Here is a 45631-nt window from a genome sequence, read left to right as displayed (position 1 = left end):
GGGGAGCGCTGAACCGGCGGATCACGGCCCGGTTCGGCCCGCTGCGGACCGTGCTGCTCGCCGGCACCGTGCAGACCGGCGCCCTCCTCGTCATGGGGTCCGTGCGCAGCCTGGCCGCCCTGGTGGCCGCCCTCGCCGTCTTCGGCTGCATGGGCATGCTGTGGAACGTCAACACGACGACCCTGATGCAGCAGCGCGGCCCCGCCGCCATGCTCGGCCGGGTGAGCTCCGCCTTCCGCACCCTGGCCGTCGCCGGAGCCCCGCTGGGCGCCCTGCTCGGCGGCGCCGTGGCCACCGCCTGGGGCCCGGGCACACCGGCCCTGCTCACGGCCGCCTTCTTCGTGCTGTCCGTCACCGCCCTGATACCGGCGCGCAAGCCGGACGTACCTGAAGTTGCGCCGGACGACGATGTCACGACGGCTCGCGCCCCAGGGTGATCAATTAGGTTGGAACAGCTGGGACAGGCACGAAAGAAGGCTGAAGTCGGATATGAACGCAGACGGCCGTACCAGGCTCAACCAGACACCCGAGTGGACCGCTCTGGCCAAGCACCGGGAGGAACTGGCCGACACCCATTTGAGGGACCTGTTCGCCGCCGATCCGCAGCGCGGCGCCGGGTACACCCTCCAGGTCGGTGACCTCCACATCGACTATTCGAAGCACCTGGTCACCGACGAGACGCTGCGGCTGCTGCGCGAGCTGGCCGCGGCGACGGACGTGTTCGGGCTGCGGGACGCCATGTTCCGCGGCGAGAAGATCAACGTCACGGAGGACCGGGCGGTTCTGCACACCGCGCTGCGCGCCCCGCGCGACGCGGTGATCGAGGTGGACGGCGAGAACGTGGTGCCGAAGGTGCACGCGGTCCTCGACAAGATGGCCGGCTTCGCCGACCGGGTGCGCTCCGGCGAGTGGACCGGTCACACCGGCAGGCGGATCAGGAACGTCGTCAACATCGGCATCGGCGGCTCCGACCTCGGCCCCGCGATGGCCTACGAGGTGCTGCGCAGCTTCACGGACCGCGACCTGACCGTCCGCTTCGTCTCCAACGTGGACGGCGCCGACCTGCACGAGGCCACCCGCGACCTGGACCCGGCGGAGACCCTGTTCATCGTCGCGTCCAAGACGTTCACCACGATCGAGACGATCACCAACGCCACCTCGGCGCGCAAGTGGCTGGTGGACGCGCTCGGGGCCGAGGACGCGGTGGCCAAGCACTTCGTGGCGCTGTCGACGAACGCCGGGAAGGTCACCGAGTTCGGCATCGACCCGGACAACATGTTCGAGTTCTGGGACTGGGTCGGCGGCCGGTACTCGTACGACTCCGCGATCGGCCTGTCGCTGATGATCGCGATCGGACCCGACCGCTTCCGGGAGATGCTGGACGGCTTCCGGCTGGTCGACGACCACTTCCGCACCGCGCCCGCCGAGGCGAACGTCCCGCTGCTGATGGGCCTGCTGGGCATCTGGTACGGCGACTTCCATGACGCGCAGTCGCACGCCGTGCTGCCGTACAGCCACTACCTGTCCAGGTTCACCGCGTACCTCCAGCAGCTGGACATGGAGTCCAACGGCAAGTACGTGGCGCGCGACGGCAAGCAGGTCGACTGGCAGACCGGCCCGGTCGTCTGGGGCACGCCCGGCACCAACGGGCAGCACGCCTACTACCAGTTGATCCACCAGGGCACCAAGCTCATCCCGGCGGACTTCATCGGCTTCGCCGAGCCGGTCGCCGAGCTGAGCGCGGAACTCAAAGCACAGCACGACCTGTTGATGGCCAACTTCTTCGCGCAGACCCAGGCGCTCGCCTTCGGCAAGACCGCCGAGGAGGTCCGCGCCGAGGGGGTGGCCGAGGAACTGGTCCCGCACAAGACCTTCCAGGGCAACCGGCCGACCACGACGATCCTCGCCGCCGAGCTGACCCCGTCGGTGCTGGGACAGCTCGTCGCGCTGTACGAGCACAAGGTGTTCGTACAGGGCGCCGTGTGGAACATCGACTCCTTCGACCAGTGGGGCGTCGAGCTCGGCAAGGTGTTGGCGAAGCGGGTCGAGCCGGCGCTCACGGAAGGGGCGGAGGTGCCGGGTCTCGACGCGTCCACCCGGGCGCTGGTGGCCAAGTACCGGTCGCTGCGCGGACGCTGACCCTCACACCACCGCGTTCACGCCGTCCGTCGGCCTGCGTCTCGCCGCCCGGGACGCAGGCACCGCGGACAGCAGGGCCGCACCGAGGACCGCGGCCAGGCCGAGCGACAGGAGCAGCACCGGTGACGGGGACCGGGCGATGCCGGAGCCGATGCCGCTGGAGCTGCCCTGGGCGTCGATCAGCCGGTGGGCCAGCGGCAGCCCCAGGGCCGTACCGGCGACCGCCGCCGCCAGGGCCGTACAGCTCGTCGCCGTGACGGTGATCGCGGTGATCTGCCGCGGGGACATGCCGATCGCCTTCAGCGCCAGCACGTCCCGCTCGCCCTCGCGGACGCTGCCGCCGATCGCGGTGAGCAGTTCGACGAGCCCGATGAGGCCGAGAACGGCGACCAGCCCGGCGACGACCGCGCGCAGCGGGGACAGCCCGTCGGCGGGGTTGGTCACGGCGTTCACGTCCAGGTGGCCCCGGCCGGCCGCGGTGAGCGCGGCCGCCACCAGGTGCGGGTCGGCGCCGGGGCGCAGCCGCAGTTCGTAGAAGGCCGCGGCGAGCCCGGGGTCGTCGTCGCGCAGGGTGTCCAGCGAGGTGGTCACCACCCGGCCGGCGTTCTGCGGCTCGATGCTGCGGCCCACGATGTGCAGGATCTGCGGCCGGTCGCCCACCGTCATCCGCACCCAGTCGCCGACCCGCGCGTGCAGCAGGTCCAGCAGGCCCTGGCCGGCCACCGCCTCCTCCGGCCCGCGTGCGGCCCGGCCCTCGGCGAGGGTGCAGGGGTAGGGCTCTGCGCGGGTGCCGACACCGCGCAGGGCGATGGTGCCGGTCTGCCCGGGGACCAGCGCGGCCACCTCGACGCCGGGATAGGCGGCGGCGACCCTGGGGTCCCCGGTCAGCAGGGACCGTACGCCGGAGGGGGCCAGTGAGCCGTCCGAGCGGACCGTGAGCGCGGTGGGCAGCCCCACGCGTTCCGGACTGCTGTGGAAGCGGCCGATGGTGGTCCAGGCGCTGAGCGCCACCACGATCAGCAGCAGCGGCAGGGTCAGCCGGGCCACGGTGGCCAGCGAGCGGCCGCGGCCTGCGAACGCCTTGTGGCAGCCGAGGACCAGCGCGGCCGGCAGCCGCAGCCCGAGCGCCTGCCGGGCGAGACCGGTCAGCCGGCCGCCGGCCGGCCCGGAGGGGCGCGGCACCGGCACCGGAGGCACCCGCCCGGCCCGCCAGGCCGCCAGGCCCGTGGTCAGCGCGATGAACAGCACCGCGCCCACGGGCACCACGAACAGCGCCACGGTGTGCCCGGGCAGGCCCTGCCACACGCGCACGGCGTCGCCGAGCCGGCCGGGATCCGGCTGCCCAGCGCCTCGGTGAGCGCCGCGGCGGCCACGGCGCCGAGCACGGCGTACGCGAGGTGCTGGAGCAGGAAGATCCGCACCACCTGACCGGGCGTGAAGCCGATCGCCTTCAGCACCGACAGATCGCGCAGATGGCCGCGGATGCGGGTGGCGATCGCCCCGTGCACCGCGAACCCGGCGGCGATCAGGGCGCCCAGACCGAACAGTCCGAGCACCTGTCCCAGCAGCCGGTTGTCCCCCTGCGCCTCGGCACGGGCCTGCTGCCAGGTGGAGACCTCGCCGACCGCGCCCGCGCCCAGCACGGTGACGGCGCGCTGCACCGCGTAGTCGGTGTCGGCCGGGTCGCCGAGCCGCAGCCCGATCACCTGGCCGCCGGGCGCCCGGACCGCGGCCGGCAGGGCCCAGACCAGGCCCGGCTGTTCACCCGGGCTGTAGTGGGGCTCGGCGCTGTCCGCGATGCCCTCGACGGTCAGGGCGCGGGCCGTGCCGGGCAGCGTGAGGGTGTCCCCGGGCTCGGCCAGCAGGGCCCGGGCGAGGCTGCTCTCCAGCACCACACCGTTCGGCTCGGCCGGGTCCAGCCAGTGCCCGGCGGTGAGCAGCGGGCGGCCGACGGAGGGCAGCCGCGGGGTGCCGCGCAGCTCAGCGGAGGCTCGGGTGCCGCGCACGGCGACGGTGGCGGACTCGGTGGGGTAGGGGCCGGCGACGGACTCCACCCCGTCCAGGCGGGCGAGCTTGCGGGCGTCGGCGGAGGGGACGGTGTGGATCCACACGTGTGCCCCGCGCACCTCGGCGAAGGTCCGCTGCCAGGGGTTGGTGGCATAGCCGAACAGGGCGGTGGCCAGCAGCAGCGAGGCCACGATCCCGGCCGTGGCCAGCACCAGGAACAGCGCCTCGCCACGGTGCGTGCGCAGATCGGAGTGCGCCCAGCGCAGGGTGGCCCGCACGTCCCTCAGGTCCAGCACGATGGCTCCCGCACGGTCAGTCCCTGAGTTCGAGCACACCGGAGATGCCGGCACGGCGGGACGGCACGCCGTCCAGGGCGGCGTCGTCGGCGATCCGGCCGTCGAAGAAGCTGATCACCCGGTCCGCGGCGCTCGCGAGCCGGGCGTCGTGGGTGACGAGGACGATGCTCTGCCCGCGTCCGTGGAACCGGGACAGCAGCCGCATGACCTCGCGGGTGCCCTTGCTGTCCAGGCTGCCGGCGGGCTCGTCGGCCAGCAGCAGCGGCGGATGGTTGACCAGGGCCCGGGCGAGGGCGACCCGCTGCTGTTCGCCGCCGGACAGCTCGCCCGGCATGCTGCGCTCCTTGCCGTCGAGGCCCAGCTCGGCGAGGAGGGCCTCGCGTTCGGCGCGGGCCTTCTTCGGCGGGACGCCGGCCAGCAGGGCGGGCAGCTCCACGTTGTCGGCGACGGACAGGTTGGACACCAGGTTGAAGAACTGGAAGACGATCCCGATGGCCTTGCGGCGCTCCACCGCCCAGCGCGCCTCGCTGAAGGAGTCGGTGCACCGGCCGTCGAGCCAGATGCTGCCGCTGTCCGGCCGCTGGAGCCCGCCGAGCAGGTGCAGCAGCGTCGACTTCCCGGCCCCGGACGGCCCGGTGACCGCCACGAACTCGCCGGGCGCCACGCTCAGGTCGACCCCGCGCACGGCGTGCGCCGGAGCGCCCTCGCCGTGGTGGGTCTTCACCAGGCCCTCGGCGCGCAGCACCGGAGGACGGCCGTCGCTCACTCCAGTTCCTCCAGTTCCTCCTGGCAGCGCTCCAGCCAGTCGAGGTCGGCCTGGAGGTGCAGCATCGCGCCCTCGATCAGCAGTTGGGCGATTCGGTTGTCCCGGTTCTCGGCCGCGGCCAGTTTCGACAGGTTGCGCATGGTGTTGAGGTACTGGCGCCGCTGCTTGTTGATGAGGGCGATCTGCTCGGCGAGACCGGTCTGCGGGGCGAGGGCGAGCTTCATGAAGAACTCGTCCCGGACCCGCGGCTCGTCCTCGGTCTCCTCGAACCAGGCGCGCAGCGCCTCACGCCCGGCGTCGGTGAGGTGGTAGACCTTCTTGTTGGGTCGGCTGGACTGCTCGACGTCCTCGCCCTCGATCAGTCCCGACTTCTCGAGGCGGCCGAGGGTGACGTATATCTGGCCGACGTTCGGCTGAGGGTACGCGGAGCCCAGCAGTTGCTCAAGGTCCTGTTTCAGCTCGTAGCCGTGGGCCGGGCCGCGTGCCAGGAGTGCCAGGAGGGGCAGGCGCACTCGTGCTGTCCTCCTGTCTGGTCAATGTGCTCCAGGCCCTAGTATCGCCCATACCTAACAGGTATACATGGCCTCTGACCCGGGGCGAGGGTGCCCGCGGTGCCGGTGTACAGGGAGGAACCTATGCGGTGGATACGCGCCGCCGGTAGGGGCCTCCTCGTTCTCGTTGTGATCATGACCGGCTACGTGGCCTCCGGCGCCCACGCCGACGAGGGCGCCCGCGACGGCCGCGGCCCGCTCACCCTGGCCACGGCGGGCGATCTCACCGGCTATCTGGGCCCGCTGCTGCAGGGCTGGAACCGTACCCACCCCGGCGAGAAGGTCACCCTGGTCGAGCTGCCGGACTCCGCCGACGAGACCCATGCGCAGATGACCACGGACCTGCGCGGCGGGGACCGGGGTCGCTTCGACGTGCTGAACATCGACGTCAACTGGACCTCGGAGTTCGCGGCGGCCGGCTGGATCCGCCCGCTGCCCCGGGACCGATTCCCGCTGAAGAGCTTCCTGCCGCCGGTCGTGGACACGGCGACGTACGACGGACGGCTCTACGCGGTCCCGTATGTCACCAATGCCGGGCTTCTCCTGTACCGCAAGGACCTCCTCGCCAAGGAGGGCGTGCCTCCGCCGCGTACCTGGGCCGAGCTGGAGCACGACGCGAAGACCATCGCGCCCAAGTACGGGATCGGCGGCTACGCGGGCCAGTTCCTCCCCTACGAGGGCCTCACCGTGAACGCGGCCGAGGCGGTGTACTCGGCGGGCGGCACCATCCTCGGCGGCGAGGGAAAGCGGGTCACCGTCGACTCGGCGGCCGCCCGCGAGGGCATCGGGTTCCTCGCTCGCGGCATCCGCGAGGGCTGGATCCCGAAGCAGGCGCTGACGTACAAGGAGGAGGAGTCCAAACAGGCGTTCCAGGACGGCGGGCTGCTCTTCCTGCGCAACTGGCCCTACGCCTACGCCGTCGCCTCCGCCAGGGGCTCAAAGGTCGCCGGGAGGATCGGCGCCGTGCCGATACCCGGGCCCGACGGTCCGGGGACGAGCGTCCTCGGCGGCTCCAACCTCGCCGTCAACACGCATGCGCGGCACCCCGACTCCGCCGCACGTCTGATCGCCTACCTCACCAGCGCGCGCGTCCAGCGCCAGGTGCTCGTGCGGGGCTCGCTGCCTCCCGTGCGCGCCGCGCTGTACGAGGACCCCGCGCTCGTACGGCAGTTCCCCTATCTGCCGACCCTGCGCACCGCCGTGCTCACCGCCAGGCCGCGCCCCAAGAGCGCGCACTACGACCAGGTCAGCCTGGCGGTGCAGGCCATCGTGCACGACGCGCTGACCGGGCGGGAGACGCCGGGGCAGGCCGTGCGCCGGCTGGCGCGAGAGCTCGACGCCATCGCCCGTCGATAGTTACCTGTTAAGTAACGCCGTCATCACGACTGTGCTCGCCTTGCGGTGAGATGCCCCGATTTCAGCGGTCAACTGCTCGGTAGCTTCCGTTCATTTCATTGACACCCTCCTGCGACGCCTACCTAACATGCATGCATAACGGCCCCCCTCTTCAGAGACAGGTCCACAGGGTTGAACAGGCATCATTGGTGGCGCGACGCGGTGATCTACCAGGTGTACGTCCGCAGCTTCCTGGACAGCACCGGCGACGGCATCGGCGATCTCGCCGGGGTCCGCGCCGGACTGCCGTACCTGAAGAAGCTCGGCGTCGACGGCATCTGGCTGAGCCCGTTCTACCCCTCGCCGCAGCACGACCACGGCTACGACGTGGCCGACTACCGCGGCGTCGACCCGCTCTTCGGCGACCTCGACGAGTTCGACCTGCTGATGGCGGCCGCCCGCCGGCTCGGCATCCGGGTGCTCCTCGACATCGTCCCCAACCACTGCTCCAGCGAGCACCCGTGGTTCCGGGAGGCCCTGCGCAGCGCACCCGGCAGCCCGGCCCGCGCCCGCTTCCACTTCGCCGACGGCCGCGGCCCGGACGGCGCCGAACCGCCCAACAACTGGCACGCCATGTTCGGCGGCCCGGCCTGGACCCGCGTCACCGAGCCCGACGGCCGCCCCGGCCAGTGGTACCTGCACATGTTCACGCCCGAACAGCCCGACTGGAACTGGCGCGACCCCGAGATACCCGCCGAGTTCGACCGCGTCCTGCGCTTCTGGCTGGACCGGGGCGTGGACGGCTTCCGCATCGACGTCGCCGCCGGGCTGTTCAAGCACCCGGACCTGCCCGACTCCGACGACCCCGAGGCCGACGCCCGCACCCGCGACTCGGTCAACCCGCTCGCCTGGAACCAGCCCGAGGTGCACGAGGTGTGGCGCCGCTGGCGCTCGACCTGCGAGGAGTACCGCGCACGCGACGGCCGCGAACGCCTCCTGGTCGGCGAGGTCTCCGTCCCCACCGCCCGCGAACACGCCCTCTACGTCCGCCCCGACGAACTCCACCAGGCCTTCTTCTTCGACCTGCTCGGCGCCTCCTGGGACGCCGACGCCTTCCGCAAGGTCATCTCCGAGGCCATGCAGGACATCGCCGGCACCGGCTCCACGGTCACCTGGGTCCTCAACAACCACGACCAGGTCCGCACCGTCACCCGCTACGGCGAACCCGCCACCGGGGGCAGCGGCCTCGGCGCCGCCCGCGCCCGCGCCGCAGCCCTGCTGATGCTGGCGCTGCCCGGCGCCGCGTACATCTACCAGGGCGAGGAACTGGGCCTGCCCGAGGTCGTCGACCTGCCCGACGACGTCCTCACCGACCCGATCTTCCGGCGCACCGGGAGCCGCGCCCGTATCCGCGACGGCTGCCGGGTGCCGCTGCCCTGGTCCGGGCAGGCCTCCCCGTTCGGCTTCACCTCCGGCGCCGAGGGCGCCAAGCCCTGGCTGCCGCAGCCGGAGTACTTCGCCGAGTACGCCACCGACCGCGCCCTCGCCGACACCCGCTCCTTCTGGCACCTGTACCGCGACGGCCTCCAACTGCGTTCGTCCCTGCCCCAGTTGGGCGAGGGGACGCTGCGCTGGCTGGACACCCCGCCGGGCGTCCTCGCCTTCGCCCGCGGCGACGGCCTGGTCTGCGCCGTCAACTTCACCACGTCCCCCACGCCCGCGCCGGTCTCCGGCACACCCCTGCTGTCCAGCGGCCCCGTCCCGCCCGGAGTCCTCCCCGGCTCCACGGCGGCCTGGTGGCTCGACCTCTGATCCCCGCCAACCCACCTTCCCGAAAGGTCCGTCAACGATGATGCGACGACGCACCACCCTGCTCACCGGCTGCACCGCCCTCACCCTCGCCCTCGGCGCCACCGCCTGCGGCGGCGGGTCCGTCTCGGCCGGCGGCGGTGACAAGGCGCTCAGCGGCCAGACCGTCACCGTGGCCGGCGTCTGGTCCGGCAGCGAGCAGAAGAACTTCCAGAAGGTGCTGGACGCGTTCACCGCGAAGACCGGCGCCAAGACCCAGTTCGTCTCCACCGGCGACAACGTCTCCACCGTCGTCGGCAGCAAGATCGAGGGCGGCAACGCGCCCGACGTCGTCATGGTCCCGCAGGTCGGCGTGCTCCAGCAGTTCGCCAAGAAGGGCTGGCTCAAGCCGCTGTCCGCCACCGCCCAGCAGACCGTCGGCGCCGACTACGCACCCGTGTGGCGCAAGTACGGCAGCGTCGACGGCACCCTCTACGGCCTCTACTTCAAGGCCGCCCACAAGTCGACGGTCTGGTACAGCCCGAACGCCCTCGCCCAGGCCGGGGTCAAGCCGCCCAAGACGTACGACGAGATGCTGAAGGCCGGCCACACCGTCTCCGACTCCGGGCTCGCCGCCTTCGCCATCGGCGGTGAGGACGGCTGGACCCTCACCGACTGGTTCGAGAACATCTACCTCTCCCAGGCCGGACCCGAGAAGTACGACGCCCTCGCCGCCCACAAGCTCAAGTGGACCGACCCCTCGGTCGTCCGGGCGCTCACCACGCTCGGCAAGCTGTTCAAGGACAAGCAGCTCATCGCGGGCGGCCAGAAGGAGGCCCTGAACACCGACTTCCCCGGCTCCGTGGAGAAGGTGTTCGGGCCCAAGCCGCAGGCCGGCATGGTCTACGAGGGCGACTTCGTGGCCGGCGTCGCCCACGACCAGTTCGGGAAGACCATCGGCAAGGACGCGAACTTCTACCCGTTCCCCGCGGTCGACGGCGGCACCGCACCGGTCGTCAGCGGCGGTGACGCGGCGGTCGTCCTCAAGGACGCCAAGAACGCCAAGGCGGGCATGAAGCTCCTGGAGTACCTGGCCACCCCCGAGGCCGCGGCCGTGTGGGCGAAGGCGGGCGGCTTCCTGTCCCCGAACAAGAAGCTCGACCTCGCCTCCTACGGCGACGACGTCACCCGCGCCACCGCCAGGTCCCTGGTCGGCGCCGGCGACTCGGTCCGCTTCGACATGTCCGACCAGGCGCCGGCGGCCTTCGGCGGCACCAAGGGCGCGGGCGAGTGGAAGCTGCTCCAGGACTTCCTGCGCGACCCCTCCGACCCGAAGGGCACCGCGGCCGAGCTGGAGTCCGCGGCCGCCAAGGCCTACCAGAACTGAGCGGAGCGATGACCGCCACCACACTCGTGAAGGGGCAGGCGGGCCCGCGGGCCGCCGGCGTGGCGCGCGGGCGCCGCAGCCGGCGGCGCGCCCGGCTGATCGCCCTGCTCTTCGTCTTCCCCGCCCTGCTCCTGCTCGGCGCGCTCGTCGTCTACCCGGTGCTGTTCTCCGTCGGCCGCAGCTTCTTCGACGCCTCCGGCACCCGGTTCGTCGGCGGCGGCAACTACGCCCAGATGTTCCGCGACCCGGCCACCCTGAAGGCCATCCGCAACACCACCATCTGGGTGGTCGTGGCCCCCGCCCTGCTGACCGGCCTCGGCCTGATCCTGGCCGTGCTGGTGGAGAAGGTCCGCTGGGCCACCGCCTTCAAGTTGCTGCTGTTCATGCCGATGGCGGTGTCCTTCCTGGCCGCCGGCATCATCTTCCGGCTCGCCTACGACGAGGACCCGAACAAGGGCGTCCTGAACGCCGCCGTGGTCTCCGTCCACGACGCCTTCGAGGGCTCGTCGGCGTATCCGACGGCACGCGGCCGCCAAGGACTGCTGACCCAGGACCCTGACGGCTCCTACGGTACGACCGCCTCGTCGGGCGGCTCGGTGACGCTCCCCATGGTCGGCGTACTGCCCAAGGACCTGCCCAAGGGCGCCTCGCCCGCCTACCCGGCGGCCGCGAGGAAGGCCGCGCCCGGCGAGCTGCGCGGGGTCGTCTACCTGGACTTCACCCCCGGTGGGGGCGGCAGGCAGGGCAAGGTGGACCCGCAGGAGAGCGGGCTGCCCGGCATGACGGTCCAGGCGGTGCGCGACGGACGGACGGTCGCGAGCGCGACGAGCGCGGCCGACGGGTCCTTCCGCTTCTCCGGGCTGCGCGCCGGCTCGTACACCGTGCGGCTGCCGGCGTCCAACTTCGCCCAGCCCTACCAGGGCGTCTCCTGGCTCGGCCCGACCCTGGTCACCCCGGCGATCATCGGCGCGTACCTGTGGATCTGGACGGGCTTCGCGATGGTGCTGATCGGCGCGGGCCTGTCCACGCTGCCCCGGGACGCGCTGGAGGCGGCCCGGATGGACGGGGCGAACGAGTGGCAGATCTTCCGCCGGATCACCGTCCCGCTGCTGGCACCCGTCCTGACGGTCGTGTTCGTGACCCTCGTGATCAATGTGATGAAGGTCTTCGACCTCGTCTACATCATCGCGCCCGGGCCGGTGCAGGAGGACGCCACCGTCCTCGCGACCCAGATGTGGCTCGTGTCCTTCGGCGGCGGCAACAACCAGGGCCTCGGCAGCGCGCTGGGCGTGCTGCTCCTGCTCCTGGTGATCCCGGCGATGGTCTTCAACGTCCGCCGTTTCCGCAAGAGCCAACGATGAGGAGTCAGCGATGAACGCGATCAGGCGCGGCCTGGGCAACGGCCTGGTGCAGGCCTTCCTGGTGGTGATCGGCCTGGTCTGGCTGACCCCGCTCGCGGGCCTCTTCGTCTCCTCCCTGCGCTCGGCGCAGGACACGGCGAAGGGCGGCTGGTGGACGGCGCTGGCCAGTCCCGGCCAGCTGTCCTTCGGCAACTACTCGGCGCTGCTGAAGAACTCCGGGATGACCCAGGCGTTCTGGAACACGGTGCTGATCTCGGTGCCGGCGACCACCCTCGTCGTCGTCCTCGCCGCGCTCGCCGGATATGCCTTCGCCTGGCTGGACTTCCCGCTCCGGGAGCCGCTGTTCCTGCTGGTGGTGGCCCTGTTGGTGGTGCCGGTGCAGATCGGTCTGCTGCCGGTGGCCAAACTGTTCGGCGCGCTGGGCCTGTTCGGCACGATCCCCGGCGTCGTCCTCTTCCACGTCGCCTACGGACTGCCGTTCGCGGTGTTCCTGCTCCGCAACTACTTCGCGGAGATGCCGAAGGAGATGCTGGAGGCGGCCCGCATGGACGGCGGCAGCGAGTGGCGCATCTTCACCCGGCTCGTCCTGCCGGTGGGGCGTCCCGCCCTCGCCTCACTCGCCATCTTCCAGTTCCTTTGGGTCTGGAACGACATGCTGGTCGCCCTGCTGTTCGCCGACAGCTCCTCCCAGCCGCTGACCGTGGAACTCCAGTCCCAGATCCGCCAGTTCGGCAGCAACATCGACGTCCTGGCGCCGGGTGCGTTCCTGTCCCTGATCGTGCCGGTGGTGGTGTTCTTCGCCTTCCAGCGGCACTTCGTGCAGGGCGTGATGGCGGGTTCGGTCAAGTGACCGAGCCCGCCGGGCTCACGGGTGACCGCCGGACGCCGACACCGGCGGGGCGGCGGGAGAGGGGCGGCAGCGGGAATCCGCCGCCGCCCCCTTCCTCACGGTGACGCCGGCGGATACAGCGAACGCGGCAGCTGCGATGCCGCCGCCGCGTCCAGCAGCCACAGGGTGCGGGAGCGGCCGACCGCACCCGCCGCCGGGGCCTGGATCTCGCCCGCGCCCGACAGGGCGATGGCCGCCGCCTCGGCCTTGTCCTCACCGGCCGCGAGGAGCCAGACCTCGCGGGCCGAGCGGATCGCCGGAAGGGTCAGGCTGATCCGGGTCGGCGGGGGCTTGGGGGCGCCGTGGACGCCCACCACCGTGCGCTCGGTCTCCCGCACGGCCGGCAGCTCCGGGAAGAGCGAGGCCACGTGGGTGTCCGGGCCGACGCCCAGCATCAGGACGTCGAAGGTGGGCACCGAGCCGTGGTTCTCCGGCCCGGCCGCCTTCGCCAGTTCCGCCGCGTACGCCTCGGCCGCCGCCTCGACGTCCGCACCGTACGGCCCGTCGGAGGCGGGCATGGCGTGCACGCGCTCCGGGTCCAGCGGGACGGAGTCCAGCAGGGCCTCGCGGGCCTGGGTGACATTGCGCTCGGGGTCGCCCTCGGGGAGATACCGCTCGTCGCCCCACCACAGGTCGAGGCGGCCCCAGTCGACGGCGTCCCGGGCCGGCGCCGCCGCCAGCGCGGCGAGCAGGCCGTTGCCGTTGCGGCCGCCCGTGAGGACCACGGACGCGGTGCCCCGGGAGGCCTGCGCGTCCACGATCTTCGTGATGAGACGGGCCGCGGCGGCCCGCGCCATCAGCTCCTTGTCACGGTGGACGACCAGCTGCGGAGTGTTCACTTCGCCGCCGCCTTCCTCGCCGGTGCCTTCTTCGCGGTCTTGGCCGCCGCCTTCTTCGCGGGAGCCTTGGCCGCGTCCTCCTCGGCCTCCGGCTCGGCGACCGCCTCGTCGGCGGACGGCTGCTGCTCCGGAACCGTGCTCAGCCGCTCCACGCCGTAGCGCAGGGCCGACGCGTAGGTGTCGTCCGGGTCGAGCCGGCGCAGTTCCTCCGCGATCAGCTCGGCGGTCTCCCGCCGCTTGAGCGCCACCGCGCGGGCCGGCTGGCCCTCGATGGTCAGCGTGGCCAGGGAGCCGTCCGCGCGGTCCAGGACGATCGGGCCGCAACTGGTGTCCATCCGGACCGCCGTCAGACCCGGGCCCGAGGACAGGGAGCGCTTCACCGGGACGTCCAGCCGGTCCGCGAGCCACATCGCCAGCAGCTCACAGCTCGGGTTGAACTCCTCGCCCTCCACCTCGACGGCCCGCACCTCGCAGATGACCTGGTCCAGGGCCGCCGCCAGCATCGAGCGCCACGGCGTGATCCGGGTCCAGGACAGGTCCGTGTCCCCGGGCGTGTAGCTCGCGGCGCGGGCCGACAGCTCCCGCACCGGCTGCTCGGCGGCGTAGGTGTCGGTGACCCGGCGCTGCGCCAGGGCGCCCAGCGGGTCCTTCGCCGGGTCCAGCGGGGCGTTCACCGGCCACCACACGACCACCGGCGCGTCCGGCAGCAGCAGCGGCAGCACGACCGAGTCGGCGTGGTCGACGACCTCGCCGTGCAGCCGGAGCACGACCGTCTCACCGGTGCCCGCGTCCGCGCCCACCCGCACCTCGGCGTCCAGCCGCGAGGACGTGCGGTCGCGCGGGGTGCGGGAGACCCGCCTGATGACCACCAGCGTGCGCGAGGGGTGTTCGCGCGATGCGTCGTTGGCGGCCTTCAGGGAGTCGTAGGCGTTCTCCTCGTCGGTGACGATGACGAGGGTGAGGACCATGCCGACGGCGGGTGTTCCGATGGCGCGGCGGCCCTGTACGAGCGCCTTGTTGATCTCTCCGGCGGTGGAGTCGGTCAGGTCTATCTTCATGGCCGGCGCCAGCTCCGTCCGTCTCGTGCGAGCATCTCGTCCGCCTCGGCGGGGCCCCAGGTGCCCGACTTGTACTGTGCGGGCTTGCCGTGCCTGTCCCAGTACTCCTCGATCGGGTCGAGGATCTTCCAGGACAGCTCGACCTCCTCCGTGCGCGGGAAGAGGTTGGCGTCGCCGAGCAGCACGTCCAGGATGAGCCGCTCGTAGGCCTCCGGGCTGGACTCGGTGAACGACTCGCCGTAGGCGAAGTCCATCGAGACGTCCCGGATCTCCATCGAGGTGCCCGGCACCTTGGAGCCGAAGCGGACCGTGATGCCCTCGTCCGGCTGGACGCGGATGACGATCGCGTTCTGGCCCAGCTCCTCCGTCGCCGTGTGGTCGAAGGGGGAGTGGGGCGCGCGCTGGAAGACGACGGCGATCTCGGTGACCCGGCGGCCGAGGCGCTTGCCGGTGCGCAGGTAGAAGGGGACACCCGCCCAGCGGCGGTTGTCGATCTCCAGCTTGATCGCGGCGTAGGTGTCGGTCTTCGACTTCTGGTCGATGCCGTCCTCTTCGAGGTAGCCGATGACCTTCTCGCCGCCCTGCCAGCCGCCCGCGTACTGCCCGCGCACGGTGCTGCGGCCGAGGTCCTTCGGCAGCCGTACCGCGCCGAGCACCTTCTCCTTCTCCGCGGCCAGCGCGTCCGCGCCGAAGGAGGCGGGCTCCTCCATGGCGGTGAGCGCCATGAGCTGGAGCAGGTGGTTCTGGATGACGTCACGGGCGGCGCCGATGCCGTCGTAGTAGCCGGCCCGGCCGCCGATGCCGATGTCCTCGGCCATGGTGATCTGCACGTGGTCCACGAAGGACCGGTTCCAGATCGGCTCGAACATCGTGTTGGCGAAGCGCAGCGCCAGGATGTTCTGGACGGTCTCCTTGCCGAGGTAGTGGTCGATCCGGAACACCTGCTCCGGTTCGAACACCTCGTGCACGATCGAGTTCAGTTCCTCGGCCGACCTCAGGTCGTGGCCGAACGGCTTCTCGATGACCGCGCGCCGCCAGGAACCGCCGGACTGGTCGGCGAGACCGTGCTTCTTCAGCTGCTGGATGACGACGGGGAAGGAGCGCGGCGGCACCGACAGGTAGAAGGCGAAGTTGCCGCCCGTGCCCTGGGCCTTGTCCAGCTCCTCGATGGTGGAGCGCAGCCGCTCGAACGCGTCGTCGTCGTCGAAGGTGCCCTGGACGAAGCGCATCCCCTGGATGAGCTGCTGCCAGACCTCCTCGCGGAAGGGGGTACGGGCGTGCGCCTTGACGGCGTCGTGGACCTCCTGCGCGAAGTCCTCGTTGGCCCACTCGCGGCGGGCGAAGCCCACCAGCGAGAAGCCCGGCGGCAGCAGACCCCGGTTGGCGAGGTCGTACACGGCGGGCATCAGCTTCTTGCGGGACAGGTCGCCCGTGACACCGAAGATGACCAGACCCGACGGCCCCGCGATACGCGGGAGCCGTCGGTCGGCCGGGTCACGAAGCGGGTTCGCTCCGGAACCGGAAACGGGTGACAAGTCAGCCCTCCGAGGGGGCGAGGCGCTCGAGCTCCGCCTGGGTGGACTTCAGCAGGTCGTTCCAGGACGCCTCGAACTTGTCGACGCCCTCGTCCTCCAGCACCTGCACAACGTCGTCGTACGCGATGCCGAGCTTCTCCAGCGCGTCGAGCTCGGCGCGGGCCTGCTCGTAGGTGCCGGTGACCGCGTCGCCACGGATCTCGCCGTGGTCGTCGGTGGCCTCCAGCGTGGCCTCCGGCATGGTGTTGACCGTGTTCGGCGCCGCCAGCTCCTCGACGTACATGGTGTCCTTGTACGCCGGGTCCTTCACACCGGTGGAGGCCCACAGCGGACGCTGCTTGTTGGCGCCCGCGTTCTCCAGCGCGCTCCAGCGGTCGGAGGAGAAGACCTCCTCGTACGCCTGGTAGGCGAGGCGCGCGTTGGCGACGCCGGCCTTGCCGCGCAGCGCCTTGGCCTCGTCGGTGCCCAGCTCGTCGATCCGGCGGTCGATCTCGGTGTCCACGCGGGACACGAAGAAGGACGCCACCGAGCGGATCTTCGACAGGTCGAGGCCGCGCTCCTTCGCCTTCTCCAGACCGGAGAGGTAGGCGTCCATGACCGCGCGGTAGCGCTCCAGGGAGAAGATCAGCGTGACGTTGACGCTGATGCCGAGGCCGATGACCTCGGTGATCGCCGGGAGGCCCGCCTTGGTGGCCGGGATCTTGATGAGGGTGTTGGGGCGGTCCACCAGCCAGGCCAGCTGCTTGGCCTCGGCGACGGTCGCCTTGGTGTTGTGCGCGAGGCGGGGGTCGACCTCGATGGAGACCCGGCCGTCCTGGCCGTCCGTCGCGTCGAAGACCGGGCGCAGGATGTCGGCGGCGTCGCGGACGTCCGCCGTGGTGATCATGCGGATGGCCTCTTCGACCGTGACCTTGCGGGCGGCGAGGTCCGAGACCTGCCGGTCGTAGCCGTCGCCCTGCGAGATCGCCTTCTGGAAGATCGTCGGGTTGGTGGTGACGCCCACGACGTGCTGCTGGTCGATCAGCTCGGCGAGGTTGCCGGACGTGATCCGCTTGCGCGACAGGTCGTCCAGCCAGATCGCGACGCCTTCGTCGGAGAGGCGCTTGAGTGCGTCTGTCATGGAATTACATCTCCTACGTGTCGTATGTGAGCGTCAGCGCTGGGCGGCGGCGATGGATTCCCGGGCCTTGGCGGCCACGTTCTCGGCAGTGAAGCCGAACTCGCGGAAGAGCACCTTGCCGTCCGCGGAAGCACCGAAGTGCTCCAGGGAAACGATGCGGCCGGCGTCCCCGACGTACTTGTGCCAGGTCAGCCCGATGCCCGCCTCCACGGCGACCCTTGCCTTGACGGTCGGCGGCAGCACGGAGTCCCGGTACCCCGGGTCCTGCTGCTCGAACCACTCCACGCACGGCATGGACACGACGCGGGTCGCGATCCCGTCGGCCTGGAGCTGCTCACGCGCCTCGACGGCCACGTGCACCTCGGAACCGGTGGCGATCAGGACGACCTGCGGGTCGCCGCCCTCGGCCTCGAAGAGGACGTAACCACCGCGCGCGGCGTCCTCGTTGGGCTCGTACGCCGGCACGCCCTGGCGGGTGAGCGCGAGGCCGTGCGGCTGGCCCTTGCCGTACTCCTTGGTGTAGCGCGACAGGATCTCGCGCCAGGCGACCGCGGTCTCGTTGGCGTCCGCCGGGCGGACGACGTTCAGGCCCGGGATCGCGCGCAGCGACGCCAGGTGCTCGACCGGCTGGTGGGTGGGGCCGTCCTCGCCGAGACCGATGGAGTCGTGCGTCCACACGAACGTCACCGGCAGGTGCATGAGGGCCGACAGGCGCACGGCGTTGCGCATGTAGTCAGAGAAGACGAGGAAGGTGCCGCCGTACACACGGGTGTTGCCGTGCAGCGTGATGCCGTTCAGCTCCGCGCCCATGGAGTGCTCGCGGATGCCGAAGTGGATCGTGCGCCCGTACGGGTTGGCCTCCGGCAGGGGGTTGCCCTCGGGCAGGAAGGAGCTGTCCTTGTCGATGGTCGTGTTGTTGGAGCCGGCGAGGTCGGCGGAGCCGCCCCACAGTTCCGGGACGACCGGGCCGAGCGCCTGCAGCACCTTGCCGGAGGCGGCACGCGTGGCGACCGACTTGCCGGGCTCGAAGACCGGGATCTTCTCCTCCCAGCCGGTGGGCAGCTCGCCCTTGGCGATGCGGTCGAACTCGGCGGCGCGCTCGGGGTTGTCGTCCCGCCACAGCTGGAGGGACTTCTCCCACTCGGCCTTCGCCTGGGCGCCGCGGTCCAGGGCCTTGCGGGTGTGGGTGATCACCTCGTCCTCGACCTGGAAGCTCTGCTCGGGGTCGAAGCCGAGCACGCGCTTGGTGGCCGCGACCTCGTCCTCGCCGAGCGCCGAGCCGTGCGCGGCCTCGGTGTTCTGCGCGTTCGGGGCCGGCCAGGCGATGATCGAGCGCATCGCGATGAACGAGGGCCGGTCGGTGACCTGCTTGGCCTCCTGGATCGCGGCGAAGATCGCCTGCGGGTCCAGGTCGCCGTTCTCCTTGGCCTCCACCCGCTGCACGTGCCAGCCGTAGGCCTCGTAGCGCTTGGCGGTGTCCTCGGAGACGGCCGTCTCGGTGTCGCCCTCGATCGAGATGTGGTTGTCGTCCCACAGCAGGACCAGGTTGCCGAGCTTCTGGTGGCCGGCCAGCGAGGACGCCTCGGCGGAGATGCCCTCCTGGAGGCAGCCGTCACCGGCGATGCAGAAGATGAAGTGGTCGAAGGGCGACTCGCCCTGCGGGGCCGCCGGGTCGAACAGACCGCGCTCGTAGCGGGCGGCCATCGCCATGCCCACCGCGTTGGCCACACCCTGGCCCAGCGGGCCGGTCGTGGTCTCCACACCCTTGGTGTGCCCGTACTCCGGGTGGCCGGGGGTCTTCGAACCCCAGGTGCGGAAGGCCTCCAGGTCCGCCAGCTCCAGGCCGAAGCCGGCCAGGTAGAGCTGCGTGTAGAGGGTCAGGGAGGAGTGGCCGGCGGACAGCACGAAGCGGTCGCGGCCGACCCACTCCGGGTCGGCCGGGTCGTGCCGCATCACCTTCTGGAAGAGGGTGTAGGCGGCGGGGGCCAGGCTCATCGCCGTACCGGGATGGCCGTTGCCGACCTTCTGTACGGCGTCGGCGGCCAGGACGCGAGCGGTGTCCACGGCCCGCTGGTCCAGCTCGGTCCACTCAAGGTCTGTGGTGGTCGGCTTGGTGCTCACCCTGGGTCAGGGCTCCTCTCCACATGTCGGTCGCCGGTCTTCGGGGCATACGCCCACCCGGCCGCCGGCGTGCTTCTGCTCACCGGCCGTTGTCGAGCCTACCCCCGTAAGGACGTGCGTTTTTTCGAGTGTTTCCAGACTGCCGGGACTCCGTGCGATCCGCCTCCCGACTGGCCGGACAAGGCATTTGGCACATGAATACGGAGCCGGTCATCTGAGCGCTCAATCGAGAGGTGGGACCCCTCTTATGGGCCGTCCGCCGACACGACTTATGGGGTGTCCGCCGACACGACCGCGGGCCGTGCGCCAACACGACCCCACCCCCGCGAAGGCCGGGGTATGGGCAACGTCTAAAGTGGCGTGGTACGCGCGAGCCTTTACCGGGACTTCACAGGGGGAGGCTTGCTGGGATGTCTCTGTCAGGGGTGTGCGTGACGGCCGTCGAATCCCGTCCAGCGGGTGTGCTCGGTGGTGCGAGCCAGGGCCCGGTTCATCGGCCGTTCGGGGCCCGTGTCAAGGCGTTCGTGGCTCTGACCAAGCCGCGGATCATCGAGCTTCTGCTCATCACCACCGTTCCGGTGATGTTCCTGGCGCAGCAGGGCGTGCCCGATCTGCAGCTGGTGCTGCTGACCTGCGTCGGCGGCTACCTCTCCGCGGGCGGCGCCAACGCGCTGAACATGTACATCGACCGCGACATCGACGCCCTGATGGACCGCACCTCGCAGCGGCCGCTGGTGACCGGCATGGTCAGCCCGCGCGAGTGCCTGGCCTTCGGCATCACCCTGGCCGTCGTCTCGACGCTGCTGTTCGGGCTCACCGTCAACTGGCTGAGCGCGTGGCTGTCGCTCGGAGCGCTCCTCTTCTACGTCGTCGTCTACACGATGATCCTCAAGCGGCGTACGTCGCAGAACATCGTGTGGGGCGGCATCGCCGGCTGTCTGCCGGTGCTGATCGGCTGGTCCGCCGTCAAGGACTCGATGTCCTGGGCGCCGGTCATCCTCTTCCTCGTCATGTTCTTCTGGACCCCGCCGCACTACTGGCCGCTGTCCATGAAGGTCAAGGACGACTACGCGCGCGTGGGCGTGCCGATGCTCCCGGTGGTCGCCTCCAACAAGGTCGTCGCCCGGCAGATCGTCATCTACAGCTGGGTGATGGTCGCCGTCTCGCTGCTGCTCACCCCTCTGGGTTACACCGGCTGGTTCTACACCGTGGTGGCGCTCGCCGCCGGCGGCTTCTGGCTGTGGGAGGCGCACGGGCTCCAGAACCGCGCGAAGGCCGAGGTGACGGGCGTGAAGCTGAAGGAGATGCGGCTGTTCCACTGGTCCATCACCTACGTCTCCATCCTCTTCGTCGCCGTCGCGGTGGACCCCTTCCTCCGCTGAGCCCCCTCTTCTCCTCCGATTTCTCCTCCGACGGGAGGGGTGCGTGGTCAAGGCCACGCCCCCCTCCCGTCGCCGTTCGATCTACCCGTCGGTAGCATCCTGGCCATGGCAGACACGCAGCAGGTTGACGCGCGGGCCGAGCGCAAGGTGTCCCGGCTCGCCCACCAGATCAGCGCCGTCGCGATTGCGCACGGCGGTGCGGAGGGCCAGGTCGCCTACATCGGCGAGCGCGGCGCCCGGATCGTCCTCGTCGGCGAGGACGGCGGCTGGGGCGACCTGGTGGCCCCCAGCTACGCCATCGCCGAGCAGGCGGTCGAGAAGTCCGGCATCACCGTCCACGAGTCCTTCGACGGCGAGTTCGCGGCGAAGGTGAAGACGGGACGCTACGAGTGGACCCGGATGGCCGGACTCCAGCTCGGCGGCCCGACCAACGACTGAGCACGGGGCCGCCGGCGCCGCCGAACAGGCCCGGACGGTGCCGAGCCGCGACTCCGCCGCCTGATGGAGTTTTGCGGGTGTGAGGGGGGCGCGTCCTGGGGGCGGGCCTCTTGTGGCCGCGGGCGGTGTTGGGGGCTTGGGCGGGTTCGCGTGCTGGGGGGCGGGTCTCTCGTGGTCGTCGACGGAGTTGCGGCCTTGAGGGGGTTCGCGTGCTGGGTGGCGGGTGTCTTGTGGTCGTGGGCGGTGTTGCGGCCTTGAGGGGGTTCGCGTCCTGGTCGACGGGCCTCCCGTGGTCGCCGGGAGAGCGGCGGTCCCGTACTGCACCCACGGCCTGGATGACGGAGGGCCTGCGGTCGCCGGGGAGCTGCGGTCCCGCACTGCGCTCGCGTCCTTGACGACAGAGGGCCTGTGGCTGCGACGAAGGCTGCGGGTCCTCGGTCGGATTCGCGTTCTGGATGACCGACGGCCTGCGGCCGCGGGGGAGCTGCGGTCCCGTACTGCACCCGCGTCCCGGGTAACAGGCGGCCTGCGGTCGCCGGCGAAGGCCGCGGGTCTCGGGTCGGATTCGCGTCCTGGACGAGAGCGGGCCTACGGCCGCCGGGGAGTTGCGGTCCCGTACTGCAACCGCGGCCTGGATGAGGAGGGCCTGCGGTCGCCGGCGAAGGCTGCGGGCCTGGGTCGGATTCGCGTTCTGGATGACAGATGGCCTGCGGCCGCCGGGGGAGCTGAGGTCCCGTACTGCACTCGCGACCTGGACGGCAGATGGCCCGCGGCCGCAGGGGGAGCTGTGGTCCCGTACGCACCCGCGTCCCGGGTGACAGGCGGCCCGCGGCCGACGACGAAGGGTCACGAGCCCCGGTCGGATCCGCGACGCGGACGGCCCGCGGCTCCGGCGAGTCCGTGGTTGTGGGCCGGCCGCGACCTCGTGCCCGGTTCACCCGTTAGGACGGGTAAGGCAGACGCGTCCCACGGGGAGTCCCGGATGATCGAAACGCCGTCCCTCGTGGACCAGTACTGCCATGGCGTACTGCGGACGGAACTGGGCCTCGGCACCTTCGAGGCCCAGCTGGCCCGCACCGAGGGCCCGCCGGCGGCGGGCACCACCCTCTTCGACACCCAGACCGGCTTCGCCGTGCGGCGCTGGTGCCCGCCCCTGCTAGGCCTCCAGCCGCACTGCCCGCCCGCCCTCTATCTGGCCCGGCGCCGGGAACTGGGCGCCCCGGAAGCGGCCCGCAGGCTGCTGCGCGGCAGCGGCATCACCACCTACCTCGTCGACACGGGCCTGCCCGGCGACCTCACCGGCCCCCCGGAGATGGCCTGCGCGGGCGACGCCGAGGCCCGTGAGATCGTCCGTCTGGAACTGCTCGCGGAGCAGGTCGCCGACACCTCCGGCACGGTCGAGTCCTTCCTCGCCAACCTCGCCGAATCGGTGCACGGCGCTGCCGCGCACGCGGTCGCCTTCACCTCCGTCGCGGGCCTCAGACACGGCCTGGCACTCGCGCCCGAGCCGCCCGGCGCCGGCGAGGTACGGGGCGCCGCCAGCCCCTGGCTGGCGGCGAGGAGGGTCGGCGGCGCCCTGTCCGATCCCGTGCTGCTGCGGCACCTGCTGTGGATCGCCGTCGCCTCCGGCCTGCCGCTGCAGCTGCACGCCGGGCTCGGCGAGCCGGGCTCCCGCATCGATCGCACGGACCCGGTGCTGCTCACCGACTTCGTGCGGGCCACCTCCGGCCTCGGCACCGACCTGATCCTGCTGCACGGCTACCCGTACCACCGGCACGCCGCCCACCTGGCCGGGGTCTTCCCGCACGTCTATGCCGACTCGGGTGCCGCGCTCGTGCGCACCGGTGCCCGCGCGGCCACCGTCCTCGCCGAGATCCTGGAGCTGTCCCCCTTCGGCAAGATCCTCTTCTCCAGCGGCGCCCACGGCCTGCCCGAGCTGCACGTGGTCGCCGCCGGCCTCTTCCGCGAGGCCCTGAGCCGTGTGCTCGGCACCTGGGTCGCCGAGGGCGCCTGGTCCCTTGAGGACGCCCAGCGGGTGGCCCGGCTGATCGCGGCGGACAACGCGCGCCGGGTTTACGGCCTCGGATGACCCGCCCAGACTGAGCGGATGCCGACCGAATTACTGCTCGAACGCTTCCTGGACGCACTCGGGCCACTGCGGCCCCGCGCGGTGTGGGCGCACGGCTCGCTGGCCGGCGGCGACTACCGGGAGGGCGTGAGCGATCTGGACCTCATCGCGGTCCTGCCGGGCCCGGTGGACCTGCGGACCGTACGGCGCACGGTGACGCTGCACCGGCGGCTGCGCACCGCGCCGCTCGCCGCGAAACTCCACTGCAGCTACCTCGGCCCGGGCGCCCTGGACGACCCGGAGCGCTCCCACCTCACGTGGGCGCACGGACATGTGATGCGCCGTCCGGTCACCCCCGTCACCCGGCGCGAGCTGCACGACTTCGGCCGGGTGCTGCACGGCGCACCCCCGGGCGCACTGCTCCCGCCGGTGCCGGACGGGCAGCTCCACGGCTTCGTCGTACGGGATCAGCGGGACTTCTGGCGGCCGGCCGTCGGCAAGGCCCGGCTGTGGCGCCAGGACGTCTGGGTCGACCTCGGTCTGCTGACCTTCGCCCGCGCCACCGTCACCCTGCGCGAGGGCCGGCTGATCTCCAAGCGGGACGCGCTGGCGCGGCTGCCGGGGCTCGGCGCGCCCGCCGAGGTCGTCGAGGACATCGCCCGGCGGCGCTACGCGGACCCCGCCCCGCCGGACCCCGCCTGGCCCGCCCGGCGCGCCGAGCTGACCCGGGCCTACCTCGGGCCGGCGATCGACGCACTGGTCACCACGTACGGGTGACTCACGTACGGGTGCCGACCGCCACCTCGGCCGAGGGACCCGGCAGGTCCAGGGCCGCATCCGGGCGCTCCCGCAGGGCCAGCAGGACCCGCATGACGCCGATCCACACCAGGCAGGAGCCGAGCATGTGCAGGCCGACCAGGACCTCGGGCAGGTGCGTGAAGTACTGCACGTAACCGATGACACCCTGCGCGAGCAGGATCAGGAACAGCTCGCGGGTGCGGACCAGGGGGCCCTTGGGGGCGTCGACGGCCTTGAGGACGAACCACAGCGCGAAGGTCAGCGTCACCACGATCCAGGCCAGCACCGCGTGCAGCTTGGCCACGGTCTCCCAGTCGATGGGGATCCGCTTGACGTCGCTGGAGTCACCCGCGTGCGGTCCGGCCCCCGTCACCACCGTGCCGACGGCGATGAGCAGCAGGGACGCGGCCACGAGGAACCACACCAGCTGCTGCACGGCCTTGCCGACCAGTTCCCGGGGCGCGCCGTCGCCCTCGCGGGTGCGCTGCCACATCACCGCGGCGACCGTGACGAGAGCCGTCGCCAGCAGGAAGTGGGCCGCGACGGTGTACGGGTTGAGGCCGACCAGCACGACGATGCCGCCGAGGACGGCGTTGCCCATCACCAGCCAGAACTGGGCCCAGCCGAGCCGGGTCAGGCTGCGCCGGTACGGCTTCTCGGCGCGGGCGGCGATGATCGCCCAGCCGACCGCGGCGCACAGCACGTACGTCAGCATGCGATTGCTGAACTCGATGGCGCTGTGATAGCTCAGCGCCTGCGTCGGCGTCAGTGAGCCGTCGGTGCACTCGGGCCAGGTCGGGCAGCCGAGGCCCGAGCCGGTGAGGCGTACGGCGCCGCCGGTGACGACGATGACCACCGACATCACGAGCGCGGAGAGGGCCGCCCGCTGCACGGTCCGGGGATCCGGCGTCCAGCGGTCGGCGATGAAGGCGAGCGGGTTGCGCAGGGCCGCTACGGCATCGGCGCGGTTCAGCTTTGGCACGCCCACCATCGTAGGCCGCCGCTTGTGCACGCTTTCACGAGGGTCCGTGTGACGCCTCACTCCCAGCGGAAGAACTTCCCCGCCGCGGCGAGCCCCACGACCGCCCACACCGCGAGGATGCCCAGGTCGGCCCAGGGCGTCCCGGCGCCGTGCTGGAGCACGTCCCGCAGGCCGCCGGAGAGCGCGGAGATGGGCAGCAGGCCGAGGACGTGCTGCCCCGCCGAGCCGAACTTCGCCAGCGGGACGACGACCCCGCCGCCGACGAGCAGCAGCAGGAACACCAGGTTCGCGCCGGCCAGCGTGGCCTCCGCCTTCAGGGTGCCCGCCATCAGGAGGCCGAGGCCGGAGAAGGCGGCCGTGCCGAGGACCAGCAGAAGCAGTACGGCGGCCGGGTTGCCGTGCGGCGACCAGCCCAGCGCGAAGGCGATCACCGCCAGCAGGACGATCTGCAGGACCTCCGTGACCAGGACCGACGCCGTCTTCGCGGTCATCAGGCCCCAGCGGGGCAGTGGCGAGGAGGCGAGCCGCTTCAGGACGCCGTAGCGCCGCTCGAAGCCGGTCCCGATGGCCTGCCCGGTGAACGCCGTCGACATCACGGCGAGGGCCAGGATGCCCGGCGCGAGGAAGTCGACCGCCTTGCCGGCGCCGGTGTCGACGATGTCCACGGAGCTGAAGAGCACCAGCAGCAGGGTCGGGATGACGACCGTCAGCAGCAGCTGCTCGCCGTTGCGCAGCAGCATCTTGGTCTCCAGGACCGCCTGCGCCGCGATCATGCGGGGCAGGGGCGCCGCACCCGGCTTGGGGGCGTAGGTACCCGACGCGGTGGTCATGAGCGCAGCTCCTTGCCGGTCAGCTCCAGAAAAACGTCCTCCAGCGTGTGCCGCTCCACCGAGATCCGGTCCGGCATCACGCCGTGCTGGGCGCACCAGGAGGTCACCGTCGCCAGCAGCTGGGGGTCGACCTTGCCGGCGACCCGGTAGGCGCCCGGGGTCAGCTCGGCCACAGTGCAGTCGGCCGGGAGCGCCTTGAGCAGGGAGCCCACGTCGAGGCCGGGACGGCCGGTGAAGCGCAGGGTGTTCTCGGCGCCGCCCTTGCACAGCTCCTCCGGGGAGCCCTGGGCGATGACCCGGCCGCCGTCGATGATCGCCACGTCGTCGGCGAGCTGCTCGGCCTCTTCCATGTGGTGCGTGGTGAGGATCACCGACACGCCGTCGGCGCGCAGGTCCTTCACCAGGTCCCAGGTGGCCCGGCGGGCCTGCGGGTCGAGACCGGCGGTCGGCTCGTCCAGGAACACCAGTTCCGGGCGGCCCACCACGGCCATGGCGAGCGCCAGCCGCTGCTGCTGGCCGCCGGACAGGCGGCGGTAGGAGGTGCGGCCGCAGCTGTCCAGTCCGAGGCGCTCGATCAGGGCGTCCACGTCCAGCGGGTGTGCGTGCAGCTTGGCGACGTGCCGCAGCATCTCGTCCGCCCGGGCGCCGGAGTACACACCGCCGGACTGGAGCATCACGCCTATGCGCGGCCTCAGCTCGGCCGACTGCCGCACCGGGTCGAGGCCCAGGACGCGCACCGCGCCGGAATCCGGCTTGCGGTACCCCTCGCAGGTCTCGACCGTCGTCGTCTTGCCGGCGCCGTTGGGGCCGAGGACGGCCGTCACTCCCGCCTGGGCCGCCAGGTCGAGGCCGTTCACCGCGGTCTTCGTGCCGTACCGCTTCACCAGGGCCTGGACCTGGACCACGGGCTCACTTCGCATGGAACCAGAGTCTAGGGAGACCGCTTGCCGTTCAGGCGCGGGGGTCGGAGAACTCCTCCCGGGGGCGGTGCAGCGGCAGCCAGCGCTCGGCGTAGGCCACCGCGTCGGCCAGCGCGAACAGCCGTACGTCCGCCGCGCCCACCGTGCCGCGCACCACGGGCCGGTCCCGCTCGAAGTCGTGCCCCAGCTCGTCGAACCGGTCGGAGGTGATCGAGACCTCGACGACCTTCTCCCAGCCGCCGCCCGGAGCGGGCCGCCCGACCTGGACGCGGGGCGCCGGGATCCGGTACTCGGCCAGGTGGAAGCAGGTGCAGGAGTGGTAGCCCGCGCCGAGCAGCAGCACCCGGGCGCCCAGCTCCTCCAGCCGGGCCAGGGGGCTGGACTCGCCGAGCCGGCAGTCGGTGGCGTGGCCGTCGGTGATCTCCCCGGCGCGCGGGCCGAGGGCGGCGAAGGAGGTCTGCGGATGCGCGCTGCGCAGGGCGCCGGGCCAGGTCCGCACCGCTTCGGGGATCACGCCGACCCCGCGTGCGGGGGTGACCAGGGGGTCGTAGGCGGGCATGGTGGCGCGGATCCGGTCCCACCACTCCTCGGGCACCGGCGGCCTGGCCCACAGCGCGGGATCGGACAGGTGGCCCGTCTGCGCCGGCACGACGAGCGTGCCGTGGGGGCCGAGGGCGTCGAGAAGTCCCTGGACGACCGCGACGGCCCCTCCGTTCACCCAGCCGAGGGAACTCAGCGAGGAGTGCACGAGGAGAGTCTCGCCGGCCCCGACACCGGCCGTGCGCAGCTCTGCCGCGAGGGTGTCCCGGGTGACAAGTGGGCCGGTCGGAGGGGGTGTGGCCATGCTCCGGGAGTCTTCCGCACCGAGCTCGGGGACGCCAGCGATTTGCTTGGGGGGTGATCGATCAAAGATCGTTTTCCCAGGTCGCATTAGGTATGCCTAAGTGACGCAGGGCACCGCGCAGTGATCCGGACGGCGCTTGTCAGTCTCCGAGGAATTACGCAACAATGGCGTTGTGAAAAACGTCGGCGAGGCTCGGGAGACCCCCACGGGGACCCCGCAGGAGGAGCTCGCGACCGGAGAGCGCTCGACGCGCAACCGGGTCGCGCGGTCCATCCTGGACCACGGGCCGTCGACCGTCGCCGAACTCGCCGGCCGGCTGGGACTCACCCAGGCGGCCGTCAGGCGTCACCTGGACGCGCTGGTCGCGGACGACGTCGTGGAGGCACGCGAGCAGCGGGTGTACGGCACGCGCACGCGCGGCCGCCCCGCCAAGGTCTTCGCGCTCACGGACTGCGGCCGGGACGCCTTCGACCAGTCGTACGACAAGCTGGCCGCGGACGCGATGCGCTGGATCGCCGAGCGTGAGGGCGGCCCCGAGGCGATCGCCGCCTTCGCCCGCGCGCGGATCGCCGCCCAGGCGGGCGCGTACCGCGAGGCGATCGAGGCCGTGACCCCCGACAAGCGCGCCGAAGCGCTGGCCAAGGCGCTGAGCGCGGACGGGTACGCTGCTACGGCGCGCAGCGCACCGGTCGGCGAGCAGCTCTGCCAGCACCACTGCCCGGTGGCCCACGTCGCGGAGCAGTTCCCGCAACTGTGCGAGGCGGAGACGGAGATCTTCGCCGAGCTGCTGGGTACTCACGTACAGCGACTGGCGACCATCGCGCACGGCGACGGCGTCTGCACGACGTTCATTCCCAAGATTTCCACTGACGCACCTGCAAGCACGGCCGGGAGGAACCCCGCATGACTCTCCCCACGGAGACTGCCCACCCTGAGCTCGAGGGCCTGGGCAAGTACGAATACGGCTGGGCCGACTCCGACGTCGCCGGTGCCTCCGCGAGGCGCGGTCTGAACGAGGACGTGGTCCGGGACATCTCGGCGAAGAAGAACGAGCCGGAGTGGATGACCAAGCTCCGCCTCAAGGGCCTGCGCCTGTTCGAGAAGAAGCCCATGCCGAACTGGGGCTCCGACCTCTCGGGCATCGACTTCGACAACATCAAGTACTTCGTGCGCTCCACGGAGAAGCAGGCGGAGTCCTGGGAGGACCTGCCCGAGGACATCAAGAACACCTACGACAAGCTGGGCATCCCGGAGGCCGAGAAGCAGCGCCTGGTCGCCGGTGTCGCCGCCCAGTACGAGTCGGAGGTCGTCTACCACCAGATCCGCGAGGACCTGGAGGAGCAGGGCGTCATCTTCCTCGACACCGACACGGCCCTGAAGGAGCACCCCGAGCTCTTCAAGGAGTACTTCGGCACGGTCATCCCGGTCGGTGACAACAAGTTCGCCTCCCTGAACAGCGCCGTGTGGTCGGGCGGCTCCTTCATCTACGTGCCGAAGGGCGTGCACGTCGAGATCCCGCTCCAGGCATACTTCCGTATCAACACGGAGAACATGGGCCAGTTCGAGCGGACCCTGATCATCGTCGACGAGGGCGCCTACGTGCACTACGTCGAGGGCTGCACCGCCCCGATCTACAAGTCGGACTCGCTGCACAGCGCCGTGGTCGAGATCATCGTCAAGAAGAACGCCCGCTGCCGCTACACGACCATCCAGAACTGGTCGAACAACGTCTACAACCTGGTCACCAAGCGCGCCGTGGCCTACGAGGGCGCGACCATGGAGTGGATCGACGGCAACATCGGCTCCAAGGTGACGATGAAGTACCCGGCCGTCTACCTGATGGGCGAGCACGCCAAGGGCGAGACCCTCTCCATCGCCTTCGCGGGCGAGGGGCAGCACCAGGACGCCGGCTCCAAGATGGTCCACATGGCGCCGAACACGTCCTCCAACATCGTCTCCAAGTCGGTGGCGCGCGGCGGCGGCCGTACCTCGTACCGCGGTCTGGTCGAGATCGGCGAGGGCGCCGCCGGATCGAAGTCCAACGTGCTGTGCGACGCGCTGCTCGTGGACACCATCTCCCGCTCCGACACGTACCCCTACGTGGACGTCCGCGAGGACGACGTGTCCATGGGCCACGAGGCGACCGTCTCCAAGGTCTCCGAGGACCAGCTCTTCTACCTGATGAGCCGCGGCCTCAGCGAGTTCGAGGCGATGGCGATGATCGTGCGCGGCTTCGTCGAGCCCATCGCCAAGGAGCTGCCCATGGAGTACGCCCTCGAGCTCAACCGGCTGATCGAGCTGCAGATGGAAGGCGCGGTCGGCTGAGACCCGCCCCCCGGACAGCAGCCAGCAATTTCTGACGTAGGAAGAGAGCAGACCGACAGCCATGGCTGAGGCTCAGAACATCCCCGTGGGCTCCACCACCGCGGGCCAGATCGCGGTGGCCGCAGAGTCGACCGTCGCCACCCGCATGAGCGCGCCCCCGTCCTTCGACGTGGCGGACTTCCCGGTCCCCCACGGCCGTGAGGAGGAGTGGCGGTTCACGCCGCTGGAGCGGCTGCGCGGGCTGCACGACGGCACCGCGGTGGCCACCGGTGACGGCGTGAAGGTGGACGTCCAGGCCCCCGAGGGCGTGACCGTCGAGACCGTCGGCCGCGACGACGCCCGGATCGGCAGGGCCGGCACTCCCGTGGACCGTGTCGCCGCGCAGGCGCACTCGGCGTTCGAGAAGGCCGGCGTGGTCACCGTCCCCAAGGAGATGGTCCTCACCGAGCCGATCCGCATCGCCGTGCACGGCGAGGGCGGGGTCGCCTACGGCCACCAGGTCGTCGAGCTGGGAGCCTTCGCCGAGGCCGTCGTCGTCATCGACCACACCGGTGACGCCGTGCTCGCCGCCAACGTCGACTACGTCCTGGGCGACGGCGCCAAGCTGACCGTCGTGTCCGTCCAGGACTGGGACGACAAGGCCGTCCACGTCGGCCAGCACAACGCTCTGATCGGCCGGGACGCCACCTTCAAGTCCTTCGTGGTCACCTTCGGTGGCGACCTCGTGCGCCTGCACCCCCGCGTCGCCTACGCCGGCACCGGCGGCGAGGCCGAGCTGTTCGGCCTGTACTTCACCGACTCCGGCCAGCACCAGGAGCACCGCCTCTTCGTCGACCACAACACCCCGCACTGCAAGTCCAACGTCGCCTACAAGGGCGCGCTCCAGGGCGAGGAGGCGCACGCGGTGTGGATCGGTGACGTGCTCATCGAGGCCAAGGCCGAGGGCACGGACACCTACGAGATGAACCGCAACCTGGTCCTCACGGACGGCGCGCGCGTCGACTCGGTGCCGAACCTGGAGATCGAGACCGGCGAGATCGTCGGCGCCGGCCACGCCTCCGCCACCGGCCGCTTCGACGACGAGCAGCTCTTCTACCTGATGGCCCGCGGCATCCCGGAGTACGAGGCCCGCCGCCTGGTGGTCCGCGGCTTCTTCGCCGGGCTGGTGCAGCAGATCGGTGTCGCCGACATCGAGGAGCGCCTGCTCACCAAGATCGAGGAGGAGCTGGAGGCTTCGGTCGCATGACCTTCGTACGCGCCTGCGGGCTGAGCGAGCTGGAGGACGACACCCCCAAGCGGGTGGAACTCGACGGCACGCCGGTCTCGGTCGTGAGGACCGAGGGCGAGGTGTTCGCCATCTACGACATCTGCTCCCACGCGAACGTCTCGCTCTCCGAGGGCGAGGTGGAGGACTGCCAGATCGAGTGCTGGCTGCACGGCTCCTCCTTCGACCTCCGCACCGGCAAGCCGTCCGGCCTCCCGGCCACGCGCCCCGTCCCCGTATACCCCGTAAAGATCGAAGGGGACGACGTTCTCGTCTCCCTCACCCAGGAGTCCTGAGGCACCCATGGCAACGCTTGAAATCCGAGACCTGCACGTCACCGTCGAGGCCGACAACGCCACGAAGGAGATCCTCAAGGGCGTCGACCTCACCGTGAAGCAGGGCGAGACGCACGCCATCATGGGCCCCAACGGCTCGGGCAAGTCGACCCTCGCCTACTCCCTCGCGGGTCACCCGAAGTACACGATCACCAGCGGCACCGTCACCCTCGACGGCGAGGACGTCCTGGAGATGTCCGTCGACGAGCGCGCCCGCGCCGGCCTGTTCCTGGCGATGCAGTACCCGGTCGAGGTGCCCGGCGTCTCGGTCTCCAACTTCCTGCGCACCTCCGCCACCGCGATCCGCGGCGAGGCCCCCAAGCTGCGCACCTGGGTGAAGGAGGTCAAGGAGACCATGGAGCGCCTCAACATGGACCCGTCCTTCGCCGAGCGCAACGTCAACGAGGGCTTCTCCGGCGGTGAGAAGAAGCGCCACGAGATCCTCCAGCTCGAGCTGCTCAAGCCGAAGGTCGCCATCCTCGACGAGACCGACTCGGGTCTCGACGTCGACGCGCTCCGCATCGTCTCCGAGGGCGTCAACCGCGTCCGCGAGTCCGGCGAGGTCGGCACCCTGCTGATCACGCACTACACGCGCATCCTGCGCTACATCAAGCCCGACCACGTCCACGTGTTCGCCGGCGGCCGCATCGTCGAGTCCGGCGGCCCCGAGCTCGCGGACAAGCTGGAGAACGAGGGCTACGAGGCTTACGTGAAGGGTGGCGCATCCGCGTGACATTGCTGCCGGGCCTCCTCGACACCGAGGCGATCCGCAAGGACTTCCCCGTACTGGACCGCCAGGTCCACGACGGCAGGAAGCTCGTGTACCTGGACAACGCCGCGACCTCGCAGAAGCCGCGCCAGGTGCTGGACGCCCTGAGCGAGTACTACGAGCGCTACAACGCCAACGTCCACCGCGGTGTGCATGTGCTCGCCGAGGAGGCCACGGCGCTGTACGAGGGCGCGCGCGACAAGGTCGCCTCGTTCATCAACGCGCCGAGCCGCGACGAGGTGATCTTCACCAAGAACGCCTCCGAGTCGCTCAACCTCGTGGCGAACATGCTGGGCTGGGCCGAAGAGCCCTACCGGGTGGACCACGAGACCGAGATCGTCATCACGGAGATGGAGCACCACTCCAACATCGTGCCGTGGCAGCTGCTCGCGCAGCGCACGGGCGCGAAGCTGAAGTGGTTCGGCCTCACCGACGACGGCCGGCTCGACCTGTCCAACATCGACGAGGTCATCACCGAGAAGACGAAGATCGTCTCCTTCGTGCTGGTGTCGAACATCCTGGGCACGGTCAACCCGGTCGAGGCGATAGTGCGCCGCGCGCAGGAGGTCGGTGCGCTGGTGTGCATCGACGCCTCCCAGGCCGCCCCGCACATGCCGCTGGACGTACAGGCCCTCCAGGCCGACTTCGTGGCCTTCACCGGCCACAAGATGTGCGGCCCGACCGGCATCGGCGTCCTGTGGGGCCGCCAGGAGCTGCTGGAGGACCTGCCCCCGTTCCTGGGCGGCGGCGAGATGATCGAGACCGTCTCGATGCACTCCTCCACCTACGCCCCGGCGCCGCACAAGTTCGAGGCGGGCACCCCGCCGATCGCGCAGGCGGTCGGTCTGGGCGCGGCGATCGACTACCTCCAGGCGATCGGCATGGAGAAGATCCTCGCCCACGAGCACGCGCTCACCGAGTACGCGGTGCGGCAGCTGGGCAACGTCCCGGACCTGCGGATCATCGGCCCCACCACGGCCGAGGACCGCGGCGCGGCGATCTCCTTCACCCTCGGCGACATCCACCCGCACGACGTGGGCCAGGTCCTCGACGAGCAGGGCATCGCGGTCCGTGTCGGTCACCACTGCGCCCGTCCGGTCTGCCTCCGGTACGGAATTCCTGCGACCACGCGAGCGTCGTTCTATCTGTACTCCACGCCGGCCGAGATCGACGCTCTGGTCGACGGACTGGAGCACGTACGGAACTTCTTCGGCTGAGAGGCGTGAGCTGAGACCGTGAAGCTGGACTCCATGTACCAGGAAGTCATCCTGGACCACTACAAGCACCCGCACGGGCGTGGTCTGAGGGATGGCGACGCCGAGGTGCACCACGTGAACCCGACGTGCGGCGACGAGATCACCCTCCGCGTGAAGTACGACGGCACGACGATCGAGGACGTCTCGTACGAGGGCCAGGGCTGCTCCATCAGCCAGGCCTCCGCGTCCGTCCTCAACGAGCTCCTCGTCGGCAAGGACCTCGCCGAGGCGCAGCGGATCCAGGAGACCTTCCTGGAGCTGATGCAGTCCAAGGGCAGGATCGAGCCGGACGACGCCATGGAGGAGGTCCTGGAGGACGCGGTCGCGTTCGCCGGTGTCTCCAAGTACCCCGCGCGGGTCAAGTGCGCCCTCCTGAGCTGGATGGCGTGGAAGGACGCGACGGCCCAGGCGCTGGATGGCGCCGCCGCCGAAAGGAAGACCGCATGACCGACACCGTCGAGATGAAGCCGGCCTCCGAGGAGGAACTCCGCGAGGCCCTGATGGACGTGGTCGACCCCGAGCTGGGCATCGACGTCGTCAACCTCGGCCTGATCTACGGCATCCACGTCGACGACGCCAACATCGCGACCGTCGACATGACCCTGACCTCCGCGGCGTGCCCGCTGACGGACGTCATCGAGGACCAGGCCAAGTCCGCCACGGACGGCCTCGTCAGCGAACTGCGCATCAACTGGGTCTGGATGCCGCCGTGGGGCCCGGACAAGATCACCGACGACGGCCGCGAGCAGCTTCGGGCGCTCGGGTTCAACGTCTGACACAGAGCCTGTGAAGGGGGCCGTGGCCATGTGCCATGGCCCCCTTCGGCGTGTTCAGGCGAGCCCGTCCACCAGCAGGAACGCCGAGTCCGCCCGGTACTGGTCGGTGTTCTGGTACGGGGCCAGTCTCAGCCGGAAGTTCTGGTGGCGCAGAAAGCGGCCCGGGTAGTTGACCGACTCGAGCTCGGTCGCGCCGCTGTAGGGGGACGGCCGCGGGCAGAAGGTGGCGTCCTGCTCGAAGAGGCGGGAGCCGTCGTCGCGTTCGGCGCGCAGGGCGAAGTCCCGGTGGCGCAGATAGGCGCCGTCGGCCGTGGCGAACGAGTAACAGCCGGGCTTGGCAAGGCCCTTGACCCGCCGGAAGGTGGCGGCCGCGCGGGCGGAGGGCGAGGCGACCGGGTCGAGCCCCACGTCGTCGCCGCTGATGTGCCAGTAGCGGTCGGGGTAGTTGAGGGAGCGCACGGAGGTTCTCGCCGTGGCCGGCTCGGCCGGACTACCCGGACGGAAGGGCGGCTTGGACTTCGGCTCGGGGGAGGGGGAGGAGATCCCCGGGGGCGCGACCGGGGGCGCGCCGCCGCCGTGCTTCGGACCGGCCGTCGTACTGAGCGGCTTCGGACCGGCCGTCGTACTCGGCGACGGGGAGGCGAAGGAGAGCAGGCCGGGGCCGCGGTCCGCCGGTGTGAGGTGAGTGATTCGTGTGGCAGATGTGATGCCGAGAGCCGCACATTAGCGGAGCCGGAGTCGGCCCGAGGGCGTTTCGACGAGCGGTTCCCACGACCGTGGGACCCCTCGTTGTGTACGCTCGTACATATGGTGTGTACGCTTGTACGCATGGGTTATCTGTCGCTCGCCGGCGCCATAGCCGCCGAGGTCGCCGCGACGACGGCGATGAAGTACACCGAGGGGTTCAGCAGGTTCTGGCCCTCGGTCGTCACGACTCTCGGCTATCTGGTCTCCTTCGCCCTGCTCGCCCAGACGCTGAAGACCGTGCAGATCGGCACCGCCTACGCGATCTGGTCCGGGGTGGGCACCGCGGCCATCGCCGTCCTCGGCCTGGTGCTCTTCGGGGAGGGCCTGAGCGCGACCAAGGTCGCCGGGATCGTGCTGATCATCGGGGGAGTGGTGGTCCTCAACCTCGGCGGGGCGACGCACTGATGCCGCGCCGCTACGACCCCGAGCGCCGCCAGCGGATCATCGACGCGGCGATCCGCGTGGCCGGCCGGGACGGCATCGCCGGCCTGAGCCACCGCACGGTCGCCGCCGAGGCGGACGTCCCGCTCGGCTCCACGACGTACCACTTCGCCACCCTGGACGACCTGCTGGTGGCCGCCCTGTGCCAGGCCAACGAGGGATTCGCCGTCGTGCTCGACGACAGCGGCGTGCTGGACGGCCCCGAGGGCGACCTCGCGGCCGGGCTCGCCCGCGTCCTCGGCCAGTGGCTGGGCGGCGGCGACCGGACGGGCGTGGAACTGGAGTACGAGCTGTATCTCGCGGCCCTCCGGCGCCCCGCCCTGCGCCCGGTCGCGGCCCGCTGGATCGAGGAGACGGCCGAGCGGCTGACCGCGCGCGTCGACGCCGGAACGGCACGCGCGCTGGTCGCGCTGATGGACGGGATCTGCCTCCAGGTGCTGCTGACGGGCGGTTCCTACGACGAGGAGTACGCGCGGGAGGCGCTGGCTCGGGTGATCCCCTGAGCCCGCCCGGCACGTGAGACACGGTTCGCACCGGCACCCCGCCCCACGTTAGGTTTTCCCCATGACCGACACTGCTTCCCGTACCACCGGCGCCGTCGCCGCCGGCCTCGCCACGATCGCCTCCGACGGCACCGTTCTCGACACCTGGTTCCCCGCTCCCGAACTGGTCGAGGAGCCGGGCCCCGCCGGCACCGAACGGCTGTCCGCCGAGCAGGCGGCCGAGCTCCTGGGCGGCGGCGCGACCGCGGCGACCGGCCCGGACGCCCGCCGGGGCGTCGAGGTGGTCGCGGTCCGCACGGTCATCGCCTCCCTGGACGAGAAGCCGATCGACACGCACGACGCCTACCTGCGTCTGCACCTGCTCTCGCACCGCCTGGTCAAGCCGCACGGCCAGAGCCTGGACGGCATCTTCGGCGTCCTCGCCAACGTCGCCTGGACCTCGCTCGGCCCGGTCGCCGTGAACGACATCGAGAAGGTGCGCCTGAACGCCCGCGCCGAGGGCCTGCACCTCCAGGTCACCTCGATCGACAAGTTCCCGCGCATGACGGACTACGTCGCTCCCAAGGGCGTCCGCATCGCCGACGCCGACCGGGTCCGCCTGGGCGCGCACCTCGCCGAGGGCACCACGGTCATGCACGAGGGCTTCGTCAACTTCAACGCCGGCACGCTCGGCACGTCGATGGTCGAGGGCCGGATCTCCGCGGGCGTCGTGATCGGCGACGGCTCGGACATCGGCGGCGGCGCCTCCACCATGGGCACCCTCTCCGGCGGCGGCAACGTGATCATCTCCATCGGCGAGCGCTGCCTGATCGGCGCCGAGGCGGGCGTCGGCATCGCCCTCGGCGACGAGTGCGTGGTCGAGGCCGGCCTGTACGTCACCGCGGGCACCCGGGTCACCATGCCCGACGGCCAGATCGTCAAGGCCCGCGAACTCAACGGCGCCTCCAACATCCTCTTCCGCCGCAACTCGGTCACCGGCAAGGTCGAGGCCCGCCCGAACAACGCGGTGTGGGGCGGCCTGAACGACATCCTCCACAGCCACAACTGACGGTCGGCGGCCGTGACTTGCGGCCGCCGGCGTTCTGACCTGTCGGCGTCTGTCGACGTCGGTCACCATCGAGCGCCCTTCCACGGCCCGAGGACGGCCCGGGAGGGCGCGGACGGGCGGCGGCTCGGAGGCGGTTGTTCCCTGCCTGATCCGGTGTGACTGTGGTGCGCGCATTCGTCATCCACGCTCCGGGCCACCTACCGCTTCTGCGCCCTGTAGCGCTTCATCAGCGCGGTTGTCCGCGCTTGGTCCGCCTGGCCGTTGAGCCCGGCCACGAGATCGTCAGGACACAACTCGTAGAGATCGCCCCACCATCGACGTCCTCGGTTGTCCCGGACCCGGTATCCACCGGGCACGCCTCGGGCGACGTAGCGTCTCCTGCTCACGGTCCCCCTGTTCCGGGCACGGTTCGTGCTGTCTCCGTCAGCGAGTCGCCCCCTGCACGACCGAGCGGCCGTCTGGTACGGCCTCCGTCCCGGACTCCGGTGCGCACCCTCACGGTGCTGGGTTGTCCCAGGGGTCGTAGCGCTTCAGCGCCGTCTGTTCCGGTAGCCCGAGCCGCTTGGCCGCCCGGCGTCGCTCCCGGACTTCTGCAGTCGACCGCGGCCGCTAGCCGGGACCGCCGCAACCGCACGAGTGGAAGGTGAGGCCGGCACGCGGGGTGGCCCCAAGTGCTCCCCAAGCGTTCTTGTCTCTACGGCGAGGGATGGCAAGGTCGAACCCAGCATTGATCACCGGGGTGCGGCAGCGCGGGCACGGATGCGCTCGCGGCGGTGGCGGGCTCTGCTGACTGAAGCTGCCGAGGATCTGCGCCGGCTCCGAAGCAGTCCTGTCCGGGAACGTCCACGTGATGATGCCGGTCGTCTGGTCAGCCCCCAGCGGTCCGCCGAGCCGAACCCCCAGCCCATTGTGCCTGGGACAGCTGATCGATCATGTCCTCGCCTTGCAGGAGCAGCGTTCCCAGGTCGGCCTGATCCAGGTCCTGAGAGAGGCTCTCCGACTTGCTTGCAACGTACGACCTGGACGCCAGGGGCCGCGTCTGCTCGGCTCTGCCTGGGTCCATGGCAGACGGGATGGGGGCTCCCCTGCGCACGCCGCTCTCCGGCCGGCACTCGCGAACGGTGCCCTGTCCAACTCGGAGGCTGAGCGCCCCCGCCGGAGGCTCGTTCTCATTGGGGCCGCTCCGTGCGGTGCTCGATTCATGGCCTCCGGGCCCTCTCCACACGTGGGCGCGCGTCGGCGCAGCGCGGGCGGAGCGGAGCGCAGTCGGGTGCCCTGATGAAGTAGGGAAAGTCTCATCCCGCTGGGACGAGGTGCTTGTGTCGAGTCTCAGGTGATGATCGGCGCTTCGGCCTCGGTTGATACTTGATACCCGTCAATGGCGCGACGCCTAGTCTTCCTTCATGGCGGATCACCGGCCGACTCACGCGGATGTTCCGGGCGACTGCGTCATCCCGAAGTCTGCGTCGCCCGGACGCGTTCGCTTGGTCACCGCCGGCATCGTGATGGGCCTGGCAGTGATCATGGTGGTTCCGGCATTGCTTGCAGCGCCGTTGGCAAACCCTGTTCCGATCTTCATGACGGCAGGTGTCGTTGCCGGGGTCGGCTGCTTCGCCCTGCCGCACCTCTGCGTGGCGCGAAAACCCTGGCACAGGCACGGCCCGGCCTCACAGTTCCTGACCGCGCGAACCTGGACCGGCCATCGCACCATCGACCTGCACAACCTACGGAGCGTGCGGACCTGGAAAGAGGCCTATCGAGGAGGCGCCACCACGTACCTCATCATCACCGACGCCTCCGGTACCCGTTTGAGCTTCGCCGGCTCCCAGGCGGCTCGCCTCATACGCCGGTACGCCATCGAGCGCCCGCAGGACACACTCAAGAGCCACCCGGTACGCGTGACCCGACTGGCGCAGGCAGACCTGGGCATCAAGTCACTTCCCCGCGGCCTCTCAGCCCTTAGATCCCTGCTCTCTGTAGAGCGAACCTGCCTGCTGATCATCGGACCGATGATGATCTCGGCAGTCATCGCCTCCCACTGAGCCAGCTCGAGCACCATGCTGCACGGCCCCTCAGCCGGCATGCCGACGCTGCACCTCACGCACCACGATTCCTCGTACACGCGCACCCAGGAGCGCACCGACTGCCTCGACACCCCATACCGGCCGACGACTTGGGTGACCGGGACACTGCGGCGACCTTCATCACCGCTGCTCGACCACACCAACTCCACCAGCACGGCCCCGGCCCCGGACCTCCCTGCACACGCCGATCAGACGCGCACAGCCAAGCCGAGGCAAGCGGTGCCAAGCATCGCGTGAAGCCACAACGTCGGCGTTCCCACCGCTCGACGGGGCGGCACTTGGGGTTTCTCTCTGGGGCGATTCCCCCTTGTTCCCCGCCCTGTCCGGTGCGGTTGTGGTGCGGTGACGCAGGATCCTGCGCAGCGCCGTCGTCCTCTGGGTGGGTCCGGAAGCTCATGGGAGAGTGGGGCCATGACGGCACCAGGAGCCGCGGTCGCGGCGGTCGGCGAGGTCGAGGGACTCGCGGTGGACGGGTTGCGGTGGCTGACCGCGGCGGCGCGAGAAACCTCCGGAGGAGGCCTCGCCTGGACGACCAGGCCCTCGGACGACGAACTCAACCCGATGCTCTACAGCGGTACGGCCGGGAACATCCCCGTGCTCCTGGAGGCGTGGCGGCACTTCGGCGACGACTCCTACGCCGACACCGCCCTGCGCGCGGCCCGCAGCCTCGCGGACTCCGTCGACGACTTCGACAACGACTCCCTCTACTTCGGCCGCACCGGAATGGCCCTGGCCCTACGGGCCGTTCACGACGAACTCGGTGACACGGCCGCCGGCGCCGCCGCCGACCGCGCCCTCAAAGTCGTGCAGTCACGCTTCGACGGGACACGCTGGGGCGAGCTGTTCGAGCTGATGGGCGGCAACGCGGGGATCGGCCTCGGGGCGCTCCTGGCCGGCAACGCCGAACTGGCCGTCCTGGCCATGGAGCCCTATCTGCGCACAGCGGAGTGGACCCCGGCGGGCGTCCACTGGGCCCACCGCACAGGTGTCGACTCCCGTCTGCATCATATTTCGCACGGCACGCTGGGCATCGTGCTGGCGCTGGCCCGGGTCGGCGGTGCCACCGGCCGTGCGGATCTGGTCGAACTGGCTCTGGCCGGTGCCGCGGACGTCGTCGCGCGTGACGAAGCGGGGCCGGAGGGTTTTCTGGTGCCGCACTCCACCCCTCAGTACCGCCCCGATGTGATCGAGTCCATCAGCTACGGCTGGTGCCACGGCCCGGCCGGCGACGCCCAGGTCTTCCGGCTGCTGCGCGACACCACCGCCGACCCCGTCTGGCCGGCCCTCGCTGACCGCTGCTGGCACACGGTCACCCATTCCGGTCTGCCCCAGCGGCGGCGCCCCGGCTTCTGGGACAACAACGGCCGCTGCTGCGGCACCGCGGGCGTCCTCGCCCTGGCCTGCGACCGTATCGCCGAACAGCAGGACCCGCCCGACTTCGCCCACGTCCTCGTCGCGGACCTCGCCGCCCATGCGATCCGGGACGGCGACGGCGCCCGCTGGTCCAACTTCGAGCACCGGCCCACCCCGAGTGACCTCGAACCGTGCACCGGCTGGGCGATGGGCAACGCGGGCATCGTCCGTGAACTCCTGCGCTTCGTACGGCTGAGCCGCGGCGGCGACGCCCGGTACGCGTTCCCCTGGCCCGACCAGCCTCAGACGTCCGATTCCGTTTGAAGCGACGGCCCCGGACACGGACCCAGCGCGTGGAAGAGCCCCATGGCGGAAGGCCCACAGACATGGGGCTTCCGGCAGTCCCGCGATGACGGTGCCGGAGCCCTCAGCTTGGGAAGCTGCGGTCATTTGTGGCTGACTTGGGCTCTGAACTGGGCGAACGCTGACTTCCCGGTAGCTCTGCGCTGTGCGGCCTCCGCCTTTCCGTCGTTGCCGTACATCCGTGCTGTACTGGCCGCCGGCGACCGCCATGCGCAGGTGTGCAGCTCAGTGCCAGTCGCGGGCCGGAAGGTGCTTACCGTCAACCAGGATGGGGAGCCCGGACAAGTTCTTCCCTATCCCCGGGGGTACGGAAGCCGTCTCGGGGATGAGCCCAGAGCTTGATTTCTGGGTGAGCGCATCCTGCTTCCATCCAAGCGAACTGCACTGAGCCGCGAGTCCGGAGTGATGCCCACGCCACTCAGGAGTCTATGGTCTGCCTCTGCATGGTTCCGCGCAGCCCAAAGAGAGCCCAGATCTCTGAGCTTCTTGTTGCTTTCATCATTCAGGAGAACCCAATCCCGTCCATACCGAAACGGCGGAACGAATTCGCGAAGATAGGCCCAAAGTGAATCGAGGAAGCCGCTCACTGTTTGGGTGCTAAAGGCTGTGCACTGGAATACGTCTCCGGGAATGTCGGTAATTGCGCTCACATCGACGGTCAAAGTGCGCTCGGCAAGTACTCTCCTAGCGTTATCCAGCGCCTCGTCCAGCACGTTGGAAGGGTCTGAGGTGCTGTCCAAGGCGGGCGGGAGGACAGTGTGCAGCATGTCGGTGACGACGGCTTGGACAGTGTCGGGGCCCGGGGTTGTGCGGCGACGCATGCCGTCCACGTAGGTGCCGATCGATACGTGTTCCGGGAAGTCTCCCGGTGCGTACAGCACCTCGGGCCGTTGCCACAGGATGACGAAGAACACAGTGGACACCAATACGGGGAACACGACCGCGAACACTGCAAGTAGCCCTTGAACCCAGCCGTTCGACTGGGCGGCTGCAATGCCGACCGTTGTCTCGGAAAGTCCCAGGAACAGTGCAATGATCCAGAGAGGGTTGAGGACTCGTGGCGGTTGGCCTGGTGGCGGGGCTTCGCTTCCCATGGGATCAGAGTGGCACTGAGTGGGTGCTGTTGTGAGCGAAACGGACTCAACGCGTGGCGGTGTGGTTCCTGCCTTGCAGACCACCTTGCTTCCTCATCCCGCCCCCTCCCCGGCTCCGCGCACGCCACAACAGACCCGCACTCGCGAACGGCGCCTCTTCCCGGAACTGCGCCTCGACGAGTTCGTAGCCGCCCGGCGAACGCTGGACGAGGCGGCCGGCCGGGGCGTCGCCTCCGAGGGCCGCACTCACCTCGTCGGGAGCGGCCGCGAACGGGTTCCTACGCCTCCGCCCGCGGACGCCGGGGCAGAGCGTCAGGGTCGTCCACCGGCGTCACGTCGTCGTGTCGGCCGCGAACTCCGCCAAGGTTCTGAAGTCACTGTCGCGGAGGCCGACGCGTGGGTCTACGTGGTGGAGGAGGGCCGGGCCGGAGTGGTGGGAGGCGACGTAGGCGCTGTCGGCCGGGCTCTGCTCGTCGTCGATCCAGGCGAACGGGCGGCCCTCGGCGTACGTCACGATCGCCTCCGTCTTCCAGTGGACCCCGTCGGGCCGGAAGGCGAACAGGCCCGCGCCGAAGTCGACGTACGGCAGCTCGGGCAGGCCGAGCACGGGGGCGATCCAGCGGTTGGCCTCGGCCATCCAGGTCGTCGCCCAGCACAGCTCGTAGCCGAGGGTCAGCAGCGCCGGACCGTGGGCCGGGTTCAGCCAGACCCGCAGGGGACGGCGGGGTTGCAGGGTCACCCGGATCGTCGTGTAGCCCTCGGGGCGGCGTTGGGGCTGCGCCGCGTACGGATTGAGGGGGCCGTCGACGTCCAGGAACAGCAGAGGGCGGCTCACCGGGACACCGTACGGCAGCGGACACGGGCGGCTCCCGGAAATTCCGTCGCGCGACAGGCACCGCCGCGGTCGGGCCCGCGCGTCAGAACAGGTGCGGGGCCCGGACGACGAGGGGTCCGGGGGAAAGAGGAGGTGGCGATGGATGCCGAAGCGCGGGAGTGCTTCCGGGAGTTAATTGCCGGCAGGTCACGTTCGCCGACCCGCCGGAGGCCGAGTGGTCAGTTCCGTGTGCCGTGCCAGCAGGGCGTCGGCCGTCTCCCGGTCGGCGGGGAGCAAGGGGGCGCGCACCGGCCCGGCGGGGAGGCCGAGTCGGGTCAGGAGGGCCTTCGCCGTGACCGTGCCGGGCAGGCCCGCGGCCGTCATCGCCTCGATCAACGGCATGGCGCGCAACTGGAGTTCGGTGGCGCGGGCGGTGTCGCCGGCGTCGAAGGCGTCGAGGATCGCGGCGATGTGGCCCGGCACGGCGTTCGCGACGGTGCTCACGCAGCCCGCCGCGCCGACCGCGTACAGCGCGAGGACCTGCTCGTCGCAGCCCGCGTAGTACGCCAACTCCGTGCACGCCAGGACCTTCTGGGTGCCGAGGAGGTCGTAGGAGCAGTCCTTGACCGCCACGATCCGCGGGTGTCCGGCGAGCCGGACCATCGTGTCCGGCTCGATCCGGGTGCCGGTGCGGCCCGGGATGTCGTAGAGCATCACCGGCAGCCCGCTCGCGTCGGCGACCTGGAGGAAGTGCGCGGCCACGGCCTCCTGCGGGGGCCTGCTGTAGTACGGCGTCACCACCAGCACCCCGTCGGCGCCGGCCTTCTCGGCCGCGAGGGCGAGTTCGACGGTGTGCCGGGTGTCGGCGCTGCCGACGCCCGCGACGAGCGCCACCCGGTCGCCGACCGCCTCCCGCACGGCCGCGACCAGCTCCGCCTTCTCGGTGTCGGTGGTGGTGGGCGACTCGCCCGTGGTGCCGTTCAGGACCAGGCCGTCGCAGCCCTCCGCCACCAGCCGGGCGGCGAGCTCCTGGGCCCCGGCCGCGTCGAGCGCGCCCGCCTCGGTGAACGGCGTGATCATGGCGCAGAGGGTGCGGCCGAAGGGTCCGGTCCTGTGTGTGCTCGTCATGGGAGTAGTCTCGGCACGCCATCGATGAAGCTCTACTTAATTCTCCTACAGAGTATTGCTAAGCATCGCTGATGAATGTGGTGGACGGCCGAAGGTCCTGTGTCCAACTCGGCCCTTCATGGGTCACTATGGCCGAAGGGTCACCGACGTCAGCCATGGGAGGCACCATGAAGCTCGGCAAGGCACTGGCCACCGGGGTCGCCGAGGAGCGGCCGCTCCTCCACGAGCTCGTCCCCGACGAGGAGCGGCAGCCCGAGGAGACCGTCCGCACCGCACCGGCCGAGCCGGCCCGCGAAGAGGTCCCGGCCGCCCGATGAGGCTGCGGCTCCCGGCGGAACGCCCGACGGAGCCGCCGACCGGCTACAAGATCGCCCACCCGGTGCTGTCCCAGGACGGCACCCGGGCCGGGTTCACCGGCGTGTCGCTCGGCGGCGCGCTCCCGTACGGGGTTCTCGACGACGCGTCCTGCGTCTACGGGCGCAGACACCGCCCGCCCGCGCGCCTGTGCGACTGCGGCTTCCACTGCGTCCACGACCGCGCGGCCGCCGAGGCCCTGCTGTGCGCCGCCGAGCACCGCGCGGCGCTGCTGCTGGAGGTCTCCGTGCTCGGCGCCTACATCCGCTTCGAGCGCGGCTTCCGCTACGCCCGGCAGCGGGTGCGCACCGCCACGGCCGGACCCTGCGCCTGTGGTGCGGCCGCGGTAGCGCTGGCCGACGCCGGCTGGGGCAGACCCGGCTGGCGCGCGCTGGCCCCCGCCTGCGCGGGCTGCGTGGGCGGCCGTACGTCCGTCTCGCTCGCGGAGTTCGCCCGGCTCGCCGGGGAGGGCCTTCGGGTGGTGGCGGGCGGCGGCGGTACGGCCGTTCCGTCCATCGAGTCGGGGATCGCCGCGGAGCTGGGCGTGCCCGAACTCGTGGCCGAAGCGGCCCTGTTGCAGGCGCGGTTGGACTGGTTCCAGACCCAACTCGCGCGCCTCGGCGAACGGGGGGCCGGGGACGGGGACAAGGGCTAACGGTCTTCGGCCCGGGTACCCGGAAGTTCCGTACAGAGAGGAGGCGGAACACCGTGACCGTGATCCAGCACGCACGGCCCGCGGCCGACGGGCACCCCTCCACGGGTGAACTCGTCAGCCGGGCCACCGAACAGCTCTCCCGGCTGTTGCGGCAGGAAGTCGCTCTGGCCAAGGAGGAGCTCACCGAGAAGGGGCGGCGCGCCGGGCGCGGCGGCGGACTGCTGGGCGCCGCGGGCGCCGTCGCCTACGTGGGACTGATCGCGCTGGCCGGTGCGGCCACCGCCGCCCTCTCCCTGGCGCTGCCCGTGTGGGCGGCGGCGCTGATCGTCGCGGCCGTGCTCCTCGTCGTGGCCACCGTGCTGGCCGTGACCGGGCGCGCCCAGCTGCGCGGCGCCGCGCCGCCCACGCCCGAGGAGGCGCTCGGCAGTGTCAGGGCGGACGTCGACGTGATCAGGGAAAGGGCACACCGATGACGCACAGGATCCCGCACCGCTCGGGCGCCAAAGGCCCCGACGAACTGCGGCAGCAGATCGAGCAGACCAGGCATCAACTCGGCGAGACAGTCGCTCAGTTGGTCGACAAGGCCGATGTGAAGGGCCGGGCGCGGGCGCGGGCCGCCGACCTCATGGACAAGGCCGGTGCCATGACCGTGCAGCTGCGCTCCAGCGCCGCGCACGCCGGGCACGGCGCCCAGGGCAGGGCCGTGCAGGCCGGGCACGCGATGCAGGGCCGTGCCGCCAAGGCGAGTCACGCCATGCAGGGTCAGGCCGCGAAGGCGAGTCATGCCATGCAGGGGCAGGCGGCGAAGGCGAGCCACGCCGTGCAGGGCTCGGCCGCCAAGGCCGGACACGCCCTGCAGGCACGGGCC

43 protein-coding genes and 1 pseudogene are annotated in these 45631 nt (G+C 70.9%); 28 read left to right on the top strand and 16 right to left on the bottom strand.

The window, feature by feature from the left end:
- Together ACWEN3_RS03645 and pgi are read left to right on the top strand one after the other, a co-directional pair.
- Window positions 1-437, top strand: a 437-nt coding sequence (locus ACWEN3_RS03645; RefSeq protein ID WP_452965186.1) for an MFS transporter, incomplete at its 5' end; no start/stop codon positions are given.
- 52 nt (window positions 438-489) lie between these two features.
- The gene (pgi, locus tag ACWEN3_RS03640) at window positions 490-2139 is read left to right on the top strand and encodes a glucose-6-phosphate isomerase (protein ID WP_452965183.1); all 1650 of its coding nucleotides are present in this window, start codon (window positions 490-492) and stop codon (window positions 2137-2139) included.
- Between the two features lie 3 nt (window positions 2140-2142).
- Here the strand turns inward: pgi and ACWEN3_RS03635 are convergent.
- From ACWEN3_RS03635 to ACWEN3_RS03625, 3 genes and pseudogenes are all read right to left on the bottom strand, one after another.
- A pseudogene (locus ACWEN3_RS03635) lies at window positions 2143-4424 on the bottom strand (FtsX-like permease family protein).
- Between the two features lie 34 nt (window positions 4425-4458).
- A complete protein-coding gene (locus ACWEN3_RS03630; protein WP_452965181.1) occupies window positions 4459-5208 on the bottom strand; it encodes an ABC transporter ATP-binding protein in 750 nt (249 codons plus the stop codon).
- Complete coding sequence (locus tag ACWEN3_RS03625) at window positions 5205-5720, bottom strand: PadR family transcriptional regulator (RefSeq protein ID WP_452965180.1); 516 nt, start codon at window positions 5718-5720, stop codon at window positions 5205-5207. Before ACWEN3_RS03625 ends, ACWEN3_RS03630 begins: the two co-directional genes overlap by 4 nt.
- Window positions 5721-5843: 123 nt before the next feature.
- On the opposite strand from ACWEN3_RS03625, the gene ACWEN3_RS03620 reads away from it, so the two are divergent.
- The 5 genes from ACWEN3_RS03620 (at window position 5844) to ACWEN3_RS03600 (ending at window position 12480) form a co-directional block, all read left to right on the top strand.
- Window positions 5844-7115: an ABC transporter substrate-binding protein gene (locus ACWEN3_RS03620; RefSeq protein ID WP_452965177.1), complete on the top strand. Its 1272-nt coding sequence runs from the start codon at window positions 5844-5846 to the stop codon at window positions 7113-7115.
- A 171-nt stretch (window positions 7116-7286) separates the two neighbouring features.
- On the top strand, window positions 7287-8906 hold the full coding sequence (locus ACWEN3_RS03615) for a glycoside hydrolase family 13 protein (protein WP_452965175.1): 1620 nt from the start codon (window positions 7287-7289) through the stop codon (window positions 8904-8906).
- A gap of 37 nt (window positions 8907-8943) precedes the next feature.
- Window positions 8944-10269, top strand: coding sequence for an ABC transporter substrate-binding protein (locus ACWEN3_RS03610; protein WP_452965172.1), 1326 nt, complete (start codon window positions 8944-8946; stop codon window positions 10267-10269).
- An 8-nt stretch (window positions 10270-10277) separates the two neighbouring features.
- Window positions 10278-11630, top strand: a complete 1353-nt coding sequence (locus ACWEN3_RS03605; RefSeq protein ID WP_452965169.1) for an ABC transporter permease subunit — start codon at window positions 10278-10280, stop codon at window positions 11628-11630.
- Window positions 11631-11640: 10 nt separating this feature from the next.
- On the top strand, window positions 11641-12480 hold the full coding sequence (locus ACWEN3_RS03600) for a carbohydrate ABC transporter permease (RefSeq protein ID WP_452965167.1): 840 nt from the start codon (window positions 11641-11643) through the stop codon (window positions 12478-12480).
- Window positions 12481-12575: 95 nt separating this feature from the next.
- On the opposite strand, the gene pgl is transcribed toward ACWEN3_RS03600, so the two are convergent.
- Genes pgl through tkt form a run of 5 tightly spaced genes read right to left on the bottom strand, consistent with a single transcriptional unit; the run spans window position 12576 to window position 19192 of the window.
- Complete coding sequence (gene pgl, locus ACWEN3_RS03595) at window positions 12576-13358, bottom strand: 6-phosphogluconolactonase (RefSeq protein WP_452965165.1); 783 nt, start codon at window positions 13356-13358, stop codon at window positions 12576-12578.
- A complete protein-coding gene (gene opcA / locus ACWEN3_RS03590) occupies window positions 13355-14416 on the bottom strand; it encodes a glucose-6-phosphate dehydrogenase assembly protein OpcA (protein ID WP_452965162.1) in 1062 nt (353 codons plus the stop codon). Before opcA ends, pgl begins: the two co-directional genes overlap by 4 nt.
- Window positions 14413-15951: a glucose-6-phosphate dehydrogenase gene (gene zwf / locus ACWEN3_RS03585; protein ID WP_452965159.1), complete on the bottom strand. Its 1539-nt coding sequence runs from the start codon at window positions 15949-15951 to the stop codon at window positions 14413-14415. Before zwf ends, opcA begins: the two co-directional genes overlap by 4 nt.
- A gap of 1 nt (window position 15952) precedes the next feature.
- Window positions 15953-17071 carry a transaldolase gene (tal, locus tag ACWEN3_RS03580; RefSeq protein WP_452965157.1) on the bottom strand — a complete coding sequence of 373 codons (1119 nt, stop codon included), beginning with the start codon at window positions 17069-17071 and terminating at the stop codon, window positions 15953-15955.
- A gap of 33 nt (window positions 17072-17104) precedes the next feature.
- Window positions 17105-19192, bottom strand: a complete 2088-nt coding sequence (gene tkt / locus ACWEN3_RS03575; RefSeq protein ID WP_452965155.1) for a transketolase — start codon at window positions 19190-19192, stop codon at window positions 17105-17107.
- Window positions 19193-19617: 425 nt separating this feature from the next.
- Between tkt and ACWEN3_RS03570 the strand changes: the two genes are divergently transcribed.
- From ACWEN3_RS03570 to ACWEN3_RS03555, 4 genes are all read left to right on the top strand, one after another.
- Window positions 19618-20574 carry a heme o synthase gene (locus ACWEN3_RS03570; RefSeq protein WP_452965189.1) on the top strand — a complete coding sequence of 319 codons (957 nt, stop codon included), beginning with the start codon at window positions 19618-19620 and terminating at the stop codon, window positions 20572-20574.
- Between the two features lie 105 nt (window positions 20575-20679).
- Window positions 20680-21012, top strand: a complete 333-nt coding sequence (locus ACWEN3_RS03565) for a hypothetical protein (RefSeq protein WP_452965152.1) — start codon at window positions 20680-20682, stop codon at window positions 21010-21012.
- 982 nt (window positions 21013-21994) lie between these two features.
- Window positions 21995-23101 carry an amidohydrolase family protein gene (locus tag ACWEN3_RS03560; RefSeq protein ID WP_452965150.1) on the top strand — a complete coding sequence of 369 codons (1107 nt, stop codon included), beginning with the start codon at window positions 21995-21997 and terminating at the stop codon, window positions 23099-23101.
- Between the two features lie 18 nt (window positions 23102-23119).
- Window positions 23120-23857 carry a nucleotidyltransferase domain-containing protein gene (locus tag ACWEN3_RS03555; protein WP_452965147.1) on the top strand — a complete coding sequence of 246 codons (738 nt, stop codon included), beginning with the start codon at window positions 23120-23122 and terminating at the stop codon, window positions 23855-23857.
- A gap of 1 nt (window position 23858) precedes the next feature.
- On the opposite strand, the gene ACWEN3_RS03550 is transcribed toward ACWEN3_RS03555, so the two are convergent.
- The 4 genes from ACWEN3_RS03550 to ACWEN3_RS03535 are packed head-to-tail and all read right to left on the bottom strand — an operon-like array spanning window position 23859 to window position 27454.
- Window positions 23859-24869 (bottom strand): COX15/CtaA family protein, encoded by a 1011-nt coding sequence (locus ACWEN3_RS03550; RefSeq protein WP_452965144.1) that lies wholly within the window; start codon window positions 24867-24869, stop codon window positions 23859-23861.
- A gap of 47 nt (window positions 24870-24916) precedes the next feature.
- Window positions 24917-25690, bottom strand: coding sequence for an ABC transporter permease (locus tag ACWEN3_RS03545; RefSeq protein ID WP_452965142.1), 774 nt, complete (start codon window positions 25688-25690; stop codon window positions 24917-24919).
- The gene (locus ACWEN3_RS03540) at window positions 25687-26610 is read right to left on the bottom strand and encodes an ABC transporter ATP-binding protein (RefSeq protein WP_452965140.1); all 924 of its coding nucleotides are present in this window, start codon (window positions 26608-26610) and stop codon (window positions 25687-25689) included. The genes ACWEN3_RS03545 and ACWEN3_RS03540 overlap by 4 nt, the downstream gene beginning before the upstream one ends.
- Window positions 26611-26641: 31 nt before the next feature.
- Window positions 26642-27454, bottom strand: a complete 813-nt coding sequence (locus ACWEN3_RS03535; RefSeq protein WP_452965137.1) for an aminoglycoside N(3)-acetyltransferase — start codon at window positions 27452-27454, stop codon at window positions 26642-26644.
- A gap of 172 nt (window positions 27455-27626) precedes the next feature.
- Between ACWEN3_RS03535 and ACWEN3_RS03530 the strand changes: the two genes are divergently transcribed.
- From ACWEN3_RS03530 to ACWEN3_RS03495, 8 genes are all read left to right on the top strand, one after another.
- On the top strand, window positions 27627-28361 hold the full coding sequence (locus tag ACWEN3_RS03530) for a helix-turn-helix transcriptional regulator (RefSeq protein ID WP_452965135.1): 735 nt from the start codon (window positions 27627-27629) through the stop codon (window positions 28359-28361).
- Complete coding sequence (gene sufB, locus ACWEN3_RS03525) at window positions 28358-29779, top strand: Fe-S cluster assembly protein SufB (RefSeq protein ID WP_452965133.1); 1422 nt, start codon at window positions 28358-28360, stop codon at window positions 29777-29779. The genes ACWEN3_RS03530 and sufB overlap by 4 nt, the downstream gene beginning before the upstream one ends.
- A gap of 61 nt (window positions 29780-29840) precedes the next feature.
- Window positions 29841-31025, top strand: coding sequence for a Fe-S cluster assembly protein SufD (sufD, locus tag ACWEN3_RS03520; RefSeq protein ID WP_452965132.1), 1185 nt, complete (start codon window positions 29841-29843; stop codon window positions 31023-31025).
- Entirely contained in the window at window positions 31022-31339 is a 318-nt protein-coding gene (locus tag ACWEN3_RS03515) for a non-heme iron oxygenase ferredoxin subunit (protein WP_452965130.1), read from the top strand. Before sufD ends, ACWEN3_RS03515 begins: the two co-directional genes overlap by 4 nt.
- Before the next feature lie 7 nt (window positions 31340-31346).
- The gene (gene sufC / locus ACWEN3_RS03510; protein WP_452965127.1) at window positions 31347-32111 is read left to right on the top strand and encodes a Fe-S cluster assembly ATPase SufC; all 765 of its coding nucleotides are present in this window, start codon (window positions 31347-31349) and stop codon (window positions 32109-32111) included.
- On the top strand, window positions 32108-33364 hold the full coding sequence (locus ACWEN3_RS03505) for a cysteine desulfurase (RefSeq protein ID WP_452965125.1): 1257 nt from the start codon (window positions 32108-32110) through the stop codon (window positions 33362-33364). Before sufC ends, ACWEN3_RS03505 begins: the two co-directional genes overlap by 4 nt.
- Before the next feature lie 18 nt (window positions 33365-33382).
- Window positions 33383-33850, top strand: coding sequence for a Fe-S cluster assembly sulfur transfer protein SufU (gene sufU / locus ACWEN3_RS03500; RefSeq protein ID WP_452965122.1), 468 nt, complete (start codon window positions 33383-33385; stop codon window positions 33848-33850).
- On the top strand, window positions 33847-34179 hold the full coding sequence (locus tag ACWEN3_RS03495; protein ID WP_061928429.1) for a metal-sulfur cluster assembly factor: 333 nt from the start codon (window positions 33847-33849) through the stop codon (window positions 34177-34179). The genes sufU and ACWEN3_RS03495 overlap by 4 nt, the downstream gene beginning before the upstream one ends.
- 54 nt (window positions 34180-34233) lie before the next feature.
- Here the strand turns inward: ACWEN3_RS03495 and ACWEN3_RS03490 are convergent, their stop codons facing one another.
- Window positions 34234-34638, bottom strand: a complete 405-nt coding sequence (locus ACWEN3_RS03490; protein WP_452965119.1) for an AbfB domain-containing protein — start codon at window positions 34636-34638, stop codon at window positions 34234-34236.
- A gap of 369 nt (window positions 34639-35007) precedes the next feature.
- On the opposite strand from ACWEN3_RS03490, the gene ACWEN3_RS03485 reads away from it, so the two are divergent.
- The 3 genes from ACWEN3_RS03485 to dapD all read left to right on the top strand — a co-directional run bounded on the left by ACWEN3_RS03485 (window position 35008) and on the right by dapD (window position 36918).
- Entirely contained in the window at window positions 35008-35331 is a 324-nt protein-coding gene (locus ACWEN3_RS03485) for a DMT family transporter (protein WP_452965117.1), read from the top strand.
- Window positions 35331-35870 carry a TetR/AcrR family transcriptional regulator gene (locus ACWEN3_RS03480; RefSeq protein ID WP_452965114.1) on the top strand — a complete coding sequence of 180 codons (540 nt, stop codon included), beginning with the start codon at window positions 35331-35333 and terminating at the stop codon, window positions 35868-35870. The genes ACWEN3_RS03485 and ACWEN3_RS03480 overlap by 1 nt, the downstream gene beginning before the upstream one ends.
- A 61-nt stretch (window positions 35871-35931) precedes the next feature.
- Window positions 35932-36918, top strand: coding sequence for a 2,3,4,5-tetrahydropyridine-2,6-dicarboxylate N-succinyltransferase (gene dapD / locus ACWEN3_RS03475; RefSeq protein WP_452965112.1), 987 nt, complete (start codon window positions 35932-35934; stop codon window positions 36916-36918).
- Window positions 36919-37115: 197 nt separating this feature from the next.
- On the opposite strand, the gene ACWEN3_RS03470 is transcribed toward dapD, so the two are convergent.
- Window positions 37116-37304 carry a hypothetical protein gene (locus ACWEN3_RS03470; protein WP_452965109.1) on the bottom strand — a complete coding sequence of 63 codons (189 nt, stop codon included), beginning with the start codon at window positions 37302-37304 and terminating at the stop codon, window positions 37116-37118.
- A 1098-nt stretch (window positions 37305-38402) separates the two neighbouring features.
- Here ACWEN3_RS03470 and ACWEN3_RS03465 point away from each other — a divergent pair.
- Both ACWEN3_RS03465 and ACWEN3_RS03460 read left to right on the top strand, forming a co-directional pair.
- Window positions 38403-38960, top strand: coding sequence for a hypothetical protein (locus ACWEN3_RS03465; protein ID WP_452965190.1), 558 nt, complete (start codon window positions 38403-38405; stop codon window positions 38958-38960).
- A gap of 453 nt (window positions 38961-39413) precedes the next feature.
- Window positions 39414-40679 (top strand): lanthionine synthetase LanC family protein, encoded by a 1266-nt coding sequence (locus ACWEN3_RS03460; protein WP_452965107.1) that lies wholly within the window; start codon window positions 39414-39416, stop codon window positions 40677-40679.
- A gap of 1464 nt (window positions 40680-42143) precedes the next feature.
- Here ACWEN3_RS03460 and ACWEN3_RS03455 read toward each other — a convergent pair.
- Both ACWEN3_RS03455 and dapA read right to left on the bottom strand, forming a co-directional pair.
- On the bottom strand, window positions 42144-42647 hold the full coding sequence (locus ACWEN3_RS03455) for a hypothetical protein (RefSeq protein WP_452965105.1): 504 nt from the start codon (window positions 42645-42647) through the stop codon (window positions 42144-42146).
- A 186-nt stretch (window positions 42648-42833) separates the two neighbouring features.
- The gene (dapA, locus tag ACWEN3_RS03450; RefSeq protein WP_452965102.1) at window positions 42834-43754 is read right to left on the bottom strand and encodes a 4-hydroxy-tetrahydrodipicolinate synthase; all 921 of its coding nucleotides are present in this window, start codon (window positions 43752-43754) and stop codon (window positions 42834-42836) included.
- Between the two features lie 167 nt (window positions 43755-43921).
- On the opposite strand from dapA, the gene ACWEN3_RS03445 reads away from it, so the two are divergent.
- The 4 genes from ACWEN3_RS03445 to ACWEN3_RS03430 form a co-directional block, all read left to right on the top strand.
- On the top strand, window positions 43922-44071 hold the full coding sequence (locus ACWEN3_RS03445; protein ID WP_452965100.1) for a hypothetical protein: 150 nt from the start codon (window positions 43922-43924) through the stop codon (window positions 44069-44071).
- On the top strand, window positions 44068-44763 hold the full coding sequence (locus ACWEN3_RS03440; protein WP_452965098.1) for a hypothetical protein: 696 nt from the start codon (window positions 44068-44070) through the stop codon (window positions 44761-44763). Before ACWEN3_RS03445 ends, ACWEN3_RS03440 begins: the two co-directional genes overlap by 4 nt.
- Before the next feature lie 53 nt (window positions 44764-44816).
- Window positions 44817-45236, top strand: a complete 420-nt coding sequence (locus ACWEN3_RS03435) for a phage holin family protein (protein ID WP_452965096.1) — start codon at window positions 44817-44819, stop codon at window positions 45234-45236.
- On the top strand, window positions 45233-45631 hold a 399-nt coding region (locus tag ACWEN3_RS03430; RefSeq protein WP_452965093.1), incomplete at its 3' end, for a DUF3618 domain-containing protein. The genes ACWEN3_RS03435 and ACWEN3_RS03430, both read left to right, overlap by 4 nt.

The organism is Streptomyces sp. NPDC004561, assembly GCF_053602155.1.
Note: the sequence above shows the minus strand (reverse complement) of the source record. Positions and strands in the feature narration are given on the sequence as shown.

What these genes read in the sequence shown, in the direction of transcription:
- ACWEN3_RS03445 (WP_452965100.1), top strand. Translation starts at nt 43,922, where the DNA reads ATGAAGCTCGGCAAGGCACTGGCCACCGGGGTCGCCGAGGAGCGGCCG.
- dapD (WP_452965112.1), top strand. Translation starts at nt 35,932, where the DNA reads ATGACCGACACTGCTTCCCGTACCACCGGCGCCGTCGCCGCCGGCCTC.
- tal (WP_452965157.1), bottom strand. Translation starts at nt 17,071, where the DNA reads ATGACAGACGCACTCAAGCGCCTCTCCGACGAAGGCGTCGCGATCTGG.
- ACWEN3_RS03515 (WP_452965130.1), top strand. Translation starts at nt 31,022, where the DNA reads ATGACCTTCGTACGCGCCTGCGGGCTGAGCGAGCTGGAGGACGACACC.
- ACWEN3_RS03605 (WP_452965169.1), top strand. Translation starts at nt 10,278, where the DNA reads ATGACCGCCACCACACTCGTGAAGGGGCAGGCGGGCCCGCGGGCCGCC.
- ACWEN3_RS03485 (WP_452965117.1), top strand. Translation starts at nt 35,008, where the DNA reads ATGGGTTATCTGTCGCTCGCCGGCGCCATAGCCGCCGAGGTCGCCGCG.
- sufD (WP_452965132.1), top strand. Translation starts at nt 29,841, where the DNA reads ATGGCTGAGGCTCAGAACATCCCCGTGGGCTCCACCACCGCGGGCCAG.
- ACWEN3_RS03440 (WP_452965098.1), top strand. Translation starts at nt 44,068, where the DNA reads ATGAGGCTGCGGCTCCCGGCGGAACGCCCGACGGAGCCGCCGACCGGC.
- opcA (WP_452965162.1), bottom strand. Translation starts at nt 14,416, where the DNA reads ATGAAGATAGACCTGACCGACTCCACCGCCGGAGAGATCAACAAGGCG.
- ACWEN3_RS03560 (WP_452965150.1), top strand. Translation starts at nt 21,995, where the DNA reads ATGATCGAAACGCCGTCCCTCGTGGACCAGTACTGCCATGGCGTACTG.
- sufC (WP_452965127.1), top strand. Translation starts at nt 31,347, where the DNA reads ATGGCAACGCTTGAAATCCGAGACCTGCACGTCACCGTCGAGGCCGAC.
- ACWEN3_RS03480 (WP_452965114.1), top strand. Translation starts at nt 35,331, where the DNA reads ATGCCGCGCCGCTACGACCCCGAGCGCCGCCAGCGGATCATCGACGCG.
- ACWEN3_RS03540 (WP_452965140.1), bottom strand. Translation starts at nt 26,610, where the DNA reads ATGCGAAGTGAGCCCGTGGTCCAGGTCCAGGCCCTGGTGAAGCGGTAC.
- ACWEN3_RS03610 (WP_452965172.1), top strand. Translation starts at nt 8,944, where the DNA reads ATGATGCGACGACGCACCACCCTGCTCACCGGCTGCACCGCCCTCACC.
- ACWEN3_RS03460 (WP_452965107.1), top strand. Translation starts at nt 39,414, where the DNA reads ATGACGGCACCAGGAGCCGCGGTCGCGGCGGTCGGCGAGGTCGAGGGA.
- ACWEN3_RS03550 (WP_452965144.1), bottom strand. Translation starts at nt 24,869, where the DNA reads ATGGTGGGCGTGCCAAAGCTGAACCGCGCCGATGCCGTAGCGGCCCTG.
- ACWEN3_RS03495 (WP_061928429.1), top strand. Translation starts at nt 33,847, where the DNA reads ATGACCGACACCGTCGAGATGAAGCCGGCCTCCGAGGAGGAACTCCGC.
- ACWEN3_RS03555 (WP_452965147.1), top strand. Translation starts at nt 23,120, where the DNA reads ATGCCGACCGAATTACTGCTCGAACGCTTCCTGGACGCACTCGGGCCA.
- ACWEN3_RS03565 (WP_452965152.1), top strand. Translation starts at nt 20,680, where the DNA reads ATGGCAGACACGCAGCAGGTTGACGCGCGGGCCGAGCGCAAGGTGTCC.
- ACWEN3_RS03620 (WP_452965177.1), top strand. Translation starts at nt 5,844, where the DNA reads ATGCGGTGGATACGCGCCGCCGGTAGGGGCCTCCTCGTTCTCGTTGTG.
- ACWEN3_RS03600 (WP_452965167.1), top strand. Translation starts at nt 11,641, where the DNA reads ATGAACGCGATCAGGCGCGGCCTGGGCAACGGCCTGGTGCAGGCCTTC.
- sufB (WP_452965133.1), top strand. Translation starts at nt 28,358, where the DNA reads ATGACTCTCCCCACGGAGACTGCCCACCCTGAGCTCGAGGGCCTGGGC.
- ACWEN3_RS03535 (WP_452965137.1), bottom strand. Translation starts at nt 27,454, where the DNA reads ATGGCCACACCCCCTCCGACCGGCCCACTTGTCACCCGGGACACCCTC.
- dapA (WP_452965102.1), bottom strand. Translation starts at nt 43,754, where the DNA reads ATGACGAGCACACACAGGACCGGACCCTTCGGCCGCACCCTCTGCGCC.
- ACWEN3_RS03545 (WP_452965142.1), bottom strand. Translation starts at nt 25,690, where the DNA reads ATGACCACCGCGTCGGGTACCTACGCCCCCAAGCCGGGTGCGGCGCCC.
- pgi (WP_452965183.1), top strand. Translation starts at nt 490, where the DNA reads ATGAACGCAGACGGCCGTACCAGGCTCAACCAGACACCCGAGTGGACC.